The 53129-nt window shown below is 41.2% G+C and carries 43 protein-coding genes and 1 tRNA gene (1 of these 44 cut by a window edge); 10 read left to right on the top strand and 34 right to left on the bottom strand.

The features are described from left to right. Positions 1–85 precede the first annotated feature (85 nt). The 12 genes from fusA to KO534_RS03575 form a co-directional block, all read right to left on the bottom strand. The gene (gene fusA, locus KO534_RS03630) at positions 86–2188 is read right to left on the bottom strand and encodes an elongation factor G (protein ID WP_215927340.1); all 2103 of its coding nucleotides are present in this window, start codon (positions 2186–2188) and stop codon (positions 86–88) included. 12 nt (positions 2189–2200) lie between these two features. After that, positions 2201–2671 (bottom strand): 30S ribosomal protein S7, encoded by a 471-nt coding sequence (gene rpsG, locus KO534_RS03625; RefSeq protein WP_215927338.1) that lies wholly within the window; start codon positions 2669–2671, stop codon positions 2201–2203. Positions 2672–2750: 79 nt separating this feature from the next. Beyond that, positions 2751–3125 (bottom strand): 30S ribosomal protein S12, encoded by a 375-nt coding sequence (rpsL, locus tag KO534_RS03620; RefSeq protein WP_007623100.1) that lies wholly within the window; start codon positions 3123–3125, stop codon positions 2751–2753. A gap of 223 nt (positions 3126–3348) precedes the next feature. After that, a complete protein-coding gene (gene rpoC / locus KO534_RS03615; RefSeq protein WP_215927336.1) occupies positions 3349–7533 on the bottom strand; it encodes a DNA-directed RNA polymerase subunit beta' in 4185 nt (1394 codons plus the stop codon). Positions 7534–7620: 87 nt separating this feature from the next. Next, positions 7621–11649 carry a DNA-directed RNA polymerase subunit beta gene (gene rpoB, locus KO534_RS03610; RefSeq protein ID WP_215927334.1) on the bottom strand — a complete coding sequence of 1343 codons (4029 nt, stop codon included), beginning with the start codon at positions 11647–11649 and terminating at the stop codon, positions 7621–7623. 290 nt (positions 11650–11939) lie between these two features. Continuing rightward, positions 11940–12311, bottom strand: coding sequence for a 50S ribosomal protein L7/L12 (rplL, locus tag KO534_RS03605; RefSeq protein WP_215927332.1), 372 nt, complete (start codon positions 12309–12311; stop codon positions 11940–11942). 53 nt (positions 12312–12364) lie between these two features. Further along, entirely contained in the window at positions 12365–12883 is a 519-nt protein-coding gene (gene rplJ, locus KO534_RS03600) for a 50S ribosomal protein L10 (RefSeq protein WP_215927330.1), read from the bottom strand. Between the two features lie 355 nt (positions 12884–13238). Continuing rightward, complete coding sequence (gene rplA / locus KO534_RS03595; RefSeq protein WP_215927328.1) at positions 13239–13928, bottom strand: 50S ribosomal protein L1; 690 nt, start codon at positions 13926–13928, stop codon at positions 13239–13241. 3 nt (positions 13929–13931) lie between these two features. Next, entirely contained in the window at positions 13932–14360 is a 429-nt protein-coding gene (gene rplK, locus KO534_RS03590) for a 50S ribosomal protein L11 (protein ID WP_215927326.1), read from the bottom strand. Between the two features lie 210 nt (positions 14361–14570). Next, entirely contained in the window at positions 14571–15107 is a 537-nt protein-coding gene (gene nusG / locus KO534_RS03585; protein ID WP_215927324.1) for a transcription termination/antitermination protein NusG, read from the bottom strand. A gap of 3 nt (positions 15108–15110) precedes the next feature. Further along, positions 15111–15488 carry a preprotein translocase subunit SecE gene (gene secE / locus KO534_RS03580; protein WP_215927322.1) on the bottom strand — a complete coding sequence of 126 codons (378 nt, stop codon included), beginning with the start codon at positions 15486–15488 and terminating at the stop codon, positions 15111–15113. Positions 15489–15937: 449 nt separating this feature from the next. Then, positions 15938–16014, bottom strand: a tRNA-Trp gene (locus tag KO534_RS03575). Positions 16015–16366: 352 nt separating this feature from the next. Between KO534_RS03575 and KO534_RS03570 the strand changes: the two genes are divergently transcribed. Continuing rightward, positions 16367–17071: a DUF445 family protein gene (locus KO534_RS03570; protein WP_215927320.1), complete on the top strand. Its 705-nt coding sequence runs from the start codon at positions 16367–16369 to the stop codon at positions 17069–17071. A 25-nt stretch (positions 17072–17096) separates the two neighbouring features. Here KO534_RS03570 and KO534_RS03565 read toward each other — a convergent pair whose 3' ends face one another. From KO534_RS03565 to KO534_RS03545, 5 genes are all read right to left on the bottom strand, one after another. Then, positions 17097–17771, bottom strand: a complete 675-nt coding sequence (locus KO534_RS03565; RefSeq protein ID WP_215927318.1) for an RluA family pseudouridine synthase — start codon at positions 17769–17771, stop codon at positions 17097–17099. Between the two features lie 7 nt (positions 17772–17778). Then, positions 17779–18411 carry a LysE/ArgO family amino acid transporter gene (locus KO534_RS03560; protein ID WP_215927316.1) on the bottom strand — a complete coding sequence of 211 codons (633 nt, stop codon included), beginning with the start codon at positions 18409–18411 and terminating at the stop codon, positions 17779–17781. A gap of 44 nt (positions 18412–18455) precedes the next feature. Continuing rightward, the gene (locus KO534_RS03555) at positions 18456–20297 is read right to left on the bottom strand and encodes an ABC transporter ATP-binding protein (protein WP_215927314.1); all 1842 of its coding nucleotides are present in this window, start codon (positions 20295–20297) and stop codon (positions 18456–18458) included. Positions 20298–20367: 70 nt separating this feature from the next. Further along, entirely contained in the window at positions 20368–20994 is a 627-nt protein-coding gene (locus KO534_RS03550; protein ID WP_215927312.1) for an RraA family protein, read from the bottom strand. Positions 20995–20998: 4 nt separating this feature from the next. Continuing rightward, entirely contained in the window at positions 20999–21418 is a 420-nt protein-coding gene (locus KO534_RS03545) for an MAPEG family protein (protein WP_215927310.1), read from the bottom strand. Between the two features lie 269 nt (positions 21419–21687). Here KO534_RS03545 and KO534_RS03540 point away from each other — a divergent pair, with 269 nt between their 5' ends. From KO534_RS03540 to KO534_RS03520, 5 genes are all read left to right on the top strand, one after another. Then, the gene (locus tag KO534_RS03540) at positions 21688–22500 is read left to right on the top strand and encodes a hypothetical protein (protein ID WP_215927308.1); all 813 of its coding nucleotides are present in this window, start codon (positions 21688–21690) and stop codon (positions 22498–22500) included. Positions 22501–22502: 2 nt separating this feature from the next. Beyond that, a complete protein-coding gene (locus tag KO534_RS03535) occupies positions 22503–23669 on the top strand; it encodes a hypothetical protein (RefSeq protein WP_215927306.1) in 1167 nt (388 codons plus the stop codon). Between the two features lie 148 nt (positions 23670–23817). Continuing rightward, positions 23818–26346 (top strand): TonB-dependent receptor, encoded by a 2529-nt coding sequence (locus tag KO534_RS03530; protein WP_215927304.1) that lies wholly within the window; start codon positions 23818–23820, stop codon positions 26344–26346. 63 nt (positions 26347–26409) lie between these two features. After that, positions 26410–27507 (top strand): tyrosine-protein phosphatase, encoded by a 1098-nt coding sequence (locus KO534_RS03525; RefSeq protein ID WP_215927302.1) that lies wholly within the window; start codon positions 26410–26412, stop codon positions 27505–27507. Between the two features lie 282 nt (positions 27508–27789). Further along, complete coding sequence (locus tag KO534_RS03520) at positions 27790–28671, top strand: universal stress protein (protein WP_215927300.1); 882 nt, start codon at positions 27790–27792, stop codon at positions 28669–28671. Positions 28672–28779: 108 nt separating this feature from the next. Here the strand turns inward: KO534_RS03520 and KO534_RS03515 are convergent, their stop codons facing one another. Together KO534_RS03515 and KO534_RS03510 are read right to left on the bottom strand one after the other, a co-directional pair. After that, the gene (locus KO534_RS03515; RefSeq protein ID WP_215927298.1) at positions 28780–29634 is read right to left on the bottom strand and encodes an SDR family oxidoreductase; all 855 of its coding nucleotides are present in this window, start codon (positions 29632–29634) and stop codon (positions 28780–28782) included. Next, positions 29631–30773 carry an MBL fold metallo-hydrolase gene (locus KO534_RS03510; protein ID WP_252731931.1) on the bottom strand — a complete coding sequence of 381 codons (1143 nt, stop codon included), beginning with the start codon at positions 30771–30773 and terminating at the stop codon, positions 29631–29633. Before KO534_RS03510 ends, KO534_RS03515 begins: the two co-directional genes overlap by 4 nt. A 100-nt stretch (positions 30774–30873) precedes the next feature. Between KO534_RS03510 and KO534_RS03505 the strand changes: the two genes are divergently transcribed. Beyond that, positions 30874–31488, top strand: coding sequence for a TetR/AcrR family transcriptional regulator (locus KO534_RS03505; RefSeq protein WP_215927296.1), 615 nt, complete (start codon positions 30874–30876; stop codon positions 31486–31488). 242 nt (positions 31489–31730) lie between these two features. On the opposite strand, the gene KO534_RS03500 is transcribed toward KO534_RS03505, so the two are convergent. The 6 genes from KO534_RS03500 to pyrC form a co-directional block, all read right to left on the bottom strand. Then, positions 31731–33200, bottom strand: a complete 1470-nt coding sequence (locus tag KO534_RS03500; protein ID WP_215927294.1) for a sensor domain-containing diguanylate cyclase — start codon at positions 33198–33200, stop codon at positions 31731–31733. A gap of 180 nt (positions 33201–33380) precedes the next feature. Continuing rightward, the gene (locus tag KO534_RS03495) at positions 33381–33872 is read right to left on the bottom strand and encodes a DUF3592 domain-containing protein (RefSeq protein ID WP_252731930.1); all 492 of its coding nucleotides are present in this window, start codon (positions 33870–33872) and stop codon (positions 33381–33383) included. Between the two features lie 78 nt (positions 33873–33950). Next, positions 33951–35330, bottom strand: a complete 1380-nt coding sequence (gene dbpA / locus KO534_RS03490) for an ATP-dependent RNA helicase DbpA (protein WP_215927292.1) — start codon at positions 35328–35330, stop codon at positions 33951–33953. Positions 35331–35362: 32 nt separating this feature from the next. Then, positions 35363–36052, bottom strand: coding sequence for a crotonase/enoyl-CoA hydratase family protein (locus KO534_RS03485; protein WP_215927290.1), 690 nt, complete (start codon positions 36050–36052; stop codon positions 35363–35365). 95 nt (positions 36053–36147) lie between these two features. After that, positions 36148–36945, bottom strand: a complete 798-nt coding sequence (locus KO534_RS03480) for a substrate-binding periplasmic protein (protein ID WP_436836568.1) — start codon at positions 36943–36945, stop codon at positions 36148–36150. A 51-nt stretch (positions 36946–36996) separates the two neighbouring features. Then, complete coding sequence (gene pyrC / locus KO534_RS03475; protein WP_215927286.1) at positions 36997–38028, bottom strand: dihydroorotase; 1032 nt, start codon at positions 38026–38028, stop codon at positions 36997–36999. A 350-nt stretch (positions 38029–38378) separates the two neighbouring features. On the opposite strand from pyrC, the gene KO534_RS03470 reads away from it, so the two are divergent. Further along, positions 38379–40127, top strand: a complete 1749-nt coding sequence (locus tag KO534_RS03470) for a lysophospholipid acyltransferase family protein (protein WP_215927284.1) — start codon at positions 38379–38381, stop codon at positions 40125–40127. Between the two features lie 46 nt (positions 40128–40173). On the opposite strand, the gene KO534_RS03465 is transcribed toward KO534_RS03470, so the two are convergent. The 6 genes from KO534_RS03465 to KO534_RS03440 all read right to left on the bottom strand — a co-directional run bounded on the left by KO534_RS03465 (position 40174) and on the right by KO534_RS03440 (position 45752). After that, entirely contained in the window at positions 40174–41025 is an 852-nt protein-coding gene (locus tag KO534_RS03465; RefSeq protein WP_215927282.1) for a universal stress protein, read from the bottom strand. Between the two features lie 10 nt (positions 41026–41035). Beyond that, positions 41036–42526, bottom strand: a complete 1491-nt coding sequence (locus KO534_RS03460) for a SulP family inorganic anion transporter (RefSeq protein ID WP_215927280.1) — start codon at positions 42524–42526, stop codon at positions 41036–41038. A gap of 299 nt (positions 42527–42825) precedes the next feature. Continuing rightward, positions 42826–43278, bottom strand: coding sequence for a hypothetical protein (locus KO534_RS03455; protein ID WP_215927278.1), 453 nt, complete (start codon positions 43276–43278; stop codon positions 42826–42828). Between the two features lie 2 nt (positions 43279–43280). Further along, the gene (locus KO534_RS03450) at positions 43281–43616 is read right to left on the bottom strand and encodes a zinc ribbon domain-containing protein YjdM (protein WP_215927276.1); all 336 of its coding nucleotides are present in this window, start codon (positions 43614–43616) and stop codon (positions 43281–43283) included. Between the two features lie 209 nt (positions 43617–43825). Beyond that, on the bottom strand, positions 43826–44347 hold the full coding sequence (locus KO534_RS03445) for a hypothetical protein (protein WP_215927274.1): 522 nt from the start codon (positions 44345–44347) through the stop codon (positions 43826–43828). Positions 44348–44525: 178 nt separating this feature from the next. Further along, entirely contained in the window at positions 44526–45752 is a 1227-nt protein-coding gene (locus tag KO534_RS03440) for a XylR family transcriptional regulator (protein WP_215927272.1), read from the bottom strand. Positions 45753–45916: 164 nt separating this feature from the next. On the opposite strand from KO534_RS03440, the gene xylB reads away from it, so the two are divergent. Beyond that, entirely contained in the window at positions 45917–47386 is a 1470-nt protein-coding gene (xylB, locus tag KO534_RS03435; protein WP_215927270.1) for a xylulokinase, read from the top strand. Further along, positions 47383–48702 carry a xylose isomerase gene (gene xylA / locus KO534_RS03430; protein WP_215927268.1) on the top strand — a complete coding sequence of 440 codons (1320 nt, stop codon included), beginning with the start codon at positions 47383–47385 and terminating at the stop codon, positions 48700–48702. Before xylB ends, xylA begins: the two co-directional genes overlap by 4 nt. A 132-nt stretch (positions 48703–48834) precedes the next feature. Here the strand turns inward: xylA and KO534_RS03425 are convergent, their stop codons facing one another. The 3 genes from KO534_RS03425 to KO534_RS03415 all read right to left on the bottom strand — a co-directional run. Beyond that, positions 48835–49860, bottom strand: coding sequence for a LacI family DNA-binding transcriptional regulator (locus KO534_RS03425; protein ID WP_215927266.1), 1026 nt, complete (start codon positions 49858–49860; stop codon positions 48835–48837). 83 nt (positions 49861–49943) lie between these two features. Continuing rightward, positions 49944–51452, bottom strand: coding sequence for a tryptophan halogenase family protein (locus KO534_RS03420; RefSeq protein ID WP_215927264.1), 1509 nt, complete (start codon positions 51450–51452; stop codon positions 49944–49946). A gap of 22 nt (positions 51453–51474) precedes the next feature. Beyond that, positions 51475–53129 carry the 3' portion of a TonB-dependent receptor gene (locus KO534_RS03415; RefSeq protein ID WP_215927262.1) on the bottom strand. The gene runs 1537 nt beyond the window's last position, so the window shows 1655 of its 3192 coding nt (coding positions 1538–3192); its start codon lies beyond the right edge, outside the window; the stop codon is at positions 51475–51477.

Genomic DNA, 53129 nt, shown 5'->3' with positions numbered 1-53129 from the left:
AAACTTTGCTTTTGCCATTTTACTGGTTTCCTAAGTTAAAAATCCGACCTCAATTTTGAGTTTCGGATCAGACCTTCATTAAAATTTAAGTTCGCGCATTCGTAATGGCTTTAGAGACATTATTAGGCGCTTCTGAGTATTTATAAAATTCCATTGAATATGACGCTCGCCCTTGAGTTGCACTACGCAAATCAGTGGCGTAACCAAACATTTCAGATAAAGGTACTTTAGCATGTATTATTTTAATACCAGCCACACCATCGTCCATGCCTTCTATCATACCACGACGCCTATTAAGGTCGCCGACTACATCACCCATCCAGTCTTCTGGAGTAGTGACTTCAACTTTCATTGTTGGTTCAAGTAAAACTGGATCTGCTTCTTCAGCCCCTTTCCTGAACCCCATCGACCCAGCGATTTTAAACGCCATTTCTGAAGAGTCAACATCATGATATGAACCGTCAAACAAGGTGACTTTTACATCAAGCACCGGGTATCCAGCTACCACACCATTTTGCATCTGTTCTTCGATACCTTTATCAACCGCAGGGATAAATTCTTTTGGAACTGCTCCGCCGACAATCTTATTGATAAATTCGTATCCAGCGCCTTCTTCATTGGGTTCGACAGTTAACCAAACATGACCAAACTGGCCTTTGCCGCCTGTCTGACGAACAAATTTTCCTTCAACATCGACTTTTTTGCGAATAGTTTCGCGATAGGCAACCTGAGGTTTACCTACATTACACTCAACATTAAATTCTCGTTTCAAACGATCGACAATGATATCTAGATGTAATTCACCCATACCAGAGATAATTGTTTGGCCTGATTCTTCGTCTGTGTGTACTTTAAAAGATGGATCTTCTGCCGCTAGTTTTCCTAGGGCTACACCCATTTTCACTTGGTCTGGTTGCGACCGTGGTTCTACTGCAATAGAAATAACCGGATCCGGAAACTCCATTCGCTCTAAGGTAATGATGTGGTTAGGATCACATAAAGTATCACCTGTGGTTACATCTTTTAACCCTATCGCAGCTGCAATATCACCAGCACGTACTTCTTTAAGTTCTTCTCTATCCTTGGCATGCATTTGGACAATTCGTCCAAATCGTTCACGCTTGGCTTTTACGGGGTTGTAAAATGCATCGCCTGAATTAACTACACCAGAATAACAACGGAAAAACGTTAAAGTGCCAACGAAGGGATCAGTAGCAATTTTAAATGCCAAAGCAGCAAAAGGAGCAGTATCATCTGCTGGTCTCTGAGCTTCTGTTTCGTCTTTGTCGTCAAGTACACCTGTGATCGCTGGCACATCCATTGGCGCAGGAAGATACTCGATTACTGAATCAAGAACGGCCTGTACACCTTTATTTTTGAACGCAGAACCACAAGTTGCTAAGACAATTTCATTCGCAAGAGTTCGTTTACGTAAACCAAATTTGATTTCATCTTCGGTAAGGTCAATACCTTCCAAATATTTATCCATTAACTCATCGGTAGCTTCTGCAGCAGCCTCAATCAACTCGGTACGCAATTCTTGCGCTCTGTCCATTAAGTCAGCTGGAATCGCTTCATAAGTGAATGTCATACCTTGATCAGAATCATCCCAATTAATGGCTTTCATCTTGATAAGATCAACGACACCTTTAAAGGTTTCTTCAGCACCAATGTTTAAATGAATAGGCACACAATTGGCACCTAATCGTTTTTCTATTTGGCTTACCACTCGCTCAAAGTCAGCACCAGATCTGTCCATCTTGTTAACAAATACAATGCGCGGAACGCGGTATTTATCAGCTTGACGCCACACTGTCTCTGACTGAGGCTCTACTCCTGACGAACCGCAAAACACTACAACCGCACCATCAAGCACTCGCAAAGAACGTTCTACTTCAATAGTGAAATCAACGTGTCCTGGTGTGTCAATGATATTAATTCGATGTTGTTCGAATTGTTTGTCCATACCCGACCAAAAACAGGTCGTCGCTGCCGACGTAATGGTAATGCCGCGCTCTTGTTCTTGTTCCATCCAGTCCATAACGGCTGCGCCATCATGGACCTCACCGATCTTGTGAGACAAGCCAGTATAAAATAGAACGCGTTCTGTGGTCGTGGTTTTACCCGCGTCCACATGGGCGACAATACCAATATTTCGATAACGCTCAAGGGGCGTTTTACGAGCCATAACTTTCTCTTATTACCAACGATAGTGAGCGAAAGCTTTGTTTGCTTCGGCCATACGGTGAACGTCTTCACGTTTCTTAACCGCAGAACCTTTGTTTTCAGCAGCGTCGAGCATTTCAGCTGCAAGGCGTTGAGCCATTGATTTTTCACCACGTTTACGAGCAGCGTCCACCAACCAACGCATACCTAGGGCATTTCGACGAACAGGACGAACTTCTACTGGAACTTGATATGTAGAACCACCAACACGACGAGATTTAACCTCTACCGTGGGACGGATGTTCTCGAGTGCGACTTCAAATACTTCTAGGTGCGCTTTGTCAGCTTTAGAAGCAACAATATCTAGTGCACCGTAAACAATTTTTTCAGCAGTCGATTTTTTGCCGTCTAACATGACGACATTCATAAATTTAGCAAGTAACTCTGATCCGAACTTAGGATCTGGTAGGATTTTACGTTGACCTACGACTCTTCTTCTTGGCATTTCAAATTCTCCGTAGAATTTTCAGGGGTTTCCCAAAACTCAATTAATACTTTAGTTTGGCCTTACTAACGGAGAACCGTTAAGACTTAGGCCTTTTTGCGCCGTACTTAGAACGGCCAGCTCTTCGATCACTTACGCCAGCACAATCTAATGTACCGCGAACAGTGTGATAACGAACACCTGGTAAATCTTTAACACGACCACCACGAATAAGAACAACACTGTGCTCTTGTAAGTTGTGACCTTCACCACCGATGTATGAAGAAACTTCAAAACCGTTAGTTAAACGAACACGACATACTTTACGTAATGCAGAGTTCGGCTTTTTTGGTGTGGTGGTATATACACGAGTACATACTCCACGGCGTTGTGGACAGGCTTGCAAAGCCGCGACGTTGCTCTTCGTCGCAGGTTGTTTGCGGGGCTTGCGCACTAACTGGTTAACTGTTGCCATTAACTAGCTCCTGATTAAAATTACGACTGATTGCCCTTTTTTGAGGGCGTAAAACGCGAAAAATCCGCGAGCCCTAATTCATTGACGATAAAGCCATCGAATTTCGGGTCGCGGAAGTCTAATGATCAATGTGTGACCTGTCAAGTAAGACTACTGCTAAACTGCATTAAATATGGGTTTAGTTAGTCTCCTTTGTTATCCAGATCACTTTTTGATCCAATTTTTACTCGTCAGCAGGTGTTTCACTCACCTCAGCATTTAATGCTTCGGTTAGTGCCAATTCTGCTTCAGATGCAGAAACTGAAGGTTCTTCCAGTTCCTGTAGTTCTGCCAGTTTTCTAGCAGTACGTTTTTGGTGATACGTGAAACCGGTACCGGCTGGTATCAATCGTCCAACAATTACGTTTTCTTTCAATCCGCGTAGCTCATCTTCTTTACCTTGCACTGCTGCTTCGGTAAGAACACGAGTCGTTTCTTGGAAAGAGGCTGCTGAGATAAATGACTCAGTAGACAACGATGCTTTAGTGATACCCAATAACTGTGGTTCGAATTGAGCAGGAATTTTACCCTGTCTTTCTAATTCACGGTTAGCGATTTTCACGTTGGAGACTTCTACTTGCTCACCTTCTAAGAACTTACTGTCACCTGCATAAGTGATAATACACTTACGTAGCATTTGACGAATAACCACTTCGATGTGTTTATCGTTAATTTTTACCCCTTGAAGGCGGTAAACTTCCTGAACTTCGTTAACGATATAGTTAGAAACAGCACTAATACCACGTAGTCTAAGGATATCATGAGGAGACTCAGCACCATCGGCAATAACTTCACCTTTTTCAACGTTTTCACCTTCGAACACGTTAAGGTTACGCCATTTAGGAATCATCTCTTCGTAATGATCTTCACCCTTAGGTGTAATAGTTAAGCGTTTCTTACCTTTGGTTTCTTTACCAAAGCCAATCATACCTGAGACTTCAGCTAGAATGGCAGGCTCTTTAGGCTTACGCGCTTCGAACAAGTCAGCAACCCGAGGAAGACCACCGGTAATATCACGAGTTTTCGAACTCTCTTGCGGTATACGTGCAAGTACATCACCTGGTTTAGCAGCCATACCGTCAGTAGCTTCTATAGTAGTGAAACTTGGTAAACGAATTTCTTGTAAACCAAATTCTTCACTTTCAAGAATAAGCTTGGGTTCTTTAGCATTCGCTTTAGACAAGTCGTTAACTACGATACGAGTAAGACCAGTTAAATCATCTTGCTGCATCTCGGTATTACTGTCATCAACGTCAGTGAAACTGATTTTAGCAGCACGCTCAGTCACAATTGGATGTGAATGCGGGTCCCAATTAGCAACAACTTCACCAGAAGTGATTTTAGCACCATCATCAACTGACAAGATTGCACCATAAGGCACTTTATAGCGCTCTTTCTCACGACCTTGATCATCTATAATAGTGATTTCGGTAGAACGAGAAACAATAACAACTTTATCTTCTGTGTTGCGTACATACTTAGCATTATGCAGTTTCATAGTACCAGTAGTTTTTACCTGTACATTGTTTTCTGCAGAAGCCCTCGATGCCGCACCACCAATGTGGAACGTACGCATGGTTAACTGTGTACCTGGTTCACCGATTGACTGAGCGGCGATAACTCCGACAGCTTCACCATGGCCAACCATGTGTCCACGAGCCAAATCACGACCATAACATCTTGCACATACACCAAAGTCATTTTCACAAGTAATTACAGAACGCACTTGAATTTGGTCAACAGAGTTAACTTCAAGCATGTCTACTAACGCTTCGTCTAGTAACACATTACGTTCTACTAATACTTCGTTTGTGCCTGGCTTCAATACATCTTCAGCAACAGTTCGACCTAATACACGTTCGCGTAGTGGCTCAACAACGTCACCGCCTTCGATAAGTGGTGTCATTTTAACACCATCGAATGTGCCACAATCATCGTTGTTGATAACTAAATCTTGCGCAACGTCAACCAAACGACGAGTTAAGTAACCAGAGTTTGCAGTTTTAAGTGCCGTATCGGCCAAACCTTTACGTGCTCCGTGAGTTGAGATGAAGTACTGAAGTACGTTCAAACCTTCACGGAAGTTAGCGGTAATAGGAGTTTCGATGATTGAACCATCTGGTTTTGCCATCAAACCACGCATACCCGCTAGCTGACGAATCTGTGCGGGGCTACCACGAGCACCAGAGTCAGCCATCATAAATACTGAGTTGAAAGAAACTTGTTCTTCCATTTCACCGTCACGATTTTTAACTGTCTCAATCGACAAGTTTTCCATCATGGCTTTGGCTACTTTTTCGTTGGCGTTGGACCAGATATCAATTACTTTGTTGTAACGCTCACCCGCAGTAACAAGACCAGACTGGAATTGTTCTTGGATTTCACGTACTTCAGCTTCTGCATCTTCGATGATGTCTTTCTTAGCATCAGGGATAACCATGTCATCGATACCAACGGACGCACCAGCGATCATCGCATAGTGGAAACCGGTATACATGATTTGGTCAGCAGCAATAACGGTATCTTTCAAACCTAAGGTACGGTAACAAACGTTCAATAACTTAGAGATTTGCTTTTTACCCATCGCTAAATTGATGATTTCGAAAGGTAGACCTTTTGGCAACGCCAAAGACAAAATCGCTCGGCCAACAGTAGTGTCTGTTAGTGTGACTTTCTCAACTGAATTACCTTCAGCATCAGTTTCATATTCAGTAATACGTACTTTAATACGCGCATGCAATTCTGCTGAGTCTGTACGGTAGGCTTTTTCAGCTTCGTGAGGACTAGTGAACACCATGCCTTCACCTTTACCATTTACGCGATCTCGCGTCATATAGTACAAGCCCATTACAACGTCCTGTGAAGGTACAATAATTGGCTCACCATTGGCAGGTGATAAAATGTTGTTGGTAGACATCATCAGTGCACGTGATTCAAGCTGAGCTTCAATCGTTAACGGCACGTGAACAGCCATTTGGTCACCATCGAAATCGGCGTTGTATGCAGCACACACTAACGGGTGCAACTGTATCGCTTTACCTTCGATTAGGATCGGCTCAAATGCTTGGATACCTAGTCTGTGAAGTGTAGGTGCACGGTTAAGTAATACAGGGTGTTCACGAATGACTTCGTCTAATACATCCCATACTTCCGGATCTTCACGTTCTACTAATTTTTTAGCGGCTTTGATAGTAGTGGCTAAACCACGACCTTCAAGTTTTCCGTAGATAAACGGCTTGAATAACTCCAGCGCCATTTTCTTAGGAAGACCACATTGATGCAAACGTAGCGTAGGACCAACAGTAATTACTGAACGACCAGAGTAATCAACACGTTTACCTAGTAAGTTCTGACGGAAACGACCTTGCTTACCTTTGATCATATCTGCCAAAGATTTAAGAGGACGTTTGTTAGAACCTGTAATTGCTCTACCACGACGGCCATTATCAAGAAGGGCATCAACCGCTTCTTGTAACATACGCTTTTCGTTACGTACGATAATGTCTGGTGCGGCTAGATCGAGTAAACGCTTAAGACGGTTGTTACGGTTGATAACACGACGATATAAATCGTTCAGATCAGAAGTCGCAAAACGACCACCATCTAGTGGTACCAAAGGACGTAAATCTGGTGGTAAAACCGGAAGAACAGTTAAAATCATCCATTCTGGCTTGTTACCAGATAATTGGAAAGATTCTAATAGTTTCAAACGCTTAGTGATTTTCTTACGCTTAGTTTCAGAGTTAATGGTAGGTAACTCTTCACGCATTGCTACAACATCAGCATCGACATCTAGGGCTTTAAGCAATTCAAATACTGCTTCAGCACCCATCTTAGCTTCAAATTCGTCACCGTGCTCTTCAAGGGCATCCAAATATTCTTCTTCGGTAAGAAGTTGGCTACGCTCAAGCGTGGTCATACCTGGCTCTGAAACCACATATGATTCAAAATACAATACACGTTCGATGTCACGTAAGGTCATGTCTAACATTAAACCAATACGAGACGGCAATGATTTTAAGAACCAAATATGTGCAACTGGACTGGCCAATTCAATGTGACCCATACGCTCACGACGTACTTTAGTTAAGGTCACTTCGACCCCACATTTTTCACAAATAACACCGCGGTGTTTAAGGCGCTTGTATTTACCACACAAACATTCGTAGTCTTTAACTGGACCAAATATACGCGCACAGAACAAACCGTCACGCTCTGGTTTAAAAGTACGGTAGTTAATTGTTTCTGGTTTCTTAACTTCACCAAATGACCAAGAACGGATCATATCCGGCGAGGCTAGACCAATTCGGATGTTATCGAATTCTTCGGTCTTATGTTGTTGCTTAAGAAACTTTAATAAATCTTTCACATTTCTCTCCCAGCGGAGTCAATTGCAAAGGTGTAACACTTGCACTGACAAGTGCTACACCATCCTGTCATAAGCTCTAAGAGCAGCTTACTGCTCTTCTAGTTCGATGTTGATACCTAATGAACGAATTTCTTTCAACAATACGTTGAATGATTCCGGCATACCAGGTTCCATACGATGATCACCATCCACAATGTTTTTATACATTTTGGTACGGCCATTCACGTCATCAGACTTAACGGTTAACATTTCTTGCAAGGTATAAGCAGCACCATATGCTTCAAGTGCCCATACTTCCATCTCTCCGAAACGCTGACCACCGAACTGCGCTTTACCGCCCAACGGTTGCTGTGTAACCAAGCTGTAAGAACCAGTAGAACGAGCGTGCATTTTGTCGTCTACCAAGTGGTTCAGTTTCAACATGTACATATATCCAACCGTAACAGGACGCTCAAATGCGCGGCCAGTACGTCCGTCGAACAAAGTAATTTGTCCACTTTCAGGGATATCTGCCAAGGTCAACATGTGCTTAATTTCAGCTTCAGTTGCACCGTCGAATACTGGTGTAGCCATAGGCACACCTTTTCGAAGATTGCCGGCCAAACGTGTTACTTCGTCATCGCTGAAGGTACTTAAATCAACCGCTTGATGAGATTTACCCGCGCTATAGACTTCTTGTAGGAAGCTGCGCAACTTGGCCATCTCTTCGTGCTCTTTGAGCATGCGATCAATTTTCACACCGATACCGCTAGCAGCCATACCTAAGTGAGTTTCAAGAACCTGACCGATGTTCATACGCGAAGGTACACCCAACGGGTTCAATACGATATCAACAGGCGTGCCGTTTTCATCGTAAGGCATGTCTTCAACAGGTTTGATAGTCGAGATAACACCTTTGTTACCGTGACGACCCGCCATTTTATCACCCGGTTGGATGTGACGTTTAACGGCTAAGTAAACCTTAACAATTTTAAGCACACCTGGTGCTAGGTCATCACCTTGAGTGATTTTACGACGTTTAATTTCAAACTTGGTATCGAAGTCAGCTTTGATTTCACCATGTTGTTCGGCGATTTGATCTAGCTCAGCTTGAGCGTCTTCATCATCTAGGATTAAGTCAAACCACTTATCACGAGGCATACTATCAAGTTTCACTTGATCCATGCCTGACTTAAGTAACACGCTTCCAGCTCGAGCAAAAATACCGTCGGCTAGAATGTTAAATTCGTCAGATAAGTCTTTTTTCACTTCACGTAATTGCATATCTTCAATTTCGCGAGCACGTTTGTCTTTTTCAACACCATCACGGGTGAAAACTTGAACGTCGATAACGGTACCACGTACGCTATTTGGCACACGTAACGAAGTATCTTTAACGTCAGACGCTTTCTCACCAAAAATGGCTCTTAAAAGTTTCTCTTCTGGGGTAAGTTGCGTTTCACCTTTAGGTGTCACTTTACCTACTAGTATATCGCCGCCTTTTACTTCAGCACCAATATATACCACACCAGATTCATCCAACTTGCCTAGTGCAGATTCACCAACATTGGGGATATCAGCACTGATTTCTTCTGGACCAAGCTTAGTATCACGAGCAATACAGCTTAATTCTTGGATGTGAATCGAAGTAAATCTGTCTTCCATAGCGACACGCTCTGAAATCAAGATAGAATCTTCGAAGTTATAACCATTCCAAGGCATAAATGCGATACGCATATTTTGACCTAGAGCCAAGTCGCCCATATCAGTCGACGGGCCATCAGCCAATACGTCACCAGCCACTACCGGCTCACCTACATTACAAGTAGGCTTTTGATTGATACAAGTATTTTGGTTAGAACGCGTATATTTAGTCAAGTTGTAGATATCAATACCTGCTTCACCAGCAGTCATCTCGTCTTCATTTACTTTAACAACAATTCGACTCGCATCTACGTAATCTATTGAACCGCCACGCTTCGCAATTATGGTTACACCAGAGTCCACCGCTACAGTTTTCTCCATACCTGTACCCACTAAAGGCTTTTCAGCAATTAGAGTCGGTACTGCTTGACGTTGCATGTTGGCACCCATTAGTGCGCGGTTAGCATCATCGTGCTCTAGGAAAGGTATAATACTCGCTGCAACTGAAACGATTTGTTGAGGCGACACATCCATGTATGTAATGTCAGAAACTGACATTAAAGTAGTTTCGCCACGGAAACGACATGGGATTAAGTCTTCAGTCAACTTACCGCTTTCATCAAGTGCTACGTTTGCTTGCGCAATAGCGTACTGACCTTCTTCTATCGCAGATAAATAGTCAATTTCGTCTGATACAATACCGTCTACGATTTTACGATACGGAGTTTCTAAGAAACCAAAATCATTGGTACGAGCAAAACTAGCAAGTGAGTTGATCAGTCCGATGTTTGGACCTTCAGGAGTTTCGATAGGACAAACACGACCATAATGAGTCGGATGTACGTCTCGAACCTCAAATCCTGCACGTTCACGAGTCAAACCACCTGGACCTAATGCAGATATACGACGTTTATGTGTCACTTCTGATAGTGGATTGTTCTGATCCATAAACTGAGATAATTGGCTTGAACCAAAGAACTCTTTTACAGCAGCAGATATAGGTTTGGCATTAATAAGGTCTTGAGGCATAACAGCATCAAGGTCACCTAAACTTAGGCGCTCTTTTACAGCACGTTCAACACGTACTAAACCAACTCTAAATTGGTTTTCTGCCATTTCGCCAACAGAACGAATACGTCTGTTACCTAAGTGGTCGATATCATCAACTTCATCTTTACCATCACGGATAGTAATAAGTTGCTTCATTACCGCTACTATATCGTCTTTGTCTAAGGTACCAGCACCTGTTGACACTTCACGACCTAAGCGGCGATTGAACTTCATACGCCCGACAGAAGATAAATCGTATCTATCATCTGAGAAGAATAAGTTGGTAAATAAAGTTTCTGCAGCATCTTTAGTAGGTGGCTCACCAGGACGCATCATACGATAAATTTCAACTAAGGCTTCAAGCTTATTAGTTGAACTATCAATACGAAGGGTATCTGAGATATAAGCACCGTGATCAAGCTCATTGATATAAAGTGTATCAAATGCGGTGATCCCTGCCTCGGTCAACTCAAGAAGGTTTTCCAAGGTTAATTCATCATTGGCTGCAACGATGACTTCACCTGTTTCTTCATTGATATATTCACGGGCGAACACTCGGCCAACTAAATATTCAGCAGGTACTTCAAGCTCTGTTATTTTTGCTTTTTCTAATGCTCGAGTATGACGTGCTGATATACGACGACCTGCTTCAACAACAACTTTTCCGTTATTATCAAGGATATCGAATTGTGCAGTTTCACCACGAAGGCGGTCTGGCACGATATCTGACAGAAATTTATCACCGTCAATTCGTACTTGGTTGGTTTCAAAAAACAACCCAAGTATTTCTTCGGTTTGCATTTCTAATGCACGCAATATAATAGTCGCCGGTAATTTACGACGTCTATCTATACGTACAAACAAATTATCTTTAGGGTCAAATTCAAAGTCTAACCACGAACCACGGTAAGGAATAACGCGCGCGTTATATAATACTTTACCTGATGAGTGAGTTTTCCCTTTGTCGTGATCGAAGAACACGCCTGGTGAACGGTGCAATTGTGACACAATGACTCGCTCAGTCCCATTGATAACGAAGGTACCGTTATCTGTCATGAGCGGTATTTCACCCATGTAGACTTCTTGCTCTTTGATGTCTTTTACTGTGCCAGGTGCTGCTTCTCTATCGAACAACACTAAACGCAATTTCACGCGTAGTGGAGCAGAATATGTTACACCTCGAATTTGACATTCTTTGACATCAAATACTGGCGCACCTAGACGGTAACTCACATATTGCAACTCAGCGTTACCAGAGTAACTTTTTATTGGGAAAACTGATCGAAATGCTGCTTCCAGTCCATGTTGACCATCTACATCTAGGTCAATAAATTTCTTAAAAGAATCTAATTGGATTGAAAGTAGATACGGTATTTCCAATACCTGTGGGCGTTTGCCAAAATCCTTACGGATACGTTTCTTTTCGCTATAAGAGTAAACCATGGGTTCCTCAGCCTGCCGATTTTTGACCCAACTTGCTTAGCTAGATGTCATAAAGACACAAAGTTAAACAAACTTCCGCTACCCTTTAAGTTGTAATCTAAACGTTTACCAAAGTCATTAAGAGGCTTACTTAACTTATTGGTTTTATGTGGTTTTGATTACAATTTGCGCTTCTTATTTAGAATTTATATCAAAGGATGAAAATAGTAAATCCTACAGCGCAAAAAGGCTGGTGACTAAAAAGTCACCAGCCTATGCCATTTCAGGCTAACAATCTGTGTTTAGGCAGATTATTTAAGCTCAACTTCAGCGCCAGCTTCTTCAAGCGTCTTCTTAAGTTCTTCAGCTTCATCTTTAGCTACGCCTTCTTTAACAGGAGTTGGAGCAGCTTCAACTAGCGTTTTAGCTTCTTTAAGTCCAAGACCTGTTGCAGTACGTACTGCTTTGATTACCGCTACTTTATTTGCACCGAAAGATGTCATAACAACATCAAATTCAGTCTGCTCTGCAGCAGCTTCAGCAGCTACAGCAGGGCCAGCAACAGCAACAGCTGCAGCAGCAGAAACGTTGAATTTTTCTTCAGCCGCTTCAATTAGTTCAACCAATTCCATTACTGGCATTTCAGCAATAGCGTTTAAAATATCATCTTTAGTTAGAGCCATTTCTCTAAACTCCTGGGTTTAATGTTAAAAATTTATAATGCCAAAGTCGAAAATTATTTTTCGTCTTTGATCGCCGCCAATACACGCACAAATTTGCCTGGAACTTCGTTGATAGTACGAACGAATTTCTCGGCAGGTGCTTTGAAGGTAGCAAGTAATTTTGCCAGTGCTTCGTCGCGGGTAGGAAGTGACGCCACTGCATCCAATTTTTCTGGACCCAATAAACCACTACCAATAGAAAGTGCAGTTACATTTAACTTGTCGTTAGTTTTTGCGAAGTCTTTGAAAAGACGCGCAGCACCACCAGGTGCCTCTATAGAAAATCCATAGATCAACGGACCAGTTAAAGCACTGTCTAGGTCAGCAAACTTACTTTCAGATAACGCTCGTTTTGCAAGGGTGTTACGAACTACTCGTAAGTAAACACCTTGTTCACGGGCCTTTATGCGAAGGTCAGTTAATTCTGCCACTTCCATGCCACGGTATTCAGCGACGGCAACAGATAGAGCTCGAGATGCAACATCGTTAATCTCTGCTACGATCTCTTTTTTTGCTGCTAAGCCTAATGCCACTGAGTTCACCTCTTAAAGTCTGAAACATCATTCCTATTTGGAATATCCGTTTCAGGATTCACAGATTGATATCATTACTTATAGTATTAACCTAAGTAAATCCACCGCTCTACGGTGTTCGTTAATCCCAGAGAGTCTGAGTCGAAACCACCGTCTGCGCAGGCTCGCGTTTTAAGTAAGTTGTTTGCGGTTAGTATAATAAAAATACCACCTAGGTAAATGCTCTCTTACTTCACTTACCAACTTACGCCTGCGGTCTTGGACGGGAGTCTAAAATTGCAAGCAATCTAGACTCCAACCCATAACCTTTACAAGAGAACAAGTAACCAATCAGCTACTTGCAAAACCAACTAACTTAAAGGCTAGCTTGGTCTACAGAAACACCTGCACCCATTGTTGTGCTAAGGCTAATTTTCTTAATGAAAGTACCTTTAGCTGAAGAAGGCTTAGCTTTGTTAAGCGCTTCTAGCAATGCTGCTAAGTTTTCTTGAATTTGGTTTGCTTCAAAAGCGATTTTACCGATGCTCGCATGGATAATACCGTTTTTGTCATTACGATAACGAACTTGACCCGCTTTAGCATTTTTAACAGCTGTCGCTACGTCAGGTGTTACTGTACCTGTTTTAGGGTTAGGCATAAGTCCACGTGGACCTAAGATTTGACCTAATTGACCTACAACACGCATCGCATCTGGAGAAGCAACAACAACGTCAAAGTTCATTTCGCCTTTTTTCACTAAGTCAGCTAAGTCATCCATACCAACGATGTCTGCACCAGCTTCTTTAGCGGCTTCGGCGTTTGCGCCTTGCGTGAATACTGCTACACGCACTTCTTTACCTGTACCATTTGGTAATACAGTTGCACCACGAACGTTTTGATCAGATTTACGTGCATCGATACCAAGGTTAACAGCAACGTCAACACTTTCGGCAAACTTTGCAGTGGCTAATTCTTTTAACAAAGCAACCGCTTCGTTAAATTCGTATTCTTTTGTCGCATCAACTTTTTCGTTAACTAAGCGTGCGCGTTTTGATAATTTAGCCATGTCTTATCCCTCTACCACTAAGCCCATGCTGCGCGCAGAGCCAGCAATGGTGTTTACTGCTGCATCTAAACTTGCTGCAGTCAAATCAGGTTCTTTAGTTTTAGCAATTTCTTCTAATTGCTCGCGCGTCACTGTACCCACTTTTTCAGTGTTAGGACGGCCAGAACCACTCTTAATACCAGCCGCTTTCTTAAGTAAGAAAGAAGCAGGAGGAGTTTTAGTTAAGAAGGTAAAAGAACGATCTTCGTAAACAGTAATTTCTACTGGTACCGGAGCGCCTTTTTCAAGAGATTCTGTTTTTGCGTTAAACGCTTTACAGAATTCCATGATATTAACACCATGTTGACCTAGTGCAGGACCAACTGGAGGACTAGGGTTAGCAGCACCTGCCGCAACCTGAAGCTTAATTAAGCCAGTGACTTTCTTCGCCATGATAAATACTCTCTAATTTGGGTATAACGCCTTGTAAACACTGAGTATGCTTACTCTATCGGCTTCCCGTTCTAATAAAATGGGCCGCGAATTATAGATGAACCAACACCTCGGCACAAGTCTTATTATTGACAAATTATATATTTATGCATTAACCAACAAAAAAGGGCGCATTACGCACCCTTTTATAATTCAAATTTGCTATTAAAACTAGCCTTTTTCTACCTGCCCAAACTCTAGCTCTACAGGTGTTGAACGGCCGAAGATAAGTACCGATACTTTTAAGCGGCTTTTTTCGTAATCCACTTCTTCAACTACACCATTGAAATCAGCAAAAGGACCATCGGTAACACGTACCACTTCGCCTGGTTCGAACAATGTTTTTGGTTTAGGTTTATCCACGCCTTCTTCAAGGCGGTTCAAAATTGCGTTAGCTTCTTTGGTTGTGATCGGAGCTGGTCGATCTGACGTACCGCCGATAAAGCCGAGTACTCTTGGCACACTTTTAACCAAATGCCACGAATCTTCATTCATGTCCATTTGCACTAATACGTAACCTGGGAAAAACTTACGTTCACTTTTTCTTTGTTGTCCGGCACGCATTTCAACGACTTCTTCGGTGGGTACTAAAATCTCTCCGAAATAGTCTTCCATTTCGTGCATTTTAATATGTTCCAACAAGGTTTTTTGTACACGGCCTTCGTAACCAGAGAAAGCTTGAACCACGTACCATTTTTTATCAGACATAGCTTAAATTCCTAACCCAGTTATAAATGAGACAATCTCAACGATTATTCCGTCCAATCCCCACAAAAGAAGTGCAACTACAATAGTCGCCGCCAGTACAATCATAGTAGTAGTAGTGGTCTCTTGACGTGTAGGCCAAACGACCTTACGTACTTCGACACGGGATTCTTTCGCAAAATTGATAAAAGTGCTGCCTTTAACTGTAGTAGAAGCGATAAAACCAGCAATACCTACTGCCGCAACGGTAATAAGGGCAATGTAAAGAACTGACAGTTCCGGGAAAAAATGGTTCACAGCGACAACGCCGCCTAACAATCCAAATATAACCAACCATCTCAACATATCTAACGGGTTGGAATTGTTTTCTGTATTTTCGCTCATGCTTAACCCTAACTCTCTTACTAGTTGCATTGTTAGTAGTGACTACACACTTACCAACACATATTTCCAAACTGCTAACTTACCAACACATATTTCTGAACTGCTAGATGGAGGGATTCACTCAGTTACATCCTGAACTGACCGCAAGCGGCGCTGAAGCGGTTCAAATCGTTCCAGACGATTTGTCAAACCCGTGGGGGTTCTCACCCTCCACCTCTACATCAATTTTTTTTACTCCGCAAACAATTAACTAAGTCTGCATTTTACTTGTACTGGCAGGGGTGGAGGGATTAACTCAGTTACATCCATGTAACTGACCGCAAGCGGCGCTGAAGCGGTTCAAATCGTTCCAGACGATTTGTCAAACCCGTGGGGGTTCTCACCCTCCACCTCTACATCAATTTTTTTTACTCCGCAAACAATTAACTAAGTCTGCATTTTACTTGTACTGGCAGGGGTGGAGGGATTCGAACCCCCAACCGTCGGTTTTGGAGACCGCCGTTCTACCAATTGGAACTACACCCCTAAAACTCCTAACATCTGTCGGACTTAAAATGTTATCCAACAATGCAAATTTTAGTTACATCAACCTTGTAGAATCATCGATTTTTCGGGAAAAATTCTGAATCACTAGCAAGGAGGGAGGCGTATTATACTTATTGGTTACTGGGATTCAAGAAGAAAGATTAAAGAAGCTAAATCGCTACGTCAGAAAACCCTTAAAACACGATCAGTTTTCGTGTGAATTAGTACAGATACAAACGAACGATACCAAGAACCCGCAATACAAAAACCTGGATAATAACTTCAATTTATTGACAGTCCGCATTTTACTGATATAAAACCCTTCCTAAATAAATGGTATTGGAGTTATTTCTTTGAACAAGAGCGTTATTACCAATGGGTTAGCCCTAACCTTAGTACTAGTAGGTTTTTTCTTAGACAACATAATAGTCAAAACTATTGGACTATTTGCAGTATCTGGAGCACTTACCAATTGGATAGCGATACATATGCTTTTTGAAAAAGTGCCGGGGTTATATGGGTCTGGGGTCATACCAGAACGCTTCGAAGATTTTAAAAAAGGGATCCATACACTAGTGATGGAGCAATTTTTTAGTGAAGATAATATTCAACGTTTTCTGGCGGATAATAACCAAAAGGTAAATGTTGACTTAACTCCTATGATCAAAAAGGTAGATTTAGGACCTACTTTTGATTCATTAATTGAAGTCATCAAGGAGTCTTCATTTGGACAAATGTTAGGGATGTTTGGTGGTGTTGAAGCATTAGAACCGATGCGGCAACCATTTGTAAGTAAGATGAGCCTTGCGATACAGGATATAACTCAAGATCCTAAGTTTGCATCATTATTGACAGAAGAGTTGACTCAGTCAGATGTGCAGCATGACTTACACCAAAAAATTACCAGCATTGTCGAACAACGTCTTAGTGAACTCACGCCCCAGTTAGTAAAAGATATCATACAGAAAATGATTAAAGAGCACTTAGGTTGGTTAGTTGTATGGGGAGGCGTATTTGGAGGAATCATTGGCCTAATCGCAGCGACGGTGAGTTTCTAAAGAACAAATTGAAATTTGTGTATCTCTAAAATGGGCAGGGACTAGTTAAAGTCATAGTCTTTTGTGAATGTGGATGCTCGAATGTCATATCAAACGCATGCAACATAAGTCTTGGGGCCATGTTTTCGGTGGTTTCGTTGCCATAAAGATCGCAACCAACAATAGGGTGTCCAATTGCTTGACTATGAATACGTAACTGATGAGTTCTACCGGTCAATGGAGTGAAGAGTACTTTGGTGCGAACGGGGCTAGTTAGTCTATCAACCACCTGATAATGGCTCTGAGCTGACTTGCCTTCTACTTGGCATATTTTTAGTCGGGGAAATAACAATTTATCTTTAGCAATAGGTAAATCAATCATTCCAATGGTGTCGCAAATTTTTCCAGCTAGAATGCTTACGTAGCGTTTTATAACAGTCCGTGACTGAAACTGTTTAGTCAAATTAGCGTTAACCTCTTTGTTTTTAGCTAAAAGCATTATTCCCGAGGTACCAAAATCCAAACGATGGCTCAACCTAATATCTGCGTTTTGTTTAGCTAGGCGAAAATGCACAGAATCAATATTCAGGGGATTTTTGCCCGACAAACTCAACAAACCACTAGGCTTATTTATAACTAGTAGGTGAGCATCTTCATACAATACTTGAATTTTTTCAAAGCACTTAGGGGCAATGAAATTGTCAACGACTTCTTTCTTCACGCTTGTTTCATCCTTGCAGGCTTTGATAGACAAAGATCACTAAACTTGAAGCAATCCACCACATAACTACCCCAATAAGGGTGTCCAATACCATCCAAGTTTTACTACTTTCAAAGTAAGGAATGAGTTTTTTCGACGCATACCCTAAGCCAAAGAACCAAACAAACGAAGCAAATATTGAACCCAATAGAAACCAACGTTTTTCCTCACTGCCTAAGGTTCCACCTATTCCGCCTATAATGACTAAGGTGTCTAAATAAACGTGAGGGTTCAACAGCGTAATGGCAAGTGTGGCTAACATTAATTTAACCCGGGATGGTTGCTGGTCTTTTCCTCGTTCTATATGTAAATGACTGTCCCGCTTATATGCTCTAAAAAACGAACTAAAGCCATACCAGTACAAAAAAATCGCCCCAAAAATCGCTAAGGAATTAAGGAAAAAAGGCGTTTTTTGCAAAACCGTACCCACTCCCAATATTCCTAGGCTTATTAACGCGGCATCACAAATGAAACATATGGTACAAGCGTAGAAAACTTTTTGTCCTAGTAATCCTTGTCGCAAAATAAAAGCATTTTGAGCCCCGATAGCGACAATTAGACCACCTGAAATCAAAGCCCCCTGAATAAACAGGTGTATCACAAGCTAAACCCCAAATTACACAACACTTTTCTATTTTGCATATCTTACTCTAAGCCAATGAAGCCACCTGTTTGGTGCTCCCATAATTTGGCATAGATCCCATGTTTAGCTATCAATTCTGCATGTGTACCCGATTCCACTATTTTGCCTTCATCGAGTACTAACAGTCTGTCCATTTGCGCAATGGTCGATAACCTATGGGCAATAGCCAAAACTGTTTTGTTTTCCATAATTTTATTTAGGCAGTGCTGAATCGCCACCTCTACTTCAGAATCCAATGCCGACGTAGCCTCGTCTAATATTAAAATGGGTGCATCTTTTAACATTACCCGAGCGATAGCGATTCTTTGACGTTGGCCTCCAGAAAGCTTCACCCCTCGCTCACCTACATGGGCATCGTAGCCTGTTCGGCCTTTTAGATCAGATAAGGTTTGTATGAACTCATCAGACTCTGCTTGCCTTGCAGCCTTGCGCATATCTTCCTCACTGGCGTCTAAACGTCCATAAAGGATATTGTCGCGCACCGAGCGATGCAGTAATGAAGTATCTTGGGTCACCATACTGATGTTTGCACGCAGAGTTTCTTGTTTTACGTGACTGATATCTTGCCCATCTATGGAAATACTGCCACTTTGGATGTCATAAAAACGCAGTAATAAATTAACTAAAGTGGACTTCCCAGCCCCCGAACGCCCTACTAATCCTACTTTTTCTCCGGGTTTGATTTTAATATCTAAATCTTTAAACACAGCAATAGGGATATCGTCTGCCCCTGTATAGCCAAAATTCACTTTGTTAAAATGAATCGCCCCTCCTTTCATTTCTAACGCTTTTGCATTGGGCTTATCTTGCACATCAACAGGCAAAGACAAACTATTGATGCCGTCTTGTACTGTACCTATATTTTCAAAAAGTGATGAAACTTCCCACATTACCCATTGCGACATACCATTAAGGCGTAAACACAAACTCACAGTAATCGCAATTTCACCTGGAGTGACTAACTCTAGCATCCATAAATATATCGCCAGCGCAGTAATACTAAATACCAGCAAGGCATTGCTAAACCACACACAGCCATACAACACAGTGACCAAGCGCATTTGCGGATAGACACTCTTTAGAAAACCAAACATTCCCTCTTTCGCATATTCCGCTTCGCGGCTAGTATGAGCGAATAACTTTACTGTGGTGATATTGGTGTAACTATCAACAATGCGTCCTGTCATCATCGAACGTGCATCTGCTTGACGCTGTGATACCCGCTTTAATTTAGGGATAAGAATACGTAAAATCACCAAATACACTAAAAACCAAATAAAAAGAGGTGCACTTAAGCGCCAGTCAGCGGCAATCACCAAAAACAAAATACTAATAAAATACACACTGACATAAACTAAAATATCCAGTGTTTTCATTACAGTTTCACGGACCGACAATGCTGTTTGCATGACTTTTGTCGCGATTCGCCCCGCAAACTCATTTTGAAAAAATCCGAGACTTTGCCCAATCATGTATCTATGAGCCTGCCAGCGTATTTGCATCGGGAAGTTTCCCATCAGGCCTTGGTGAGACAATAGAGATTGAGTAATCACTAACACAGGTAAAATAACTAATACTAGTAATCCCATCCAAATGAGACTGCCCAATTCTTGCTGCAAAAACGTTTCTCGATCGCTGGCAGCTAACCAATCGACTAATTGCCCAAGAAAGCCAAATAACGACACTTCAAGTGCGGCAATAGCGGCAGCCAAAAAAGAAACACAAAAAATAACCGGCCACATTCCCTTAGTGTAGTAGCGGCAAAACGCAAAAATGGTGGCAGGTGGTTGTTTAGGGTGAGCACTTGGAAACGGGTTGGTTAACCGTTCAAAAAATGAAAACATCGGGAGTATAGACCTTGGAATTGCTTAGTCTGCCGAAAGAGTATAACCGACAGACCTTTTCTAAAATAAGTTAATCAGAATACCCTAATTCTTGTAGTTTCGATTCAACTTTTTTCGAATGTTGTGCTTTCCATTCACTCAAATTCATCCCGGCATCCTTATCTGTTCGCGCTTTGGCAAGATCATAGACCTGTTTAAGCTCGTCTTTTGGAATAACCGCAATACCGTCTTCATCGGCCACTATATAGTCGCCTCCGTGAACTTTCACACCGCCACACACAATAGGTTGATTCAAAGGAAACATTTGTTCTTTAGCGCCAGGCTTGGGCATTAAGCCACGAGCAAAAACCGGAAACTGAGCATTTCGGATTTCAGCTATATCACGAATAGCACCATCAATAATCATACCCGCTATACCACGCTGTTGAGCAACAGCACATACATTACCTCCAGAATTGGCATATTCTGGATCAGCTTCAACTACAATCACATCCCCAGCACTGGCTCGATAAATCGCAGCATGCAAGCTTAGATGGTCGCCTTTTCCACATTTCACCGTAAACGCAGGGCCCGCAATACGTGGCATGTGCGGCCACATTTGATGAATGTTTGGGTCAATGAATTGCTGTCTTGACAACCCTTCAGAATATTCACAAGGCGAAATTTCTCTAATCTGTTCGATTGTTGGCTTTGACATTCAACTACACTCCAATAAATTTAGATGCGAAAAGAACCACCCAATAAACACAAATACCAAGCTGTATTGCAAAAAAAGTAAAACGAATTTGCACTGCCAATACACTAGTAGATATCAAATGAGTGATAGTTTGACCCAAACGAGCCGCAACTACCAATAAGGCTAAGTCATTGGTAATCGCTATTGAATCTGTGGCTAAAGCCAAAAGCAGCAACCCACCAATAAATGCAAAACTTTCAACACAGTTACTTTGAGCCCTTGTTAACCTTTCACCAAAGGGGGAGGAATCAGAACCATCAGATTTAAAAGCATTCGCTGCTTTTTGTTTAGCTACCACCAAAAAGGTGCGATAGCTAGTAAGCCAAATCAGTAGAATCAGAATCCAAGCGATATAACCAAGCATTGCAATAATTGTGTCGTTCATTAATTTTCTGTCCTGTACCAAGTAAAGATTACTATATATAAAGGTTAGGGTTTGACCAAGTAACCTAAGGATTAATTATTGAAACTACAAAAATACAGCATCATTTGGAATCTTATAATCACACCAACTATAACGTAGTGGATAAACTCTATCGGTCCTCTTTGCCATAAAAATGTCACAAAACTTTTATATTATGGGTTGCTGTTGTTACCAAGTTATATGTTGCCGTGTTTCAAACCAAAGTAAATTCACTTTTTCACCTAGGTAACATGATTCGTGTAACGGCCACCAGCCTCAGTTTCGTTATCGTCTGTGCCTATTCTTTCCAACAAGACATTGATATTAAACTATCAAATTATAATTCCTATCGATGCTCTACAAACACTAGTTTAGTGACCAATAGAGAGTTTAAGGTGTTGTTGCCAACCTCCACCTACGCAAAATCCTTCGCTGACAATCTGTGTCAATCTAAATCTATTGCCTCTGCTTACGCCGCTGTATCAGTGAATTGGCAAAGCAGAGACTCCTTAACTGCAATGAATATTTTGGCAGAGAAATTTAATTTAATATGGAGTAGAGATCACATAATGATGGGTTTGGTCCCCGAATACCAAACTTTATATCGAGCATTGTTCAGCTCCACCAAAGGATCTTTATATTGGCTTAGTCAATCCAGCCAGCCTCGCCTAGAACTGAGTTATCTTAAAGACAAAACTATTGGCTTACTCAAGGATACCAAGAGCTTATCCGCATACTTATTGCCTTTAAATTCCCTCACGTCTTTACACCTAAATATAGAAGAACTGAATATCGTGTATTACGACAGTTTCGAAGCGCTGTTTGAGGATTTTAAACTGAAAAAAATTGATTTGATTTCAGGGTTTAAATGGCACAGTCATAATTTAGGCCTAGAACAGCTGTATTATACCCAAATATCCAACCAATATGACTACGGCAACTGGTATGTGAGACAAGATGATTATAACCCTAGTTTCAAACATGACTTTTATTGCGCGTTTTCAGCATATAAAAAAGTGTTTATGGATATCGAAAATAGCCAATTTCACCAAGTAGGCTGTTAAATATGTATAAATATTTAAATCACCCTAGCATTTTTTTAGTGGTCATTAGTTTTATGTTAAGCGCTGCTTCGTTTAGCGCCAGTCAATTAGGTTTACAACTGTTTGTTAAACAAAAGCTAATTGAAAACATACGCCCTAAGTTGCAGCAAACTTATTACAGCCAAATCGACGAGCTCTCTATGTCCGAATCTATCATGGAGAGGATCAACGCTGATTTACAGAAAGTCCAGATTAGCAGTCCATTCGAAACCATAGAAGCATGTTCAATCGAGCTGGTAAGTTTAAATGACAAGCTAATAAAACAAGAATATATCCAAATAAAATGGTTGTTCGGAAATGACTGGTACCTCGCTCAAGCTAAGTTTGATTGCCAAACGAATTGGCCTAGACTCATGCTAACGAGTTTAATCTTTGCTTGTTTGTTATTAGTCATATGGCTGCTTGCGCCTAAGCCAAGATCTAAGACTCAACAAATATTAATTGAACAAGCGTTAAAAGCAGGTTCAAGTACTCCTGAGTCACAGAAAATAGCTCAAACCATAGAAGCGCACTACAAGCATCTCATTCCCATAGTGAATTATTGTCACCAATACAATTTTAAGATAGATATTCGTGCACTCCTTTTGTGGCTATGTGAGCACCACACCATACGCCTTACCGAATACCAAACTCATTGGTTTTGTAGAGCGTTACAGCTATTCCCCAATGAATTCGACAAAGCTCTAACCACGGCACTATTGGACGATACCCTTAGCTTTCAGCCTGAAACCAGTACCATTGTAATACGTGATATTGACATTAAGTTATCAAAAACCCCTTTTTATTACCTTCTTTGGTACGCGCAATACAAAGCAACTAATGTTAATCAGGGATGGTTTATTAATCCCGCCACAGACAAACCTGATACCATTCACTCGCACCAAATAATGAATCTGATGCAACGTTTGAATGGTCATGCTAAAGCGATTAACGAACTGGAAAGAAATGGTTTACGTGCTAAAACCTTAGATCAGAATCGCAATAAAATTAAAGACGAGATATCAGCCATATTGGGAGACGATATTGCACCAAATTTTTTATTCGAATTTGAAAGAGATATGCAAACATCACGGTTTAGATATCGTTTAAAACTAAAAACCCAACAAATACACCTCCCTAAATTTGATTAATAATCATTTAGAAATCAATCATATATGATTTTAGAGATATCTATATTATTTCTTAGATATTACTTTAACCAAACTGCAATACTTAGCGAGAACAATAGCCGCCAATTCAACAACCTATTAAATAACTTTTAACTATAGGAACACGAAAATGGCAGCCCATAAGCTGAGAAAATTAGCGTTACAGGTATCCTTAGGTTTAGCGACTTCCCTTGCATTTCACGCGGGTGCGCAGCAAACCAATGAAGACAGAGTTTTAGATGAAGTGGTCACGACTGCCTCCCCTATTTTGGATAGTCAAAAAGCAGCACTAAACGCCAAGAAAAATTCTACCAATTTTATGGATATCATTGCCTCTGACACTATAGGGCGATTTCCCGACCAAAATTTGGCCGATTCATTAAGTCGCGTGCCAGGTGTCGCTATAGAACGAGACCAGGGGCAAGCACGTTATATTAATTTTCGTGGCGCACCCTTTAAATATTCACCTATCGCGATTGATGGGGTAGTAATCCCTGGCGCTGAAAATGGCCGCGTAGCTCGGTTTGACTCTTTTCCGTCCGTTATAACCAGTCGCTTGGAAGCAAATAAAGCTGTTACTCCTGATATGCCGGGTGACGCTGTGGCAGGGTTCATTAATATAGAGACTCATGACGCTTTTGCCTTTGAAGGCTTTTCATTCAATGCAGACCTAGGAATGGGTGAGCAAGAATTAGGTGGTGGTGACATAGAAAAAACCGCCCTAAAGCTGTCTTACTCAAATCAAAATTGGGGAGCAATGTTATATACCTCCAAAAATTCTCGTGAGCAAATTACCGACAACCGGGAATATTCTTGGTTAGACAACAATACTATTGGCTCTATGGATTTTAGAAGTTACTTTGTCACCCGCGAAGATGAAGCGACAGGTGGCAAGCTAGAGTATCGCCTAGACAACGGCAAAGGACGTATCTTTTTATCCTCTCTTACCAGTGAATTTAATGACCATGAACTGCGTAATCAATATGTGTTAGACATTGAAGGGGGTGTTGAAGCCATTGAAGCAACGGCACCTAGTGGCAGTGAAAACTACGTTCCATTGGTGTTAGTTGAACGCATGTTGCAAGACGGGAATTACCATAACTCTACTGCAACCCATACTATAGGTTTTGACTATAACCATAAAGGGTGGCTAATCGACGGCAGGATCAGTTCTACCGAAACAGAAAACTTTACACATATACCGATTCTTCGTGGCGTAGGTGGTTCTGTTGCCCTTAACTACAATATTACCGACCTAGAAGATCCGGCTGTTGAACTATTCCTACCTACCACCACCACCGCGACTTCTATCAATGATACTGAGTATGCCGCTAACATAGTGCTGAACGCTATTAGCAAAATGGACATTGACGCCACTCAAATAAAACTTGATATCTCCAAAAATATCACTTTGTTTGGTTTAGATAATGAAGTGAAGTTTGGCGTAAATTCTGATGATAGAGAAGCAACAGGTCATGGTTTTGTGTATGACCTAAGTGACGCTTCTTTGTATAGCTTTATGATGACTGGCTTAAATCCAGATGATTACAACACTTGCAATCCTTGGAGCACAGACTTTAGTCATGGTATTGGCGGAACCTACTACGACAATGTGGCCCTTAGAAATGATTGGGAAGCAATTAGCGGAGATTTATCAGCAGCTGATATTTCCGAAAATGACAAGATCAATATTGAAGAAACCATCACGTCTATTTATGGAATGGCGACTACAAGCATGCACTGGGGCAACATTGTTTGGGGGCTGCGTATAGAGCAAACCGATTACACCTCTACCGGGCCAGATGGTGAGAGTGCTAATGACTACACCAATGTTTTACCTAGTGTTCATATCAACTACGACTTGTCGTCACAGCAAAAACTACGCTGGTCGTTTACTTCAGGTGTTAGTCGCCCAAACTACAACGAATGGCGTGCTACCACGTCAATACTACCGGCTTTTAGCCAAGTATCAGCTGGTAACCCACAACTCGACGCTGAAAAAACCTTTGGAACAGATCTTTCCTACGAATGGTATATGGGTGACGCCAGCCTATTCTCAGTGGCCGCTTTTTACCGCTCAATCAACGATGTTATTTATGCCAACTCTAATGCAATCGATGCCGGAGATTACATACCATCACTCGCCGGGCAAACTTGGATGTACTCGCAATCTGTCAACGGAGGTGATGGAAACTTAAGTGGCCTAGAGTTCAATCTAATGTATGTCGCTTCAGACTTTTTTGACGCCTTAGGCGGGTTTGGTTTCAGTACCAATTTAACTTTGCTTAATAGCGAATTTGAAACCTTAAACGGTGAAAAATTTGGCTTACCTGGCACCTCAGACACCATCTTTAATGCTTCGGTATTTTACGAAGATCACGGTTTATCGGTTCGTCTAAATTATCAAAACCGTGACGACTGGTTTTCAACCACAGAAAACGTATCACAACCAGAATATTGGGCCGGTCAAGAACGCATGGATTTCGCCGTCAGTTACGCATTACCTATGGATTTTGCTGGTAGCGAAGTTTCAGTTTACTTCAACGCGAACAATCTACTTGATGCAGTTGATGTGCGTTATGTAGGTTCCGAGGCAACACCGAATCAAATTGAACGATATGGCAAACGTTACATGGCCGGTGTTCGTATTAGTTACTAATTTAACTCATTATTGTTGGCAAAGTGTTAGGCACTTTGCCCTTTTAAGATAGAGAAAATTTCAATGAAAAATCTATTTATAGTGTCAATCGTTGCCTTCACGTTAGCTGCATGTAGTGCTATTCCTGAAAACAACATTTCTGCATTGGATGTGACTTTTGATCAGGCAAACTCCACTTACAAGCTGAATTGGCTTGCCACAGACAACACTCAAACTGTAGAAGTGCTAGTCGCTTCTGACATTAGCGAAATCAGTGGCAAAAATCACAAAGTTGTCGCTGAAATCACAGGCAACCAATTTCAGTGGCCTAAACAAGGAGCACATCAACGTAAATATTTTACTATCCGACCCAAAAACGGGACTCAGGCCAGTTCAGCCAGCCGTTTGTTACCTTTAGAAAAAGGCCGCAATTTCCGCGATTTAGGTGGTTACCAAACAACCGATGGAAAAACCGTCAAACTAGGCAAATTGTTTCGTTCAGGCATTTTATCGAATCTAACCGATAACGATTATAATTATATTGCTGATTTAGGTATTAAAAGTGTGATTGATTTTCGTGACCAAAATGAACGAGCTTCTGAAGTTACGCAATGGAAAGCCGGTGACATGACCCTTATCTATGAAGATTACTCTCAAGTAGTAGACATGCAGGAGTTTGCTAAAGTATTGATGGATCCTTCACTAAACCAACAAAAAGCCGAACGACTGTTTGCAAAAATGTATCCAGAAATTGTCAAACAACAAACACAAAATTACAGCCAAATGTTTGACCAACTCGCTTCCACTGGCGAACCACTGTTGTTTCACTGTACAGCTGGCAAAGACCGCACAGGTGTTGCGGGTGTTTTGATTTTAACAGCCTTAGGCGTGGATAAAGAAACTGCAATCAAAGATTACTTATTATCTGAGCAATATCTTGATCCTAACGAGCTGTTCCATGCTCCCGAAGATATGGATCCAGAGCAACAAAAAATGTACGCGTTTTTTAGCAAGCTACCAAAAGACGTGGTTAAAGTATTTGCAGGCGTTAGACGACCTATGATTGAAGAAGCCATCGCTTATATGGAAACCACTTCTGGCTCAGTTTTGAATTACATTCAACAAGAACTAAAGGTAAGTGATGATGAACTACAGCAAATTCGTAAATATTATTTGAACTAAGAATAGATCTACCAATAAAAGGCATGTTCCATTCTAAATTATCAATTTTTGAAAATGATATTCATTGCCTGTTCCAAACAAGAGCAGGCAAAACTTACACTTCTACGTTACAAACCTGCTCATGTTAAAGCTACAGCCAAATGCACAACTTGATTTAAAAACGTAGCTTTGAACGTAAATGCAATAATAAACCCAAGCTACTTATATTTATTGTTGTAGATCAATTGCCTTCCTGCTTACAATGACTAGTATACAACTCAAAGAAATGTTCAGGATACACAGATGAAAATTGAAAAAGTTTTGGTAATTGCAGATCAACAAGACAAGCAGCAAAGCGCTTTAGCACATGCCAAGTCGTTGTGTAAGCGTACCGGAGCCAAATTACATATTGTGGCCTTTCATTACGAAAATTTAACTAAGTTCGCGGCTAAATTAAATCAAGAGCAACGAGATGATATCCAAAATAAGATTATATCTTCTGGAAATAAGTGGCTTAAAAGTGAAATAGCACTACTGAATCTACAAGATGACTCTTCATGTGAAGTGTTGTGGGAAAAAGATATAGTTGGCTGGGTCAAGCAACATTGCGAGTCACATGCTTACGATTTAATTATTAAAACAGGTCATCGCAGCGAAGGGCTTTTTTACGTACCCACTGATTGGCATCTAATTCGCAACAACCTTGTACCTACATTAATTGTGGCAGAAAAAAAATGGCGTAAAAAACAAACCATTATGGTATCACTTGACTTAGGTACTCATTCGACATCAAAACAAGAACTGAATCAAAAATTGCTTGATGCAGGGATCACCTTTGCCACTAACGCCAATATGCCGCTACATATTTGTTACAGCATCCCTATATCACCGGTATTAAAAGACTTAGGTATCATTGATAAAAAAACCTTAGTAAACGACGCTAAATCGAGATACCTACCTATCATCGAAACCATGCTTGGGGATTACGATATACCATTGGCAAATATTCATTTTAAAGCGGGTCCCGCTGCTAAAGTGATTCCAAGTATTGCTTCAAAATGCTCAGCAGGTTTAGTCGTAATGGGCAGTATTGGACGTAAAGGAATCACGGCTAAAATCATGGGTAACACCTCAGAAAGTGTTTTGGGATTATTAAAAACTGATATTTTGGTAATACAACCTTAGTTAGTAACACACTTTAATTTACAAGCCTAAACAAGGTTGTTCATAGTTTCACTTTGTTTAGGCTATCGTTACGCAGCATCTGGCTAAAACTACCAAATAACTAAAAACCTAAAGTAAGCTCTTAAAAATTTGTTGCTGCTGTTTAAAGCCATCTGGATCCACCTTAGTTTTTAAGCTCGCAAAATTTTCAGCCCACTCAGACGTTCTGACTCTAACAGGTGGCGCATTATTGTTAGCTACCTGCAATACCACATCAGCGACTTCGTCAGATGTTTGATACAAGCCTTCTGAAGTTGCTCTTTGCTGAGCATTTCCAATGTATTTTTGTAACACGGGCAAATATTCATCTTCAACCATGCCACCAGTACCTTCGATTTGCGCAAGCACAGAGGACGCAAACTCAGAACTAATACCACCGGGTTCGACTAAAGAAAACTTCACACCGAAAGTTGGTTGCACATAGCTAGCCAAAGACTCGGTGTAGCCCTCAACAGCAAACTTTGCGGCACAATAGAACTCATTAAACGGCTGCCCAACTAATCCTCCTACAGACGTCACATTGATAACATGCCCACTGCGCGCTTTACGCATATAAGGCAAAACGGCTTTAGTGCAACGCACCACCCCCATATAGTTAACATCCATTACCCAATCAATTTCTGATTCAGTTGCATGCTCTGTCGTTTTCACAAAACCAGCACCGGCGTTGTTAACTAAAACATCTATTTTGCCTTGTTGTGCGATCACCTTTTCAACACACTTTTGAATGCTTGCATTGTCTTGTACATCTAGCTGATAAATCTCTATGTCTAGATTTTTATCAGCGGCCTGCTGTTGTAACTTATTCGCTTTGCTCAAGTCCCGCATGGTGGCGTAAACTTTAAATCCTTGTTGTGACATTTTAACCGCTAATGACAGCCCCAAACCTGTTGATGTACCTGTAATTAAGGCAACCTTATTCATTTTACTTCTCCCAACAAATATTGTGATTCTGTGACACTAGTAGACTGTTTAGCCCACCAAGATTGATTTTCTCTAGGCTGATTAAGTAACACTTTTTCACCCATTACTGGCGTGGCAATTTCCACGTTATGAGTTACTGCCGCCACCGCTAAGCGCGCAAAGGGTTCATACCAAGGGTGCAGTGCTAAATCGAAAGTGCCGTTGTGAACAGGCAATAACACTCGCCCATTCAGATCTAGATGGGCTTGCACACTTTGTTCTGGCAGCATATGGATGTCAGCCCAGTCTTTGTCGTATGCTCCAGTTTCCATCATAGTGAGATCAAAGGGACCATATCGCTCTCCAATTAACTTAAAGCCGTCGAAATAACCGCTATCACCACTAAAAAATAAACTATGTTGTTGAGTTTTAATCACCCAAGATGCCCATAATGTGTGATTACTATCAAAGACGCCACGACCTGAAAAGTGTTGGGCAGGAGTCGCCACAAGTTGCACACCATCAATATTAAGTTCTTGCCACCAATCGAGTGCGTGGATCTTGGTTTTGGGTACACCCCATTCGAGCAAGTGTTTATCTACCCCAAGTGGCACAATAAAATGTTCAACCCTGTCATTTAATAACTGAATCGATGCTTTATCTAAGTGGTCATAATGATCGTGGGAAATAATCACGCCTTTAATCTTTGTTAATCCCTGCAATTCAATCGGTACAGGGTGAAAACGTTTGGGCCCCATCCATTGCACCGGTGACGCGCGCTCTGAAAATACTGGATCGGTCAGCCAAATTTGATTATTTAATTTCAATAACATACTAGAGTGCCCCAATCGATATACCGCATCGCTTGAAGTTTTTTGCAACACATCAATATCGACTTCTCGCAGTGGCACGCTGGTCGGCTCTGAGTCAACTCTCGTTTCGAAAATATAACGTTTTAAAATACTGCCAAGTTTCGACATGTCTTGTTTAACCTTGGGATCTGCATTGATATAAGCCCCCTGTGCAATATGACTAGTATTTAATCGCTGATTGTATTGTTCGTTATATTTCATTGGTTGTGCCGCGCTCAATTGGTTTGTTGCCATTGTCAAAATAATCAGATAGATCACTTTCAAGCTGACTGTATTAACACTCTTCATTTTTCACTCCATGTAAACTACACCGTATAGTTTACATTTAAAATTGAAAAAGTAAACTCATGAGTGTAAAATATTTTAAAAAGCCAACACATGTAACCTAATGCAAGACAAACAGACCTTAAGCGACCGTAAAAAACAAGACATCGTAAATGCGGCAATTCAAGAGTTCGACAGTCACGGATTCCAAAAAACTAGCATGGACCAAATTGCTAAAACGGCCAATGTGTCGAAACGCACCGTATACAATCACTTCCCAAGTAAAGACGCATTGTTTGTTGAGATTACTTCTATAATGTGGGAGCAAGCGCTAACCGCTACAGTTTATCCCTACCAAAAAACGCTCACCTTGAAAGAGCAATTAACCACTATTGCTGATCAAGAAATGCAACTACTGAAATCGCCGACCTTTATTAGTGTGTCTCGGCTGATCATCGCTGAATGTTTACATAGTGAAAATACTAAACAGCAAACTTTGGCACACATTGCTGATGCTGAAAGTGGACTCAACATTTGGCTGAAACATGCCACAGAAGATGGGCGTCTCGCTATTGATGATATTGATATAGCAGCCACTCAATTCAGTAGCTTACTCAAGTCATTTGCTTATTGGCCACAAATTATTGGATTCGGAGACTTCCCAGAACCTGCCAAATATAAGCACATTATAGACTCAGCTGTAGAAATGTTTTTGACCCAATACCAAGTACAAAGTTGAATTGGTTGTAGCTGTATTGCCAATTTACGAGTACCGCATTCAAATAAAGAATATTGGGAAGGTGGTGTCTGAGATACAAGTTTAATAATTGATAAATCAGCGTCTAGCCAGATAAGCTGCCTCTCTATACCTTTAGTTAACACGATATTGATAGAGTTTTGCTCACCTGAAAAATAACCAAAGATTAATATCGAACACCAAAGACCATTTAATCAGCATGACCCAAGTCATTAAATAAGCTGTTAAGTTACTCTAACGTTAGAAACCTTTAGTGGTGCATTGCTCTTGAGATCATTAGTGGTACGCACTGTGTTTCGGCCCTCTCGCTTCGCCAAATAAAGAGCGTGGTCAGCATGAGTTACTATATCTACTAACTTGTAGGCTCTCGCTCTGAATGCCACTCCAAAACTAGCACTCATACTTAGTTTTTTATCGCCGACCGTAAAATTATGATTTGAAATGACAACTCTCGCCCTTTCAGCTACCTCATAAGCTGTGTGAAATTCAGTAGACGGTAATAAAATAACAAACTCTTCCCCACCCCAACGGGCAATGACGTCAACCTCACGAAGCTGTGACTTAAGCAATTCTGCAAATTCGCATAAAATCAAATCGCCCACTGCGTGACCATAAGTATCGTTAATCATCTTAAAGTGATCGATATCAACAATAATTGCACCGAGACTTTGTTTATCTTTCTTAAATTGTTTAAAGCGCCATTCCAGATGCGCTCTATTTGGCAATTGAGTTAAAGGATCAATTTGATATTTGCTCGCAAACTCAGCTTGAATATAAGGTATGCCAATCCTTGCAATTAATAAGCCCAACAGCAAAACAAACATAAAGTTTACAGTTTGTATTAGAAACAACTTAATTGTTTCACTCTGTCTTACTTGCAAAGAATTAACTAAAAAGAGTTTCCAGTTAAGCGCCTTGAGTTCCACCTTAGTGACTAAGAAGTCATTTCCTTCTACATCAACTAAAATATTATCGTTCGATTGCTGTCCGGAACGTTGTTTTGGAGTGAATGCTTGAAACCATGGCAGTTGTTGTAAGTTTTTTATGCGTTTACCATCGGCCAATAAACTTTTATCAGAAGAAAGCACAATATCGTCATTGTCATCAACAAAGATAAAATCATAGTCGTAGGTATTTTTAATATTTTCAAAAGAAGAAATAATTCTATTTAGTCTTTTACTCACACCAATGAAACCTAAAAACTCTCCTTGTTCATTATGAATTTTAATATCAAAATAAATATGAATGTCTTCTCTATTCCCCAAGCCAGCCACTATATTTAGTGACGATTGTTTTGCTCGAAAATACCATTCCACTGTTTCGGAATTAAGCGGTAATGTTGAACCATCTGAAAAATATTGGGTAAGACTGGTTTCACTGGCCACAAAAAAGTTCATTTCAAACTCTTTCGACAGTTCATTGAGTAGCGCTATCATTTTTTTACTGTCAATCACTTCATCATTCATATGGGACTTTAATGATGAAGCTCTAGCTACAGTCTCTGCAATAAACAGTGGTTTTAGCACTTCGTGGCTAACAATATCGAACGCAGGGGTTAGACTTTTAAGTTCAAGTAAACTTTGGTCCTCTACAGATTTCGACAAAGAGACTATGGCACTTAATGCAACTGAAAATACTATAATAAGTAAAACTAAATAGAATTTTGGATTAAGGTATTTTTTCCAAAAAGGCATTAAATGGCCAGTGAGAGAGAAGGATTATCGCACAAGTTACAGTGTTAACTTGCTGACAACCATTAGACTTTAGTATTGACGTCCCCCAACACGAAATATGAATACACTAATAATCATAATTTAAACAGTACTTTATGGGGCATATTCGATTTTACTCTAACAACTAAAAAGTAACTGGCGTTAGCTGTAAAATTCTAGCCAATAACTCAGTGCTGGTAGTAAACTGATTAAAATAGTCATGGTGATCCCAAATTTACTGGGTAAGATAAGCCAACTTTTTGCAGGGTTAGAAGGCTTGTAGAAAATTTTCACTTTGTTGTCAGCAAAAGTCTCGACTTTAGCAAGCTGCTTTTTAAGTACAAACTGAGCGTTATGGCTAGCGACGATTATCCATGGCGAAATTCGCTTACCTTGATAAGTTTTACCTGCTATTTGGTAGGTATACAGCGCTTCAGGCATATAATCTTGCTCAGAGAAATTCATTGTGCTTCCAAACTTATCAAGCCCAAGGTGCATGAGCTGACCTTTGGTACTGGGCCATGTGCGGATAAGCGACTGAAATAGCGCTGAATAGCTACATATTAAAAAAGTATAAACAGATGCCCAAAACCATATTCCCTGCCTGTCGCCCTGTACAGCCAAATCCCACATATTTATAATATATTCAAGCATTGGCCTGCTTACCTCTTAGGTAAAATATTGTGCTATGCAAACAGTTCGACAATGAGTAAGTTGTTCTACTCGATTTACCTAACTCAATTTTCTCGCTTTAAATTTGCGCCCTTTTAACTTGCCTTCATTAAATTGTTTAAGTGCTCGCTTAACACTGCGCGTTTTTACTGCTACATAGGTATGGGTAGCTGTGACATTAATTTTACCGATATCATCACCAGCGATATCCGCATCTTTAGTTAACGCGCCTAAAATATCACCGGGGCGGATTTTGCTTTTTTTGCCTCCGTCGATACAAATAGTGGCATATTCTGGCTGGATTAAACGGTTAGCATGAAAACGCAAAGCCTGAATACCCGTCCACTTGATTTTGGATTTTTGGTAATCTTCAATTGCATTCGCCCTTGGAATTTCTTTTGCTGAACAGAGTGTTAATGCCAACCCTTTGGCATCTGCTCGACCCGTTCGACCGATTCGGTGAATATGCACCTCAGGATCTGGCGTGATTTGATAGCTGATAACCGCATTCACTTCTTTGATGTCTAACCCACGTGAAGCGACGTCTGTAGCAACAAGTACAGACACACTTCTATTAGCAAAGCGGGTTAATACTTGAGTTCTATCACGCTGCTCTAAATCACCATGTAGGGCCAAAACCGATACGCCTAATTTCGTTAATTCATCAGCGACTTCCTGACAGGCAATTTTTGTATTGCAAAATACTATGGCTGACTCAGCTTGATAATGGCTTAACATCGCAGCTACAGCTTTGATCCGATGGGGATCTTCCACTTCAAAAAACAACTGCTCGATGCTGTTAGTTTCGTGAGTGGCTTCAACACTTACCTCTAATGGATCACGCTGCACATCTTTACTTATTTGCGCGATTGAATCGGGGTAAGTCGCTGAAAACAGTAGAGTCTGTCTCTCAAGTGGTACAGCATCAATGACTTTCGCCATTTCTACTTCAAAGCCCATGTCTAACATACGATCGGCTTCGTCTAACACTAAAGTATTGACTTCACTTAAGTCTAAGCGGCCTCGAAACAAATGATCCATTATGCGCCCTGGCGTTCCTACCACAATATGCGCACCATGTTCTAACGAACCAATTTGAGGCCCCATAGGTGTACCACCACACAAAGTCAATACTTTGATATTATGAATACTACGACCTAACTTACGGATCTCTAAGGCCACTTGTTCAGCCAACTCACGAGTAGGACACATAACCAAAGCTTGAACACGAAATCGTTTCACTTTTAAATTGTGCAATAACCCCAAACCAAAAGCGGCGGTTTTCCCGCTACCGGTTTTAGCTTTGCCGACAACATCTTTGCCCGCGATTATGGCTGGCAAGCTCATTGCTTGGATATCAGTCATTTCTTTGAAACCCATAGATTCCAAATTATCTAGCAAAGCGTTATTTAATCCCAGTGAAGCAAATTCTTTATTCAAAACATTCTCATTTGTTAGGCCGGTCAAGTAGTTTAGAGGCTACTATGACGGTCTTTTTCGATACATTCATCTAGCAATTGCAATAATTCTGCTCGTGCTTTTAATTTTGTCTGGTGATGGGCTTTCATATCTAATTTGGTCATTGCGCTAGCGATTGCTTGAACCGTCACGACAAATTCCGTTTCACTAACAACTTTGTCTAAAAATCCTGCGGTAACCGCTTCTTTAGGTGAGACCATTTCCGCTAAAATTACAGAACGGTTAAAAAATACTGGTGCCAATCTACCACGGGCTAATTCTACACCACCATGGTGCATAGTCATACCTATTGCAACTTCATTTAGACCTATTTTAAATGCGCCATCAACGCCAATTCGATAATCGGCTGCCAACAATAAAAATGCGCCCTTAGCTATAGCATGGCCACTGCACGCCACTAAGACAGGAAAAGGAAACGACAACATACGCCGAGTAAGTGTGGTGCCTTTTTCAACCAACGCCATGGCCGAACTCATGCTTTCTTTCATAACCTTTAAATCATAACCGCCAGAAAACATACCCGCTTGTCCGGTTAAAACAACTACAGCTTGCGCTTGCTCTGCTTGGTCAAGAGCTGAGTTGAGTTCGTCAATTACTTGATGGGAAATAGCGTTTACTTTACCATTTTGAAGCGTAATGGTGGCGACTTGGTTTTCAATATTACAGGTTACGAGTTCAGTCATAATTGTTCTCTGAAGTATAAGTGGAAGGCTCTTTATCTTTCATTAGTAGGGTTAAGGGCAAGTTATAAATTTGCATGAGCAACTATCAGTAAAACTTAGTTGCTAGCGAGCGTTGTTAAAACCTTAGGCTGAATATTGGATTGTATAATCGTTTCTAACTCTCCAGAATCTTTAATACTCACCAAGGCTTGATTAATCTGTGGCATTTTAGTTCGCCAATTATGGTTAAACATAAAACCTAAATCCGACTCTGCCAATGCTTTAGATGAACGCCATATCTTATGTTTAATCCCTAAACTCGCAATCATCCAACTTTCCCTGTACTCGTTTACATACATTAGGTCACAGCGATCTTTTATTAGTAAATTAACCAAGGGAACTTGGCTAGACACTTTGACCGCTTGGGCAACCGCGTCATCGAAAAAACGATTTAAGGTTGGATACTGGTAGTCTTGCCGAATACAGATCGTTTTGTTTTGCAGCCAATCCAACGGGTTACTACTTTCTATAAAAGGTTCTTTGCTATAAAGAAACTCTCTGTGTAAAAAGACTGAATCAGAAAATATCAGTTTACTTTTATTCATTACCCAGTCTGGAGACAACCAAGTCGTATCGGCTTTTCCGTCTATAAGAGACTGCTCTAACCCTTTTCTTGCTGTAGGTAAGAATTCGAGGCGCATTCCTAATTCACGACTCAAGGCCCTAGCCAAACTCGGTACAATGCCTAAATATTCAGAATCGTTTTTGGTGTAGACAAAAGGAGGTTCTTCTACATATATAACGGCCAAGCGCAACACCTTTGCATTGTCATTGGCTAAAAGTGGAGTGCTCCCCACAAAAAGCCAAATCAAAGAGACTGTTAGCCAAACCTTACCTAATGTAAATAGATACACATTCATCTCTTTATAATAAAGTAGGTTTTAGCAAAGTACATTGCTTAATCTTCAAACTAATTTCCAATCTACCGTTTTTCCGGCAAAGAATGGCACCATGGCTTCTCCACTAGGCAATGTAACTGACTCAGGCACAACCCAACTATCCTTTACTAAGGTCAAAGTTGTGGTATTACGTGGTACCCCATAAAAATCAGCCCCATGAAAACTAGCAAACCCTTCTAATTTATCTAAGGCGTCTAGTTCATCAAACACCTGCGCATACAACTCCAATGCGCTCCAAGCACTATAACAGCCGGCACAGCCACAAGCGTTTTCCTTAGCGTGTTTAGCATGGGGAGCCGAGTCTGTGCCTAAGAAAAATTTACTCGAGCCACTTGCTACTACTTTACGTAAAGCTTGTTGATGAGTACTTCTCTTTAAAACCGGTAAACAATAGTTATGCGGTCTTACTCCTCCGACTAACATATCATTACGGTTTAACAACAGGTGTTGTGGTGTAATGGTGGCTGCCACATTATTTGTGCTACTCATAACAAAATCTGCGGCATCACTGGTGGTAATATGTTCAAACACTACTTTTAATTCAGGGAAAGCTGCCACTATTTTAAGCATATATTGATCGATAAATTCCTTTTCTCTATCAAATATATCTATGTGATGCTCTGTTACTTCACCGTGCACCAATAACAATAAACCTTGTTTTTGCATTTCCTCGAATACAGGATACAAGGCTTCTATGCCGCTCACTGCTTGCGCTGAATTGGTAGTTGCACCAGCTGGATACAACTTTGCGGCGACTACACCGGATTGTTTGGCATCTATGATATCTTGGGTAGTGGTTTTATTGGTTAAAAACAATGTCATCAAAGGTTCAAATTGACTGCCTTGTGGTCGGGCAGCCAAAATGCGTGACTTATATGCACTAGCTAACTGGGCGTTGACAACTGGCGGCACTAAATTCGGCATAACAATAGCACGAGAAAAACATCTAGCAGTAGCTGGAACGGTTTCGCCAAGCATGTCGCCATCCCTAAAATGTAAATGCCAATCGTCTGGTGTGGTGATAGTAATCTGTTGCATTTTTTTCCTGCTTTAATTTTCTACAATAAACCGCTGAGACTAAGATGTGTATTATGCCCTAAATCCCATTGTAAAAACCTCACTCAAAGCATAATTGTGGTTTCAGTTACTCAATAACCCAAATTCGAAATCGGCCATCACTTCCAATACCACCTGCATTCAAAAAGTGGTCTAACAAACAATAAGGCCTAACCTTTTGTTTTTGTTAAGGATACTTTTAAGGTAGCGACACATTGTAACCCAAACTCAGAACACATAGCTTGATTTGACTCAAGAACTTACTGAATTATTCTAAAAAATAAAGCACTATTGACGCCATAAATTGGTCATCTCGTTTGTGGAATTGTTTTATGCCTGCAGCCATCAGCCTGCTAAATGTAGTCCCGGATAATAAAAAAAACTTCCTTAACACAACACTCATCAAATTATTAGATCGTATATTGGCAATCAATAAGTTAGATGACTTATACCGTGAAAATGGTCTTGCTGGGTTAGACAAAACGAGTTTTTCAAAAAAGCTATTGGATGGACTTAATATCCAATTATCTGGGCTAGAAGCACTACACGCCAATATTCCCAAGTCGGGTCCACTAGTATTGGCTAGTAATCACCCATTCGGGGGAATTGAAGGCGTTTTTCTAGCTTGGGCAATCGAAAAAGTGCGCCCAGACATCAAAGTGATGGCTAACCAAGGATTGAAAATTTTTTCGGAACTTGAAGACTACTTCATTTTTACTAACCCGCTCTCAGAGGGCAACCCCAAGAATTCCCCTTCAATTCGTGCCTGCTTAAAACATGTAAAATCTGGCGGAGCCTTACTTATTTTCCCCGCAGGACGGGTCAGTTATTATCATAAAGATACGCAACGAATCGCCGATCATAACTGGAATAGATTGGTTGCCAGCATAACCAACCGCGTAAATGCACAGTATTTACCGATATTTGTGAGTGGCTTTAATAGCCCATTATTTTATCGTTTGGGACGTGTGTACTTTCGATTTCGAATGTTGATGTTACCTCGAGAATTAATCAACAAACGCAATGCTCAAATAACAGTTACAGCAGGACACCCCATTGCAGCCAAACATTATGCAAAACACATTCAAATTGACACACAAACGGAATTGTTTCGCGCGCAAAGTTATTTACTTGATCCTAATTTACAACAACAATGGCCAGCGGATCTCGTCACAAAGCAACAACCTCTTGCACAAACTATCTCAGGAGAAATAATTTTACAGGAACTTAGGCAACTGCCTAAGGAACAACACTTACTTGATCATAAAAATTTCTCTGTCTATTTTGGCTATCAAAATCAAATACCAAACACAGTAAATGAAATCGCGCGTCTACGGGAAAAGGTGTTTCGCGAACATAACGAAGGCAGCGGTGAACCTCTCGATACCGACCACTTCGACGCTACCTATACCCATTTGTTTGTCACTAAAACCGAAACTGGGCAAATAATCGGAGCATACCGAATGGGGCAGACCGACAAGTTGTTATCCGATGGAAATATAGACAATTTATACTTAAATCGAATGTTTGATTTTGGTCCTGAGTTTGTAAACCAACAACAACCTTGTTTAGAAATGGGACGCTCTTTCTTAATTCCCGAATATCAACGTAGTTTTTTAGGGTTGTTTTTATTGTGGCGAGGCATTGGCGCGTTTGTTTGCCAATACCCCCAATACCGGACTTTGTATGGCACAGTGTCAATTAGTAAATTATATGATGTTCGCAGTGCAGCCGTTATCCAACAAGCCATGGTAACCCCTACTGACAAAGTGGCTCCTATAACGCCCTTCTCACACCAGCTGCATCCTGAAGTACAAGATTTTGCCAAACAATATGGACTAAAAGAGCATCTCCCGGCTTTACTCAAAGGAATTGAACCAGACGGCAAAGATGTACCTATTTTACTAAAGCACTACAACAAACTAGGTGCGGTTTTTCATTGTTTAGGTATTGATAAAAGTTTTAACCATACCCCTGGATTGTTACTTAGTGTGGATTTGCCTCGGGCACCGCATAAATTACTTAAATTATATCTAGGTGAAAACTGGTTAGCGTATAAAGACGCCGAAATAACGCCATAGATGCTAGGCGGTGAAAATAAAGCGGATACAGCAACAAACTCGACTGCTAACGAAGCACTATTAAAGGTACATCACAATGTTCCAGCATTTTGAGCGTATTGCTACCCACAAAAAACCGCCGTAATTTAGAATGGGCAAAAGCTCCCATTACCATCAAATCTATCTTATTAGCGGTTTTGTACTGCATAAGTGACTGATGAATATCACCCTCAATAAACGCAGACGACACCGTAAAACCTTCGTCTTGCATCCTTTGTTTGGCTAGATCAAGTTTATCTTTTAACTCAGTCTCATTATTCTTAACTGATACTAAGTGACAGTGTAATCCATGCAACAAACCTCCCTCTATCACCTTTTGCAGCGCTATGTCAGCAGTATCTCTACCATCATATGCCACCATAAAAGAGCTGGGTAGATTGAACTTGGCAGGAACAATTAACACTGGATGACAAGCTTTGCGAAGCAAGGTTTCTACATGAGATCCTAGAGCACTAAAGTTACCGTCATGACCTTCACCACATCGACCAACAACAATGAGTCGAGTTTTATCATATAAGTCTTCAGTGGCGTCGACGATATCCCCATGACGTTGCATCATTTCTACATCTTTAACACCCGCGCTATGTGCTTTTTGAGAGACAGTATTGAGTAACTCCTTTCCTAACTGTAGCGCTATTTTGCCTCTTTTTTCATCTAACAGAGTCATTTCTTCTAGCAATGCAGACCGAGCACCAAGCCCAATGGCCCCCGAAAAGTCGTCGGCGCCGTGTTGTTGTTCCTTTTCCAGTGTATGTAAAAAACATATTGGCTTATTGAGTTTTTTTGAAGCCCAAATTGCCGCGTCAGTAACGGCATCTGTTATTGCAGAACCATCCACACAGGTCATTATTTTTGTCATTACTTGTTCCTTAATGTCCGCCTAACAATTTATCAACTTCTTTGGGGTCATTGTGCACCCCAAACTTGTCGACCACTGTTGCTGTGGCTTCATTCATACCTATGATGCTCACAGTAGCGCCTTCACGCCTAAACTTAATCACCACTTTATCTAATGAGGACACTGAGGTGATATCCCAGAAATGGGCGTGAGTAAGGTCAATCACTACCTGTTCAGCCGCTTCTTTAAAATCAAATGACTTGATAAATTGTTCTGCAGAAGCAAAAAATATCTGCCCAATCACTTCGTACGTTCTGGTATTTTCTGATTTTGAAAAATCAGATTTAACCACCATAAAACGTCCAATTTTATTGGCGAAAAACAACGTAGCTAGCAATACACCAACGAGTACACCCAAGGCTAAATTATGGGTTGCCACAACAACAATCACTGTAGATATCATTACAATGCTTGAAGAAATAGGGTTAGTACGCAAGTCTCTAATTGAAGACCACGAAAACGTACCAATTGACACCATAATCATTACTGCTACTAATGCCGCCATGGGGATAAGACGTAACCAATCATCGAGGAAAACCACCATCACTAACAGAAATGCGCCTGCCACAAAGGTGGAAAGTCTGCCTCGTCCACCAGACTTAACATTGATGATGGACTGCCCGATCATAGCGCATCCTGCCATTCCTCCTAACAAACCAGCGCCTATATTAGCCATACCTTGCCCTTTGCATTCCTTGTTGCGATCACTAGTGGTGTCGGTTAGGTCATCTACGATTGTAGCCGTCATCATGGATTCCAAAAGGCCCACAACAGCTAGGCCGATTGAATAGGGTAAAATAATACTTAGTGTTTCTAAATTAAGCGGCACATCCGGCCACAGAAAAACCGGTAAGGTGTCTGGCAATTCCCCCATATCGCCCACGGTACGGATGTCTAAGCCCATTAGAACCGCCACAAATGTCATTGACACTATACATACCAAGGGAGACGGCACCGCTTTTCCAATAACCGGTAAATAGGGAAAAAGATAAATAATGCCAAGGCCAGCTGCAGTCATAGCGTAAACATGCCAAGTCACATCAATAAGCTCAGGTAGTTGCGCCATAAAAATTAAGATGGCGAGGGCGTTAACAAAACCCGTCACCACAGAGCGGGATACAAAGCGCATCAATTCACCGAGTTTGAGATAACCAGCAAATATCTGCAGCACCCCGGTAAGCAAGGTTGCCGCCAACAAATATTCCAAACCATGGTCTTTCACTAAAGTCACCATCAATAACGCCATGGCACCAGTAGCAGCAGAGATCATTCCAGGGCGCCCGCCTACAAATGCAATGATTACCGCAATGCAAAACGACGCGTAAAGTCCAACTTTTGGATCAACACCTGCAATAATAGAAAAAGCGATGGCTTCAGGAATAAGTGCTAATGCCACTACAATTCCAGCAAGCACATCACCCCGAATATTTGAAAGCCAATCTCTTTGAATGTGTTCAACCATGCAGACTACCTAATAATGTTCATGAGTCCCAAAGGGAAATAATATGTGTTTTGTAAAAATTACACCTAAATTGGCGCATTAAGAAGGAGAGCTAATTTACGGGACGTAATTCTCATTTGTCACATTTGACGTTATGTCGGTTTGAATTTTATACAAACCGTTATTTTAATACAATGAATAAACGGCTCGCATAATTTAGTGACAAATTAGGCGATGAACTATAACTACGCCTTTGTTTCATGACCAAATTCGAGATAGTTAGAAATCTGCTAACTATTGTCAAATTTAACAGTTAAATTCTAATGCCTAACATCCGATGATGATTGTTCAATATCTGTGTTTGAATCGTTTTCTAACACACTTTGCAGCCAATCACGGGCTTCGTTTTCAGTGTCAAAAAAACTAAACTTTAATCCAGCACTTGTATAAATTTCTCGCCAAAATTGACGAACTAGATCAGCAGATTCCATCTCGATGAATACCACAGCAGTCGCTCGCAAATTCATAGACTTGGCTTGTTTGACTACCTGAATAAATAACTCTTTAGCTTCAGGTGAAACTAATGGTGTGCCGCTAAGCAATGCGAGGCTAACCCATGGAGCATGCATAATTTGTTTACGCAGCCCCACAACTTGTTGCTGATATTCTTGAACCATTTCTATATTTCCGGGACCAGAACCTTCAACTATAAGTAACTGACCTTGAATAGAAAGCCGCATAGAACCATGTGCTGGAAACCTGCTATTACTCATTGTTAAACCTTTTTAACAAACTCCGACTTGAGTTTCATCGCTCCAATACCGTCAATTTTGCAATCAATGTCATGATCACCATCAACCAATCGAATATTCTTGACTTTAGTTCCCACTTTGACCACAGATGAGGAGCCTTTTATTTTGAGATCTTTAATTACTGTAATTGTATCGCCATCAGCTAAAACATTACCGTTTGAATCTTTTATTACCTTTTCATCTTCATCTACTTCACCAGACTGGGGCCACTCATACGCGCATTCAGGACAAACGTACATATCACGGTCTTCATAAGTATATGTTGAACCGCACTGGGGACATTGAGGTAACTCACTCATTGCAAAAAATCCTTACTACAAATATGTTGTGGAAATATGTCCCGTAATTATCCGCGTTTTAGCGTTTAATTACCAGCAACAAAGCGAGTCGAGGAATGTGCTAGATCAATGAATCAGTGAATAACAAATTGCAATTGGGTCGAGTTTGATTGGGTTTATTTTTCAGACCTCAGGCTTTCGATAAATCAGCATAAGTTTTAAATAGGCAACTAAGCTTGTTGACGAATATATGATGCAGTATTCGGAGCTATTCCAAAGTGCGCCTCATCTTTGTTGCCAAGCAGGGAATTAATCACAGCCAACAAAGAGAAGTGATGTATCGCATGACTCGCAACAAACACCAGTTCGCGTCCTAATGTTGATTGAGTCTGAGTATTCTGAGTTTTGTTGATAGAGGTTTCACAGGCTACGTTAAGGGGCATATCGACATCTAAATGATCGACATCCGTTAACCATGATTCGATTTTTTGCCATTCTCCAAGTGCCGTTTGCGGACATGATTCAATACTAGAATTTCGATTCCGTGAATTGTAGTTAATTAACCCTTGGTTCAATCCGTCTTTTAACGCCCAATAATGATCCAATATATGCCGCATATGTGTGCCAGCGCTACTAATAAAATGGGGATTGAGTACCAATTGATAATTTTCAACACTGATGTCGTGTAAAAAAGCTTTAGCCTGTTGAACCGTTTCCAATTGGTCCTCAATTGATATGGCAAAGTTGAGCATAGTTTTCCTATATTATAATTACTTTTTTACATGCTCTACACGACCATGCGAAATACGAATATATTTCATCATACACAGCTAGAATTATGTTTTTCTTACAAATTGTTCACTTCAACTAATGGCTCTAAACATTTTTTACCTAGACAAAATCACTAATTAGTAAGGTTTAAACTTTCATCTAGGTCATATTTACCGCGTTTCGTTTGTATTGTTTGGGAGTTTGCCCAAAGTGTTTTTTAAACACTGCATATAAATACTGAATTGAGGGATAACCACAGGAGCTGGCTATTTCGGACAATTCCGTATCTGTTTCAGTTAACATTTTACAAGCTTTGTTTAGCTTCTCATAGTGAATTTCTGTATGTATGCTATGACCACATTCTTGCACAAAACGTTGTTCCAGATTTGAGCGAGAAATACCGACATAATCAATCACTTGCTCAACCTTTATACCTCTACATGCATGTTGCCGGACATAGTGCATAGCCTGAATGACATAGGTATCTTGCAAGGCTTTAAAGTCAGTTGACTGGCGCTGGATAATACCTATGGGTGGCACCAGAACTCGTGGTGGTGATTTTGCTTTTTGCTCCGAGGGTTTGTCCACTTTTTGTCGATTAAGCTGGCGATGCAATAATTTTGCGGCTTGAAACCCCATGTCAAAACAGCCTTGACTGACTGAACTCAAACTGACTCTACTTAGGTTTCGAGCGATGTCGTCGTCATCTATACCTACTATAGAAACTTGGTCAGGTACCAGACGATTAGTTTTATCACAGGCTTGTAGCAGATGTCGTGCCCGCGCATCAGTAACGGCAATCACACCAACAGGTGAAGGTAGACTCTCAATCCATTCAGCTAACCTATTCATACTGTAATGCCAAGTATCTGGCTGAGTTTTATAACCTCGGTAAACAGAACACTTGAAACCGTCTTTTTCACATAAAGAAACAATCGCCCTTTCGCGCTCTAAGGCCCAACGGTGCTCATCATCTGGTGGAAAACCATAAAATGCGAATCGCTGTAGGCCTTTTTGTTTTAGATGCTGGTAGGCGCAATTGACCACTGCTTCGTTATCGGTAGCCACATAAGGCACGTTCGGGTAATCATCAGCCGACTGGTAGGAACCACCGACTCCAATGACTGGGATAGGTGAATCAATCAATGCCGCTTGCATAACTGGATCGTCAAAGTCGGCAATAATTCCATCCACTTCCCAATTATCAAGATTGTTTAATCGAGCTAAGCAGTCTTCTTCGAGGTATACGTCCCAATCTACTTTGGTAGATTGTAAGTAATGTCCGATACCTTCAATGACTTGACGATCGTAAACCTTATTCGCATTAAACAATAGGCTAATACTGTATTGCCTGCCTTCTTGCCCGCTTAGTCTGCTGTATTTCACTGATTAATACCTCTTGTACCTGACTAAAAGTCAACGTAAGAATAACTAAAAATATAGTAACAATAAAATAACAAATTACGGAATTTATTTATGTAATTTCGTAATTGAGCGATTTTCAACTCTAGGCCACTATGCTATTCACAAAAAATATTACGGAGATTGTGATGTATTTAGGGGTTGATTTAGGTACGTCCGGGATAAAAGTTATTATTACCGACGCCACCGGCCAAATCGTTGATTCACAATCAGCGGAATTAACAGTGTCTCGACCACAGCCATTGTGGTCCGAACAAGATCCCACTGATTGGTGGTTAGCATTTTGTTCAGCAATGGATAGCTTAAGTCAAGGCCCGTTTCTTTCCCAAGTAAAAGCAATAGGCTTGTCTGGGCAAATGCATGGAGCAACCTTACTCGACGGAGATGCTCAGGTTATACGCCCCGCAATTCTGTGGAATGACGGCCGCAGTGCAGCTGAGTGTATCGAGCTAGAACAAAGGGTTCCAAATAGCCGCGAAACCACTGGTAATATTATGATGCCGGGTTTCACCGCGCCAAAACTGCTTTGGTTAAAACACCATGAACCAGACAAATTTTCGCGAATCGATAAAGTGCTGTTACCCAAAGATTACCTAAGGTTTCTTTTAACAGGTGACTTTGCCTGTGACATGTCAGATGCCGCTGGAACACTGTGGCTAAATACCCAAAAACGTTGTTGGGATATTGAATTGCTCTCCGCATGTGGCCTGAAATTGAGCCACATGCCACAACTTTTTGAAGGCAACCAAATCACAGGAGTGTTGCAAACTGATTTAGCCAGTCGTTGGGGATTATCTGAAGTACCAGTGGTAGCAGGTGCAGGCGACAATGCAGCCGGTGCAATAGGCGTTGGTTTGGTTGAACCAGGTCAAGGCATGATTTCACTGGGCACATCCGGTGTTTACTTCGTAGTAACCGATCATTTTAGCCAACAAGCTGAACTTGCAGTACACAGCTTTTGCCATGCATTGCCTGAACGTTGGCATTTAATGTCAGTGATGCTCAGTGCTGCCAGTTGCCTAGATTGGTTTGCGAAACAAGTAGTAGAAGAAGACATTGGGCAACTACTTGAACAACTTGAATCCCATCCTGTTGAGCAAAAAACAACGCCTTACTTTTTACCTTATTTAAGTGGTGAACGTACACCGCACAATAATCCTATGGCGAAAGGTGCGTTTATTGGACTAACCCACGACACTAGCAAACTTGACATGTTACATGCGGTACTCGAAGGCGTATGTTTTGCTTTTGCTGATGGAGTGGACGCACTACATCAATCTGGCACTCAAGCAACAGAAATTACCGTTATTGGTGGCGGCGCACAAAGTCCCTATTGGCGACAACTCATGGCAGATATTTTAAATACCAGCATCACTTTTAGAAAAGGTGGAGAAGTTGGGCCCGCTTTAGGTGCTGCGCGTCTCGCCCAATTGGCAATAGAGCCCAACCTAACCACTAAACAAATTTGCCCGCAACCCGAAGCCGTGCAAACCCATACACCCAACACTTCTACTCAATACATTTTTGAGCAACGAAGAAGTGTTTATAAACAAACCTATCCTCAATTACGCACTCTTTTTAACAAGGAAATTTTATGACCACTTATTTTGATTCAATACCCAGCATTCAATTTGAAGGCACTGAGTCGGACAACCCTCTGGCGTTTCATCATTACGATGCCAATCAAGTTGTTTTGGGTAAAACTATGGCCGAACACCTGCGTTTTGCTGCCTGCTATTGGCACAACTTTTGTTGGGATGGTGCCGATGTATTTGGTCAAGGCACCTTTGGTAGACCTTGGCTTAAACCCGGGGATCCGATGCAAATGGCGAAACAAAAAGCGGATGTTGCCTTTGAATTTTTTAGCAAGTTAAATATCCCCTACTATTGTTTTCACGACATAGATGTAGCGCCAGAAGGCGACAGCATCCATGATTACGTCAACAACTTTTCTGCCATGGTAGATGTGCTTGAGCAAAAACAATCTGAAACCGGACTCAAGTTATTATGGGGAACCGCCAACTTATTCAGTAACCCGAGATACGCCGCAGGCGGTGCTTCTAATCCTAACCCTGACGTATTCAGTTATGGTGCAACTCAGGTATTCCACGCCATGAATGCCACCCAGCGTCTAGGCGGTGAAAACTACGTATTATGGGGCGGGCGTGAAGGTTACGAAAGTTTGCTCAACACAGACCTGCGACAAGAGCGCGAGCAGTTGGGCCGGTTCTTTACCATGGTTGCGGAACATAAACATAAAATTGGCTTTAAAGGCGCTCTACTAATAGAGCCCAAACCTCAGGAACCGACAAAACATCAATACGATTACGATACTGCGACTGTTTATGGTTTCCTTAAACAATTTGGATTAGAACAAGAATTCAAAGTCAATATTGAAGCAAACCATGCCACTTTGGCAGGCCATTCGTTTCATCACGAGATTGCCACTGCTATTTCTTTAGGTTTATTCGGAAGTATTGACGCCAACCGTGGTGACGCACAAAATGGTTGGGATACCGACCAATTTCCAAATGAAGTTGAAGAGCTAAGTTTGGTCATGTATGAGATTCTTAAATCAGGTGGTTTTACTACCGGTGGTTTGAACTTTGATTGTAAGTTACGTCGTCAAAGTAGTGATCCTGCAGATTTATTCCACGGACATATTGGTGGCATGGATCACATGGCGTTAGCCCTTAAAAAGGCAGCGGCGATATTGGAAAGTGACTTTATTGCCGACAAAATTTCACAACGTTATGAAGGCTGGGGACAAAACTTTGGTCAATCAGTTTTGAAAGGTCAACATAGCCTAGAGTCATTAGCTAGTCACACAGTAAGCAATAACTTACAGCCTAAGCATGTTAGTGGTCAGCAAGAGTTGCTTGAAAACAAAGTTAATCGTGTATTATTTGGTTAAAGTTTTACTCTACCGAAACTAAATCAACTTTGCTTTCTAAAAATGCCTAGTGGGGAAACACTAGGCATTTTTTATTTAGATTGAGTTATTTTGTTGGCTAGCGGTAACAGCAACACCCTTCTTTATTCCTCATTAATCGGCGTTTTGTTTACTCGATTCGCGTATAAAAAGTTGATACGGCAAAACATGCCGTTTCGCCATCGGAGTACTATCCTGAAACGACATTAGCGGATCGGTGAGCAAACTTATAGCGAGACCAGCCATATCTCTTATGGGCTGCTGAATAGTGGTGATTCGAGGCCATACAACTCTGGCTAACTCGGTATCATCAAACCCCACAACCGATATTTGTTTGGGCACATCTAAGTTATTTTTAAGTGCCACAGATATCACCGCTGCGGCCATTTCATCGTTACTCGCAAAAACGGCGTCGGGTAATACCTCAAGAGACAGTAGTTTCTCGGCGGCAACAAGTCCGGATTTATAAGTAAATTCCCCTTGCTCAATATATTCGGGGGGCATTAACAAACGATGTGAACGCAGAGCATCTAAATACCCCTGATACCTGAGCCTGCTAACCCCTTGATTTTCATTACCTATAATATGGGCAATTCGTTTATGCCCAGTCCTTACCAAGTGTTCGGTGATGTCGAAAGCGGCTTGATAATCATCCATACAAATATAGGGGCTAGCCGATAAATCAATATCCGGGGCGATTCGAACAAAAGGGGTATGTGATTCTTTAAGTAAGCTTAAGACCTCAGGAATATCAGCTAAAGGAGGCAACAAAATTAAGCCATCGACTTTAGTTATGAGGATAAAATCGCTGACAATAGAGAGTGCTTTTTCGGTTTCTCCCGCAGTTTCATCAATGACAATATGAAAACCATTAGTACGGCATTTTGTTAATGCCCCAACCAAAAACTGACTCACATAATTAGCATTGGCAAATTCACACACAATACCGATAAAGAAAGATTTCGAACTAGATAAACTTCGAGCGGCAACATTGGGACTGTAATTTAATTCTTGCGCTATCGCTGCTATTTTGGCTCTGGTTTTAGTCCTGACTTTAGGATCGTTGTTCATTACGCGGGATACTGTCATCACCGAGACGCCAGCCCTTTCCGCGATATCTTTTAGTTTTACTCTAGACATATGTCAGGTTTATATCGTGTGGATAAATAGAATGTTACGTTAACATTCTATCTTTAGAATTCATAAAATTTTCAGGTTTTGTGTTATTGCATGGTTGATTTGCAGTGCCGCTCAATAAAGTTCTGATGGCTTGGCATCCTGTCTACAGACTGTTGAATAACGTGTTTAACGTGAGCCAAGCGCCTAGATACTTCCTCTTGCTCAAGCAGATCGGCCATAGGATGATATTGCTCAGGCATGAGTCCCTGACCAATCATTACAGCAATCCAACTCGATTGATTAAACAATTCATCATTCTCCCGAAAAACGCGTCCAGAGGACTTAAAAAGGTCAATTTTTGATTGCAAATAATCGGGGATTTCCATGTTGCGGCAGTACCGCCAAAATGGCGAGTCTTGGCGCTCGGTTACATGATAATGCAGAATAATAAAATCTCGAATCCGACGTATTTCTTCATCCGCTTGTTTATTAAAGGTATCTACCGTTACAGGATCGAAACTTTTATCAGGAAATAAGCTCATCAAGCGAGAGATGTTACTTTGAATTAAATGTATGGATGTAGATTCTAGCGGCTCGATAAAACCACTAGACAAGCCTATCGCTATACAATTTTTATTCCACTGTTTGCGACGCATACCAGTATGAAAACGCAGAAATCTAGGCTCTACTAAAGGTTCGCCTTCTATATTTTCCAGTAAGATTGCTTTAGCTTCCTCATCACTCATAAACTTACTTGAAAACACGTGGCCATTACCGGTTCTATGTTGCAACGGAATGCGCCATTGCCAACCGGCCTTTTGGGCCCAAGATCGTGTATAAGGGTAAAGTTCACCCGTGTTTGTGCTGGGTACAACTACTGCGCTATCACAAGGCAAAAAGTGACTCCAACTTTCGTACCCTGTGTGCAAAGCTTCTTCAATCAGCAATCCTTTAAAACCAGAACAATCGATAAACAAATCACCTTCAATTTGTTTACCATCATTCAACTCAAGGGAGGTGATAAAACCCGAATCATTATTTAAGTGCACGTCCTTAACTTGTGCTTCAATTCGTTCTACCCCTTGGGAGATAGCAAACCTCTTAAGCCATTTAACATACAAACCAGCATCAAAATGAAATGCGTAAGCAATGTTATTGCATGGTGAGTTGGGGACATCAATCGAGCGCATCATTTTGTTGTCACGGGCTGCTACGCAGTTAAAAGCATAATTATCTAGTCTATCAACCCCCATAGCTTTAGCAGTTTTTAACCAATAGTGATGAAAATCTACACCATCAAAATTTAACCCTATAGTACCAAATGGATGAGTGTATTCATGGCCGAGTTGCTTCCAATCAACAAATTGAATTCCGTGTTTAAACGTGGCGTTGGTTTCCCGCATAAATTCATCTTCATCCAGACCAAGTAATGCGTTAAATAGTTGTAATTGAGGAATCGTTGCCTCTCCTACACCTATAGTTGGAATTTCAGCAGACTCAACAAGGGTGATGCTACACATCCGATTCTTTAACAACTTGCCCATAGCTGCGGCGGTCATCCAACCCGCAGTGCCCCCACCGACAATAACAACCTTTTGTATATTTTTTTGCATACACCCTCCTAAGAATACTGGGTTAGAAACTACCTTGTAACACTAAAGAAAAGCGACGATCGCTCTTAAACCATGAGCGGCCATAACGGGTGCCACTTTCATCAACTTGCATACTAGTTTTGGTAATAGTGTCTAACAAGTTCACACCTTGAATGCCAACTTTAATGTTTTCACTCAATGTGTAATAAAACGAGCCATCCAAGTAACCGGCGTCTTCACCATAAACAGGCCTATGAGGCGCTACAACATCTCTCGCTGTAATCAAGTATTCAGAGCGCCAGTTATAAGCTAATCGGGTTGAGATTTTGTCATCTTCATACATCACTACAAAATTAGCCGTGTGTTTAGATTGCCCTGCCAAAGGCAAAGATTCAAACGCGAGTTGAGTGGGACCATCCTTAGGTTGCCCATCCGGATCGGTAGTAAACAGATTGGAATTAGGCACACCAGAGGCACTGATATAGGAATAATTCGCTTGCACCCCTAAGTGGTTAAAGGGTTCAGGTAGTTGACCAAAAAATTGCTGATAAGCCAATTCAAAACCTTGCATCTCGCCTTCGTCGGTATTGATAGGTTTTTGCACAGTCACTGTGTTTGTAACACCATTATTGGTGTAGGACTCATCTACACCACCAGTGACCCAGAAGTCTTTTAGGTCTTTCAGGAAAATAGTGCCAGTAAGTGAGCTTCCTTCATCAAAGTACCATTCTAAGCCTAAATCAAATTGGGTTGAGCGCATTGGTTGAAGATTTGGATTAGCTGAATTACCGGTCCATGCTGTGATATCTGCACTGACAATTTGCGCGTCTTCGCCGTCACCGTCACGCACTACCGCTGCATTTTGGTTATTGATACTAACAAAACTTTTTATGTCGCCGGTGTTTGGATAAGCCAATGCCTTCGACGCGGCGAATCTTAAAATTAAGTCATCAGACAACTCAGCTTTGACATTAAAGCTAGGCAATACATAATCATCTGACGTGGTATTGGTTATAAATCGTGTCGCGTAGTTGCCAAAGTCCAGATCATCTTGAGGTAAAAATAGATTAGTTTGTTTTGCATATTCTTCCTGGATTTCTTCAGGAGTACGTGTACCGTTGTCGAAGAATGACAAGGGTTTGATTTCAAGATTAGGAAAAGAAATATAACCCGAGGTTTCTCTTTCTAAACGGATATACCTTAGACCCACGTTACCAGAAATAGGGTATTTCCAATCGTAAGATTCAAAGTCAATTCGCACGTAAGCAGCGGTATTCGTTTCAGAAAAATCGTTTACTTCGTTAGGTCTAAATGGCCCATCAAATTCTTCGAAAATTGCATTGCCGTTACTATCTACCCCAAGTTGTTGGCGAGGGCGGTCTGCTAAAGGCTCCCAATCAGATGAGGCATTGGCCAATCTGCTGCCCGCATTGGCATAATCTCGCACCAAGTCAAAAGAAGGATGATAAGTATACCCTTGACCCGGAATAGTCACATGCCCACCTCTGAAATGGTCATCCCAATAGACTTCTTCCACGTCGTTAACTAAGGATGCGTGTTCAGGTAAATCTAACCAAGCACCAGCGAAACCATTTCCGTCTGGGTCTCCAGAAAAAATCGCCCCTAGTGGCTGCCAACTATAAGCTGAAAACTTAACCGTTTGCTGTCGCTTAGCGTACCTTGCACCGAATTTAACAG

Origin of the sequence: Paraglaciecola arctica (assembly GCF_018861065.1) — a bacterium.
In the GTDB taxonomy this organism is placed as follows: domain Bacteria; phylum Pseudomonadota; class Gammaproteobacteria; order Enterobacterales; family Alteromonadaceae; genus Paraglaciecola; species Paraglaciecola arctica_B.
This window is presented reverse-complemented; position numbering and strand designations above follow the sequence as displayed.

What these genes read in the sequence shown, in the direction of transcription:
- fusA (WP_215927340.1), bottom strand. Translation starts at nt 2,188, where the DNA reads ATGGCTCGTAAAACGCCCCTTGAGCGTTATCGAAATATTGGTATTGTC.
- rpsG (WP_215927338.1), bottom strand. Translation starts at nt 2,671, where the DNA reads ATGCCAAGAAGAAGAGTCGTAGGTCAACGTAAAATCCTACCAGATCCT.
- rpsL (WP_007623100.1), bottom strand. Translation starts at nt 3,125, where the DNA reads ATGGCAACAGTTAACCAGTTAGTGCGCAAGCCCCGCAAACAACCTGCG.
- rpoB (WP_215927334.1), bottom strand. Translation starts at nt 11,649, where the DNA reads ATGGTTTACTCTTATAGCGAAAAGAAACGTATCCGTAAGGATTTTGGC.
- rplL (WP_215927332.1), bottom strand. Translation starts at nt 12,311, where the DNA reads ATGGCTCTAACTAAAGATGATATTTTAAACGCTATTGCTGAAATGCCA.
- rplA (WP_215927328.1), bottom strand. Translation starts at nt 13,928, where the DNA reads ATGGCTAAATTATCAAAACGCGCACGCTTAGTTAACGAAAAAGTTGAT.
- rplK (WP_215927326.1), bottom strand. Translation starts at nt 14,360, where the DNA reads ATGGCGAAGAAAGTCACTGGCTTAATTAAGCTTCAGGTTGCGGCAGGT.
- nusG (WP_215927324.1), bottom strand. Translation starts at nt 15,107, where the DNA reads ATGTCTGATAAAAAATGGTACGTGGTTCAAGCTTTCTCTGGTTACGAA.
- secE (WP_215927322.1), bottom strand. Translation starts at nt 15,488, where the DNA reads ATGAGCGAAAATACAGAAAACAATTCCAACCCGTTAGATATGTTGAGA.
- KO534_RS03555 (WP_215927314.1), bottom strand. Translation starts at nt 20,297, where the DNA reads ATGTTTTCATTTTTTGAACGGTTAACCAACCCGTTTCCAAGTGCTCAC.
- KO534_RS03550 (WP_215927312.1), bottom strand. Translation starts at nt 20,994, where the DNA reads ATGTCAAAGCCAACAATCGAACAGATTAGAGAAATTTCGCCTTGTGAA.
- KO534_RS03545 (WP_215927310.1), bottom strand. Translation starts at nt 21,418, where the DNA reads ATGAACGACACAATTATTGCAATGCTTGGTTATATCGCTTGGATTCTG.
- KO534_RS03540 (WP_215927308.1), top strand. Translation starts at nt 21,688, where the DNA reads ATGATTCGTGTAACGGCCACCAGCCTCAGTTTCGTTATCGTCTGTGCC.
- KO534_RS03535 (WP_215927306.1), top strand. Translation starts at nt 22,503, where the DNA reads ATGTATAAATATTTAAATCACCCTAGCATTTTTTTAGTGGTCATTAGT.
- KO534_RS03530 (WP_215927304.1), top strand. Translation starts at nt 23,818, where the DNA reads ATGGCAGCCCATAAGCTGAGAAAATTAGCGTTACAGGTATCCTTAGGT.
- KO534_RS03525 (WP_215927302.1), top strand. Translation starts at nt 26,410, where the DNA reads ATGAAAAATCTATTTATAGTGTCAATCGTTGCCTTCACGTTAGCTGCA.
- KO534_RS03520 (WP_215927300.1), top strand. Translation starts at nt 27,790, where the DNA reads ATGAAAATTGAAAAAGTTTTGGTAATTGCAGATCAACAAGACAAGCAG.
- KO534_RS03515 (WP_215927298.1), bottom strand. Translation starts at nt 29,634, where the DNA reads ATGAATAAGGTTGCCTTAATTACAGGTACATCAACAGGTTTGGGGCTG.
- KO534_RS03510 (WP_252731931.1), bottom strand. Translation starts at nt 30,773, where the DNA reads ATGAAGAGTGTTAATACAGTCAGCTTGAAAGTGATCTATCTGATTATT.
- KO534_RS03505 (WP_215927296.1), top strand. Translation starts at nt 30,874, where the DNA reads ATGCAAGACAAACAGACCTTAAGCGACCGTAAAAAACAAGACATCGTA.
- KO534_RS03500 (WP_215927294.1), bottom strand. Translation starts at nt 33,200, where the DNA reads ATGCCTTTTTGGAAAAAATACCTTAATCCAAAATTCTATTTAGTTTTA.
- KO534_RS03495 (WP_252731930.1), bottom strand. Translation starts at nt 33,872, where the DNA reads ATGCTTGAATATATTATAAATATGTGGGATTTGGCTGTACAGGGCGAC.
- KO534_RS03485 (WP_215927290.1), bottom strand. Translation starts at nt 36,052, where the DNA reads ATGACTGAACTCGTAACCTGTAATATTGAAAACCAAGTCGCCACCATT.
- pyrC (WP_215927286.1), bottom strand. Translation starts at nt 38,028, where the DNA reads ATGCAACAGATTACTATCACCACACCAGACGATTGGCATTTACATTTT.
- KO534_RS03470 (WP_215927284.1), top strand. Translation starts at nt 38,379, where the DNA reads ATGCCTGCAGCCATCAGCCTGCTAAATGTAGTCCCGGATAATAAAAAA.
- KO534_RS03465 (WP_215927282.1), bottom strand. Translation starts at nt 41,025, where the DNA reads ATGACAAAAATAATGACCTGTGTGGATGGTTCTGCAATAACAGATGCC.
- KO534_RS03460 (WP_215927280.1), bottom strand. Translation starts at nt 42,526, where the DNA reads ATGGTTGAACACATTCAAAGAGATTGGCTTTCAAATATTCGGGGTGAT.
- KO534_RS03455 (WP_215927278.1), bottom strand. Translation starts at nt 43,278, where the DNA reads ATGAGTAATAGCAGGTTTCCAGCACATGGTTCTATGCGGCTTTCTATT.
- KO534_RS03450 (WP_215927276.1), bottom strand. Translation starts at nt 43,616, where the DNA reads ATGAGTGAGTTACCTCAATGTCCCCAGTGCGGTTCAACATATACTTAT.
- KO534_RS03445 (WP_215927274.1), bottom strand. Translation starts at nt 44,347, where the DNA reads ATGCTCAACTTTGCCATATCAATTGAGGACCAATTGGAAACGGTTCAA.
- xylB (WP_215927270.1), top strand. Translation starts at nt 45,917, where the DNA reads ATGTATTTAGGGGTTGATTTAGGTACGTCCGGGATAAAAGTTATTATT.
- xylA (WP_215927268.1), top strand. Translation starts at nt 47,383, where the DNA reads ATGACCACTTATTTTGATTCAATACCCAGCATTCAATTTGAAGGCACT.
- KO534_RS03425 (WP_215927266.1), bottom strand. Translation starts at nt 49,860, where the DNA reads ATGTCTAGAGTAAAACTAAAAGATATCGCGGAAAGGGCTGGCGTCTCG.
- KO534_RS03420 (WP_215927264.1), bottom strand. Translation starts at nt 51,452, where the DNA reads ATGCAAAAAAATATACAAAAGGTTGTTATTGTCGGTGGGGGCACTGCG.